Origin of the sequence: Pantoea eucrina (genome assembly GCF_002095385.1) — a bacterium.
Taxonomy (GTDB): domain Bacteria; phylum Pseudomonadota; class Gammaproteobacteria; order Enterobacterales; family Enterobacteriaceae; genus Pantoea; species Pantoea eucrina.
The window spans coordinates 1-57,671 of record NZ_MIPP01000006.1 but is presented as its reverse complement, the minus strand read 5'-3'; the positions used below and the strand labels follow the sequence as shown (position 1 = coordinate 57,671).

Sequence of the window (57,671 nt, the reverse complement as noted above, 5' to 3'; positions counted from 1 at the left end):
GTAAACCTGGAAGAAGCGCTGCGCGCGACCTTCATGGTTGATTGAGGTGCCATCACTTTCAGCGAAGCTGGCCGCGGAGAGCACCATACCGGCTTTCTCCAGCGTGGCGGTCCGCTGGTGGTCAACTACAATCACGCCTGACGCCTTCTGTAGCGCAGCGTCGACGCGGGCTTTCGGCGCGTGGCGATAGAGATCGTTCTCCAGCACTACCAGCGCATCCGCTTCGCCGTTTGTCAGCTGATCCAGCGCCGCATCCAGCGAGTGACCGCCCATCATGCCCAGGCCCATGCTATTAGCCGCGCCGGCCAGCAGGGTGATCCCTACGTCGGCACCGCGGGCTTTCAGCGCTTTCGCCACGTTTGCAGCCGCCTCAATCATCGCGGTCGTGCCGGAGTGGGTGCCGGAGATAATCAGCGGCTTTTTCGCCCCTGCCAGCGCCTGTACTACCACATCAATTTTGCTGCTAAGTGACTTATCGATATCACTTACCGCGGGTGCGCTCTCATCCAGCGCGCTGGCGATGGCAAACCCGAGGCGCGCCTGATCTTCTACCGGGGCGCGATAGCTCCACGCCGCAATATCATCCAGACGAGTTTCATCGACGTTAGTGACAAACAGCGGATGTTTCGCATGCTGACCGATATTCAGGATGGCGGCGATCTGCCAGTCTGCAACTTTCTGCGCGGCTGCCATCTCGCGTGCTTTGCCTTTTACGGCCTGGCGCACTGACAGCGCGACGCGCGCGCCCACCTGCGTCAGATCTTCGCCCAGCACCAGCACGGCATCGTAACTTTCCATTTCGCGCAGTGAAGGCGTATAGATACCGCTGTTCTGCAGCACGTTCAGCATCAGTTCAACACGCGCCTGCTCTCCTGCCGGCATACCGGTTGAGAAGTTGCCGGCACCCACCAGCTCACGCAGGGCAAAGTTGCTCTCGATGCTGGCACGGGGTGAGCCGATACCGATCACGCGTTTCGCCTGACGCAGCATGTCAGCCGCAGCGTTAACCGCCTGCTCTGCGTTCAGCGTAATCGTATCGCTGCCGCGCAGCTGATGCGGGTGACGCGGGCGATCTTTGCGGTTGACATAGCCATAGCCAAAACGACCGCGATCGCAGAGGAAGTAGTGGTTTACCGTGCCGTTATAACGGTTTTCAATACGACGCAGCTCGCCATAGCGCTCGCCAGGACTGGTGTTACAGCCGACGCTGCACTGCTGGCAGATGCTGGGCGCAAACTGCATATCCCATTTACGGTTATAGCGCTCAGAGTGCGTTTTATCGGTAAACACGCCAGTCGGGCAGATCTCAACCAGGTTACCCGAAAATTCGCTCTCCAGCGTGCCATCTTCCGGACGACCAAAGTAGACGTTATCGTGTGCGCCATAGACGCCCAGATCTTTGGCGTCAGCATAATCTTTGTAATAGCGAACGCAGCGATAGCAGGCGATACAGCGGTTCATCTCATGGGAGATAAACGGACCAAGATCCTGATTCTGGTGCGTGCGCTTGGTAAAGCGATAACGACGGAAGCTGTGGCCCGTCATTACCGTCATATCCTGCAGATGACAGTTACCGCCCTCTTCGCAGACCGGGCAGTCGTGCGGATGGTTCGTCATCAGCCACTCTACGACGCTTTCACGAAACTCTTTCGCTTCGCCATCATCAATAGAGATAAAAGTGCCATCCGATGCCGGTGTCATGCAGGACATAACGAGGCGGCCGCGGGTATCTTCGGCATTCTGGAATTGCTTCACCGCACACTGGCGGCAGGCGCCTACGCTGCCGAGCGCCGGATGCCAGCAAAAATAGGGAATATCAAGGCCCAGAGAGAGACACGCCTGTAGCAGGTTGTCCGCTCCGTTCACATCATATTCTTTACCGTCTACATGGATTGTAGCCATAGTGAACATGCTTCCGTAAGGCTCGTCCGGGGACGAGCGTTAAACATCAAATTCTGTTATCCCGCTTTTCAGCCGGACTGGCGTCTGGCGCCTTCCGTCTACGGTGGTCTGCTTACCAGCGCGTTTTCAGCAGGTTAGGCTGAATACCGCCGATAGAACGGGTATTGCCAAACACCTGCGGCGCAATGCCGGCTTCAAACTCTTCACGGAAATATTTAATTGCGCTCTGCAGAGGCTCAACCGCGCCTGGTGCATGCGCACAGAAGGTTTTACCCGGGCCCAGCTGACGGCAAAGCTGCAGCAGCGTTTCGATATCACCCGGCTGCCCCTGCTTCTGCTCCAGCGCGCGCAGGATCTTGACGCTCCACGGCAGGCCGTCGCGGCACGGCGTACACCATCCGCACGACTCACGGGCAAAAAACTCTTCCAGGTTACGCACCAGCGACACCATATTAATCTCGTGATCTACCGCCATCGCCAGCGCCGTACCCAGACGGCTGCCCGCTTTACCGATGCTGGCAAACTCCATTGGCAGATCGAGATGCTGGTCGGTCAGAAAATCGGTTCCGGCACCGCCTGGCTGCCACGCCTTAAACTTCAGGCCATCGCGCATACCGCCGGCATAATCTTCCAGAATCTCGCGGGCGGTGATGCCAAACGGCAGTTCCCAGACGCCAGGGTTTTTAACGCGGCCGGAGAAGCCCATCATTTTGGTGCCGGCATCTTCACTTTTAGACAGCCCTTTGTACCACTCCACGCCGTTCAGGAAGATAGCTGGCACGTTGGAGAGGGTCTCAACGTTGTTAACGCAGGTTGGCTTGCCCCAGACGCCGGCGCTGGCCGGGAACGGTGGCTTTGAGCGCGGGTTAGCACGACGCCCTTCCAGCGAGTTGATCAGCGCCGTCTCTTCACCGCAGATATAGCGGCCCGCGCCGGTGTGAACAAACAGTTCAAAATCAAAACCGGTGCCGAGAATATTTTTACCGAGATAGCCCGCTTCTGTAGCTTCGGCGATGGCGCGACGCAGGTTCTCTGCTGCTTCAACATATTCACCGCGCAGGAAGATGTAGCCGCGATAAGCTTTTAGCGCGAAAGCACTGATCAGCATGCCTTCCACCAGCTGATGTGGCAGCTGCTCCATCAGCAGGCGGTCTTTATAGGTGCCTGGCTCCATCTCATCCGCGTTACACAGCAGATAACGGATATTCATGGACTCATCTTTTGGCATCAGACTCCACTTCAGGCCGGTGCTGAAGCCCGCACCGCCGCGCCCTTTCAGGCCAGAGTCTTTGACCGCCGCAACGATTTCATCCTGGCTCATGCCGTTCAGCGCTTTTTCGGCGCCAGCGTAGCCATTTTTGCTGCGGTACTCTTCCAGCCAGACCGGCTGTTTGTCGTCGCGCAGACGCCAGGTCAGCGGATGCGTTTCCGCAGCACGAATAATGGGTTTCATCATTGATACTGCTCCAGTAGCGAGGCGATACCTTCCGGCGTCAGGTGAACGTGCGTATCGTCATTCACCATCATGGTCGGCCCCTTATCGCAGTTGCCGAGGCAGCAGGTAGGCAGCAGCGTAAAGCGGCCGTCTGCCGTTGTCTGGCCGGGTTTAATATGAAGATTCTGTTCCAGCGCTGCCTGAATGCCCTGATAACCGGTAATGTGGCACACCACGCTGTCGCAGTAGCGGATCACGTGACGGCCAACCGGCGTACGGTAAATCTGGCTGTAGAACGTTGCCACGCCTTCGACATCGCTGGCCGGAATACCCAGCACATTAGCAATTGCGTGAATAGCGCCATCCGGCACCCAGCCCCGCTGTTTTTGCACGATCTTCAGCGCTTCAATTGAGGCTGCGCGCGCATCCTCGTAGTGATGTTTTTCATGCTCAATAGCGTGGTGCTCGGCCTCGCTCAGCACAAAGACCTCATTCGGGTCGATGGTTTGAATGGCAATTTTTTGATCGTGCATAATTAGCGGTCCACGTCTGACATAACAAAATCGATACTACCGAGGTAGACGATGAGATCGGATACGAGGCTGCCGCGGATCACTGACGGGATCTGCTGCAGGTGCGGGAAGCTTGGCGTGCGCACGCGGGTGCGGTAGCTCATGGTGCTGCCGTCGCTGGTCAGGTAGTAGCTGTTGATCCCTTTCGTCGCCTCAATCATCTGGAACGATTCATTGGCGGGCATCACCGGTCCCCAGGAGACCTGCAGGAAGTGGGTGATCAGGGTTTCAATGTGCTGCAGCGTACGCTCTTTCGGCGGCGGCGTGGTCAGCGGATGGTCCGCTTTGAACGGCCCTTCCGGCATGTTGTTCAGGCACTGCTCCAGAATACGCAGCGACTGCCACATCTCTTCCATTTTCAGCTGTACGCGGGTGTAAGCATCGCTGATGCCTGCGCCAACCGGAATTTCAAAATCGAAGTTTTCGTAGCCTGAATAAGGACGCCACTTACGCACGTCAAAGTCGAGACCGGTTGCACGCAGACCCGCACCGGTTGTGCCCCACGCCAGCGCTTCATCCATATTGTAAGCGGCTACGCCCTGTGAGCGTCCCATCAGCACGGTGTTGCGCAGTGCCGCTTTGTCATACTCTTTCAGGCGTTTTGGCATCCAGTCGAGGAACTCACGCAGCAGACGCTCCCAGCCTTTCGGCAGATCGTGCGCCACACCACCGATACGAAACCAGGCGGGATGCATGCGGAAACCGGTAATCGCTTCCACGACATCATAAATTTTCTGACGATCGGTAAACGCAAAGAACACTGGCGTCATTGCGCCAACGTCCTGAATAAAGGTTGAGATGTAGAGCAGGTGGCTGTTGATACGGAACAGCTCAGAGAGCATCACGCGAATGACGTTAACGCGGTCTGGTACCGTGATCCCGGCCAGTTTCTCTACGGCGAGTACGTAAGGCATTTCATTAACACAGCCGCCCAGATACTCGATACGATCGGTATAGGGGATATAGCTGTGCCAGGACTGCCGCTCGCCCATCTTCTCGGCACCGCGATGGTGATAGCCAACGTCAGGTACGCAGTCGACAATCTCTTCACCGTCGAGCTGCAGGATGATACGGAAAGCACCGTGCGCAGAGGGGTGGTTCGGGCCAAGGTTAAGGAACATAAAGTCCTCATTGGCCGTGCTGCGTTTCATGCCCCACTCTTCTGGTTTGAACGTCAGCGACTCCATCTCCAGATCTTCTTTCTGCTTAGTCAGCGTAAAGGGATCGAACTCAGTCGCGCGCGCCGGATAATCTTTACGCAGCGGGTGCCCTTCCCAGGTCTGCGGCATCATAATGCGCGTCAGATGAGGATGCCCCTGGAACGTAATGCCAAACATCTCCCAGGTCTCGCGCTCATACCAGTTGGCGTTGGCGAAGATAGTGGTGATGGTTGGCACATTCAGATCGTTTTCAGATAACGCCACCTTGAGCATAATGTCGCGGTTACGTTCAATAGAAAGCAGATGATAGAAAACGGAAAAATCCGCAGCAGGCAGGCCTGCGCGGTGGGTACGTAAACGCTCATCAAAGCCATGCAGGTCATACAGCATGACATAGGGCTTAGGCAGCTTGCGCAGAAACGTTACAATTTCCAGCAGCTGTTCGCGCTTTACCCAGACTACAGGAATGCCGGTGCGGGTTGCCTGAACAGTAAAGGCGTCCGGCCCAAAACGATTACGCAGCTCGCCGATCACCGGGTCATCCAGGTGCTCACGGGTTTGCCATGCTGGCTGAGCGAGATCTTGCGTGGTCAAATCTGTCATACGTTACTCACCATTCCGGCCTGTTATCAGGCACTCAAAAGAAGGCGTCAGGATGGCGGCACACACTACGTTGTCATTTTCTGCTGTGGCCGTTACTCCATCCGTGTACGGGATACTTACACTTCGTCCGGGGTTCTCAGGTTAGTGACGGCAATGCGCTCGCCACGTTTCCTTTCACGTTCAGACTGCATGTTGGCGCGATATACACCCTGGTCACCGACTACCCATGAGAGTGGACGGCGCTCTTTACCGATCGACTCACGCAGCAGCAGCAGCGCCTGCATATAGGCTTCCGGACGCGGCGGGCAGCCCGGAATGTAAACATCCACCGGCAGAAATTTATCCACACCCTGTACGACAGAATAGATGTCATACATCCCGCCTGAGTTAGCGCAGGCACCCATAGAGATCACCCATTTAGGTTCCAGCATCTGATCGTACAAACGCTGAATAACGGGTGCCATTTTGGTAAAAGGCGTACCGGCAATAACCATAAAGTCAGCCTGGCGCGGCGAGGCGCGCATAACTTCAGCGCCAAAGCGTGCCACGTCATGCACCGCAGTAAATGACGTGGTCATTTCTACGTAGCAGCAGGAGAGGCCAAAGTTATAGGGCCAGAGAGAGTTCTTACGACCCCAGTTCACCATGTCATGCAGAGCGTGTTCCAGCTTGCCCATATAAACGCTACGGTGAACGTGCTGTTCCAGAGGATCGGTAACAATCTCCTGTTTCTGCAGAGGATAGCGATCGCCATCCCCGCCGTTCGGGTCTACGCGTGTCAGCGTGTAGTCCATCTTATTGCCTCGCTTTTACTGCTTATGAGGGTTGGTGTGACTGTGGCTGACCGGGCTTGATTTGACCACTACGCGACGACGCGCAGGAGCCCAATCCAGCGCGCCGATGCGAACCAGATAAACCAGGCCTGCCAGGAGCACCAAAATGAAAATTGCGGCTTCGACAAAGCCGACCCAGCCGCTTTCGCGAATGGAGGTCGACCAGGCGTATAAATAGAGGGCTTCCACGTCGAAAATAACGAAAAACATGGCAACCAGATAGAATTTTGCAGAGAGGCGGATGTGGGTATCGCCAACCGATTCAATACCAGACTCAAACGGGGTGTTTTTGTAACGCGCTTTAGCACGTCCACCAAGCAGCCAGCCGCCGGTTAACATAAAGGCACAAAGGCCAAATGCGATCACAATAAATACAATAAACGCCCAGTGATGAGCGATGACTTCGGTGGTTGTTGACATACGCTTTGCTTACTCATCAAAAGTGGCGATGGCATCCTGCACTGTTGCAGCAAACACACCACATCGATTCAAGGGAAGGATAAAAACCTTATAAACGTTGCTGTCTTTCCTGATTAGGCAGCAATTTTATGGGGTTTTTTACTCCTTTCTATAACCTTTTGTCAACTTTGACAAAAGTATCCAAACATTATTTTACACCCGCATCATATTATTAACATATACCCTCATCAGCGCCAGCTAAATCGCTTCAGTTTGTGCGGTTAATTTCAGTGTAGCGGGGTTTTACATGCATGGATCGTGCGTTTAACACTCACATTTTGACAGGTCTTCCGCAGATTTCCCTCTCCCTGACAGGGTTATTTTTTTGATCCAGAACACACTTCTGCGCTTTTAGCTCTAAAAAGCAGCGCATATGGCAGGATCGGTTAGTGCAAAGAAGGCATTTTTTGATAAAAAATTTCTAAAATGACGGGAATTGAAACAACTGCTCGTTTTTCGGAAAGCCTGATAATTATCGGCCATAAAAATGCGTATCTGGCCCCGGATAACAGGCAAAAAAAAAGCCTTAGTAGCAGTTACGCCGACTAAGGCTTTTTTATAGCAATTATACAGCGCGTAACGCGCGTATTACTGCAGTGTCGCTACGGCTTACTCTTCATCATCCAGCAGCAGTGAGCTATCCGGATTTGCACTGAGATTGTAAGGATCGTTCGTCGATTGCATGGCGTTGAAAATGGCCAGCGCCAGTTCATTATCGCTGTCAGCGTTACGGCACAGCAGGTATTGCGTATCCGGTAACACTGGCAAACCTTCGGCGGCGCCCATTACGCGCAACTCAGGACTCATCATTTCAACCGGACGTGCCGTTACGCCCAGACCGGCTTTAACGGCCGCGCGCACTGCTGCCAGCGTTGATGCCACGTAAGAGATACGCCATGGAATACCCGCTTCGTTCAGATGGTCTATCGCCATATCGCGATACGGGCTTGGTTCATCCAGCAGTACCAGAGGAATCGCTTCGCCGCGCTGGAAAATATAGTCAGCGGCACAGTACCAGAGCGTTGGTGAAGTACGCAGTACCTGATGCGTGAAGTTACCCGGGCTGGACGTGGTCACAACCAGATCGACTTCTCCCTGGTTCAGCATCTCCATCATAAACGGGTTACGTTTTACACGTACATCGATGGCGAGCTTTGGATAGACTGACGTCACCCGGTTCAGCAGGAAAGGCAGAATGGTATCTGACGTGTCATCAGAGGCTCCGATAGTCAGAACGCCCTGAATATTGCTGTACATGAGTGAGGTGCAGGCTTCGTCGTTAAAACGCAGGATTTTCCTGGCATAGCCAAGCAGCTGGATACCGTGCTCCGTCAGAAGTTTGTTACGTCCATGTCGGGCAAACAGCTCTTTACCTACCAGTTGCTCCAGACGTTGCATCTGCTGGCTTACCGCTGACTGGGTTCTGCACACGGCCGCCGCCGCCGCTGCAAACGTATTCAGGTCTGCAACAGCAACAAATGTACGCAGCAGATCGAGGTCGAGATTCAGTATCGGACGATTTGCATTAGTCATGATTTTTTTCTTCACTTTATAAGATTTTTAGAACTACTACCCTGGTGTATTGCCACAAAATCAAAGAGATAAGTGGCAATGGTGCTTACTGACAATCTCCAGAGGAGATCGTCTTAAAACCGAGTTCAGGCGGGTAATGACGAGCGTACGTTCTCTGGCAGCAGAGAGGCGGCGTCATTAGAGACAGAACAACTTCAGGGCCAAAGACAAGAGTCGTACCGGTGCTGGAAGCTGTGTAGTTGCCTGGTTGCCTGCATAAAAGGTTGCAGAGCAAAAAAAGAGATAACACGTTGTTATGTCGAAACGAAGCCATAAAGTGCTTCAAATAATAAATTATACTTAATCATTTTTACGCTTTAAAGGGAAATGTTTTCGTGCAAAACATCAAATTTTTTGCTTAATAAGCCCGTTTAGCCCCTCCGGCAACGCCAGGGTTAAATTTTGACCATCTGGTTTGTAAACTTATTTGGAGCGATAAAGTTACAGAAAAACGCTCATTGCCCGCCAGTATTGCGATCGTACCCGTTGCTATTCGCGCAATTTCTATGCTGAGACTGCGCATAAGAATGCAGATATTGCCGCTGCGCCATGCATGAGTTAACGCCAGCTGAATAAAACAGCATCATTTAGCAAGATACGCTTAACTATTTCATTGCGCAGCTAATCATTAGTATGGAAAGCATAACCCGGTTTTCTTATGACAGAGGGGCAGCTGGCGTAGCCGTTACAGGCAAATCGCATCGCTATTTACCAAAATAATAGTCTTGTAAATTAACCACAGGCAGTCATAAAAACCAATTTAACCGGCATATCACCATAATTACGCTACCCACACCGGGAATCTGTCTCAATCACGCCAAAAGCCGCTGCCACCCTTCTTTTGTTATCGGGAGAGGAGTAAATTGGGCAGGTTTTAACTGGGTGGCGGGTTAAAGGACTCTGCCCGAAAAGGCGGCAACGATGAATTTCCAAATTGATAAATCCGGTAAGCTGGAAAATGTCTGTTACGACATTCGCGGACCGGTACTAAAAGAAGCAAAGCGACTTGAAGAAGAAGGCAACAAGGTTCTCAAGCTGAATATTGGCAACCCAGCGCCGTTTGGTTTTGAAGCACCTGATGAAATTCTGGTCGACGTTATACGTAATCTGCCTGGCGCGCAGGGATACTGCGACTCCAAGGGGCTCTACTCTGCTCGTAAAGCCATTATGCAGCACTATCAGGCGCGTGATATGCGCGACGTTACCGTTGAAGATATCTATATCGGCAATGGGGTATCAGAGCTGATCGTGCAGGCGATGCAGGCGCTGCTCAATAGCGGCGATGAGATGCTGGTGCCGGCACCGGATTACCCACTGTGGACGGCAGCCGTTTCACTCTCCAGCGGCAAAGCTGTCCATTACCGATGCGATGAGTCAGCCGGCTGGTTTCCGGATCTGGATGATATCCGTAGCAAAATCACACCGCGCACGCGTGGAATTGTGATTATCAACCCCAATAACCCGACCGGCGCGGTTTACAGTAAAGAACTGCTGCTGGAGGTGGTAGAAATAGCGCGTCAGCATAACCTGATTATCTTTGCTGATGAAATCTATGACAAAATCCTCTACGACGATGCGCAGCATCACTCCATTGCGGCGCTGGCACCTGATCTTCTGACGGTGACCTTTAACGGTTTGTCTAAAACCTATCGCGTGGCCGGTTTTCGTCAGGGCTGGATGGTGCTAAACGGGCCGAAAAAGCACGCCAAAGGCTATATTGAAGGCCTGGAAATGCTCGCCTCTATGCGCCTGTGTGCCAACGTGCCCGCTCAGCATGCGATTCAGACCGCGCTGGGAGGCTACCAGAGCATCAGCGAGTTTATCGCCCCTGGCGGACGGCTCTACGAGCAGCGCCAGCGCGCCTGGGAGCTGATTAACGATATTCCCGGCGTAAGCTGCGTTAAACCGCAGGGCGCGCTTTACATGTTCCCGCGTATCGATCCGAAAAAATTTAATATTTATGACGATCAGAAGATGGTGCTCGACTTCCTGCTGCAGGAAAAAGTGCTGCTGGTACAGGGCTCCGCCTTTAACTGGCCACATCCGGATCACGTGCGCATTGTTACTCTGCCGCGGGTAGACGATCTGGAGATGGCGATCGGCAAGTTTGGACGTTTTCTGCAGGGTTACCGGCAGTAAGTCACCTTCTGCTGCAGCCAGCCAGGCGCTTAACCTGTCATGTACCTGGCTGCAGTCAGGTATATACTGTATGCATTCCGGGGAGGGGTTTCCTCCCCGCTGTGCTGACAGGATGCTGTAATGACTCAAAGCCACTTTTTCGCTCACCTCTCCCGCCTGAAACTCATCAATCGCTGGCCGCTGATGCGCAATGTACGTACAGAAAATGTCTCTGAACACAGCCTGCAGGTCGCGATGGTGGCGCATGCGCTGGCAGTGATCAAAAATCTGAAATTTGCAGGTGAACTCAATCCCGATCGTATTGCAATGCTGGCGCTCTATCATGATGCCAGTGAAGTGCTGACCGGCGATCTGCCAACGCCGGTTAAGTATTACAACGCGCAAATTGCGCATGAATACAAAAAGATTGAGAAAATTGCCCAGCAAAAGCTGATTGAAATGCTGCCGCCCGAATTGCAGGAAGCGTATCGGCCGCTGATTGATGAACACCACTATAGCGCGGCCGAACAGGCTGTGGTGAAACAGGCTGACGCTCTCTGCGCCTATCTGAAATGCCTTGAGGAGCTCTCTGCCGGCAACCATGAATTTTCACTGGCTAAAACACGGCTGGAGAAGACCCTGACCGAGCGGCGTTCACCTGAAATGGATTATTTTATGGAGGTGTTCGTCCCGAGCTTTACTCTGTCGCTTGATGAGATTTCACAGGAGACCCCGCTCTGAGCGAGCGGGTATCATTCAGGCGCGCAGGCTCAGCGAAAAGGCGCCGGTGTCGTTCTGCGTAATTTTCAGCCTGCTCAGATCGGGCAGATTAAACAGAACCTGGTTCAGACCAGGCGTATCTGCCGCTGGATCGATGGCGATCACTGCGCTGCCGGCCGCAAGGCCTGCCGCAATACCTGCGGGCGCATCTTCTACCACCACACATTCAGACGGATGCAGGCCCAGACGCTCAGCACCCAGTAAATAGGGTTCCGGATCGGGCTTGCCGCGCCGGATATCGTTAGCCGTAATAAACACCGCTGGCAAAGGGAGCTCAGCTGCGCGATGCCGGGCGTGGGCTACCGGCACCGAACCGGAGGTGACAATCGCCCAGGGGATGTTCTGCTCATTAAGCTGCGTCAGCAGCGCGCGCGCGCCGGCTATCTCCCGTATGCCCTGCGTATCCCGGGCTTCCTGCTGCTCCAGCCAGTGAAATTCCGCCTGGATGGCGGCCTCACTCTCGCCGCGCATGAAATGGCGCAGTGAATCGATAGCGGGTTTGCCGTGAATATAATCGAGTACCACCTCAGCGCTGAGCGCATGACGCTCGCCCCACTGCGTCCAGCAGCGGTTTACTGCCGGCAGTGAATCCACCAGCGTGCCATCCAGGTCAAACAGAAATCCTTTAAAATTCACCTGCTGCTCCTTATCCGATTGTGCAGAATTAAAGATCGTCCAGAAAGGTGCGATCCAGCTGTCTGAACGCCCGTTTAAGTACATCAGCCAGCGCCTGATAGGTGGGCTTTCCCTCTACCGGTGCAATCGCCTGCCCCGCCTCTTCCAGTTTGCTGCGGACTTCGTTGAACCACTGCAGCAGCGCAGGCGGCAGCGGCGTACCGGCTCGTTTACCCAGCCACCACAATCCCTGCATCGGCAGGCTGCAGGCAAACAGCGCGGTGGCGATGGCTGGCCCCAGCTGCCCGCCCAGCGCTATCTGCCACGTCAGGGTAAATACGGCCAGCGGCGGCATAAAACGGATGGCAAAGCGGGTCGCCGTAACGACCCGGTTTTCCGGAAAAACTGGCGCCAGACGTTTATCCGCAGGCCAGGTTTTCATGTAGTGTTGTCCGCGCTGGAATAAGCCAAACCAGCCCGGATTACCTGCGTCATTCGCCATTATGCACCTCAACTAATACTGCATTATTTAAATTAAATTTGTAACTACACAACTTTACGTGACATCCTTCAAAACATTTTGTTTTTGCAGGTGACAGTGGGTATTCTGACGCCGTTTTCAGTAACATTACCGGAAGCTGCCGCCTGATTAAAGCACAGCCAGAGCCAGGTATTGCTACAGCGCTTTCAAAAATTTGCGTAAAATTACCGAATTTTTTTGCGTGTCGTTTTCTTTTTAGCTGGCGCATGATGTTAATCATAAATCGCCCCGCTCTCATGGGCTACGCTGTTAGTCTGATTGCGTTATTTTTAGCCACTATTTAACAAATAGGTACTTCCATGTCGACGAAGTTAGTACTGGTTCTGAACTGCGGCAGTTCTTCTCTTAAATTTGCTATCCTCAATCCAGCTACCGGCGATGAGTACCTGTCGGGACTGGCTGAATGTTTCCACCTGCCGGAAGCGCGGATTAAATGGAAGCTGGAAGGCAGCAAGCAGGAAGCACCATTGGGTGCAGGCGCAGCCCACAGCGAAGCGCTGAACTTCATCGTTAAATCTATTCTGGCACAAAAACCAGAGCTTTCGGCACAAATCGCTGCAATCGGCCACCGTATCGTACATGGCGGTGAGCGACTGACCCAGTCCGTCATCATTGATGAGGCGGTCATTCAGGGCATTAAAGATGCCTCTTCTTTTGCACCGCTGCACAATCCGGCGCATTTAATCGGCATTGATGAGGCGATGAAAAATTTCCCGCATCTCTCTGATAAGAATGTGGCGGTTTTTGATACGGCTTTCCATCAGACAATGCCTGAAGAATCGTATCTCTACGCCCTGCCTTATCATCTCTATCGCGAGCATGGCGTACGCCGCTACGGCGCTCACGGCACCAGCCACTATTATGTGACGCAGGAAGCGGCAAAAATGCTGAACAAGCCAGTCAGCGAGCTGAATATCATTACCTGCCATCTTGGCAATGGCGGCTCTGTTTCGGCTATTCGCAACGGTCAGTGTGTTGATACCTCAATGGGCCTGACGCCGCTGGAAGGGTTAGTCATGGGCACCCGCAGCGGCGACATCGATCCGGCCATTGTTTTCTTCCTGCATGACGCTCTGGGTATGAGCGTTGATGCGATCAACAAGCTGCTGACCAAAGAGTCAGGGCTGCTGGGCCTGACGGAAGTAACCAGCGACTGCCGCTATGTTGAAGATAACTATGCAACCAAAGAAGATGCAAAACGTGCGATGGATGTCTTCTGCCACCGGCTGGCCAAATATATCGGCAGCTATACGGCGCTGATGGATGGTCGCCTGGATGCAGTCATCTTTACCGGCGGTATTGGCGAAAATGCGGCTCTGGTGCGTGAGCTGGCCCTGGGCAAACTGGGTCTGCTGGGCTTTGACCTTGATCACGAGCGCAATCTGGCTGCCCGCTTTGGCAAATCCGGTTTTATCAATAAAGAGGGTACCCGCCCTGCACTCGTCATCCCGACCAATGAAGAGCTGGTGATTGCGCAGGATGCCGCGCGTCTGACGGCCTGATCCCTTTCTTCTCCGTCAGCTCAGGCTGACGGAGCGATTTTGACACCCTGTAACACCGCGAGGTTTTTAACGTGTCACGTACAATTATGCTTATCCCTACCGGCACCAGCGTCGGCCTGACCAGCGTCAGCCTTGGCGTGATCCGCGCAATGGAACGCAAAGGCGTGCGCCTGAGTGTTTTCAAGCCGATTGCACAGCCGCGCGCCGGGGGCGACCGACCGGACCAGACAACCACCATTATCCGTAAAAACTCCGCCATTCCTGCTGCTGAACCGCTGCAGATGTCGCGCGTTGAGTCACTGCTGGGTTCAAACCAGCAGGATGTGCTGATGGAGGAGATCATTGCCAACTACCACGCCACGGCCAGAGAAGCAGAGGTGGTGCTGGTCGAGGGTCTGGTACCGACACGCAAGCATCAGTTCGCCTCTGCGCTCAACTACGAGATCGCCAAGACGCTCAATGCCGAGATTGTTTTTGTGATGGCGCTGGGCAATGACTCCCCTGCTCAGTTGAAAGAGCGTATTGAGCTAAGCCAGAGCAGCTTTGGCGGCAGTAAAAACAAAAACATCACGGGCGTTATCATCAACAAGCTGAATGCGCCGGTGGATGAGCAGGGGCGTACCCGCCCCGATCTCTCAGAGATCTTCGATGACTCCTCTAAAGCCAGCGTAGCCAACATCGATCCGAAACAGCTGTTTGCCAACAGCCCGCTGCCGGTGCTGGGCTGTGTGCCATGGAGCTTTGACCTGATCGCCACGCGCGCTATCGATATGTGCCGCCACCTCAACGCGGAAATCATCAACGAAGGTGAAATCGAGACGCGCCGCGTTAAATCTGTGACCTTCTGCGCACGCAGCATCCCGCACATGCTGGAGCATTTCCGTCCCGGCTCGCTGCTGGTGACCTCGGCCGATCGCCCTGACGTACTGGTTGCTGCCTGTCTGGCAGCGATGAACGGTATTGAAATTGGTGCCATTCTGCTGACCGGCGGCTATCAGATCGAAGCGCCTATTGCCCGTCTGTGCGAGCGCGCTTTCCAGACCGGCCTGCCGGTGTTTATGGTGAAAACCAACACCTGGCAGACGTCGCTGAGCCTGCAGAGCTTCAACCTGGAAGTACCGGCTGACGATACGCAGCGTATTGAAAAAGTGCAGGAGTATGTTGCCGGCTTTATCAACGCCGACTGGGTTGAGTCGCTGACCGCCACTTCCGAACGCAGTCGTCGCCTGTCGCCTCCTGCTTTCCGCTATCAATTGACCGAACTTGCACGTAAAGCGGGCAAACGCATTGTCCTGCCGGAAGGCGACGAACCGCGCACGGTTAAAGCGGCGGCAATCTGCGCCGAACGCGGCATTGCCACCTGCGTCCTGCTGGGGGATCCGGATGAGATCCAGCGCGTGGCGGCGGCTCAGGGCGTGGAGCTGGGCACCGGCATTGAGATTGTCGATCCGAAAGTTGTGCGCGGAAACTATGTGCCGCGCCTGGTTGAGCTGCGCAAAAGCAAAGGCATGACGGAAGTCGTGGCGGAGGAGCAGCTGGAAGACAATGTGGTGCTGGGTACCATGATGCTGGAGAGCGGAGAAGTGGATGGCCTGGTCTCTGGCGCGGTGCACACCACTGCCAATACCATTCGTCCGCCGCTGCAGCTGATCAAAACTGCGCCCGGCAGCTCGCTGGTTTCATCCGTGTTCTTTATGCTGCTGCCAGAACAGGTACTGGTTTACGGCGACTGCGCCATCAACCCCGATCCTAACCCGGAGCAGCTGGCTGAAATCGCGATTCAGTCTGCAGATTCCGCCAGCGCCTTTGGTATCGATCCGCGCGTAGCGATGATCTCTTACTCAACCGGTAACTCCGGTGCGGGCAGCGACGTTGAGAAAGTGCGCGAAGCCACCCGCATTGCGCAGGAGAAACGCCCCGATCTGGTTATTGATGGTCCGCTGCAATATGACGCGGCCATTATGGAAGATGTTGCCAGGTCCAAAGCGCCCAATTCGGCGGTTGCCGGACGCGCCACGGTCTTTATCTTCCCGGATCTCAATACCGGTAACACTACGTACAAAGCGGTGCAGCGCTCTGCCGATCTGATCTCTATCGGCCCGATGCTGCAGGGCATGCGTAAACCGGTCAATGACCTGTCACGCGGCGCGCTGGTCGATGATATCGTCTACACCATCGCCCTGACGGCCATTCAGTCGCAGCAGGCGGAAGGGTAAGCCCCCCTCCCCCTGCTCAGGTATAAAAAAAGCATGCGCCAGGCGCATGCTTTTTTTTTCGCGTCGTGCAGATGCAGCGGTCAGCTTTCGCTGTTCTGCTTGCTGCGTGCTGCATCGCTATTGCGGCTCAGCCACAGCGAGAGCGCTTTCAGTGAATCATCGGTAAACTCATCGCAGCGCGCCGTGATCTCTTCTGGCGTCATCCAGAAAATCTCATCAACTTCACTCTCCTGCATCGCAAACGGACCGTGAGAAACACAGCTGAACAGCCCGCCCCAGACGCGGCAGTGCTGATCTTCAAAGTAGAATTTGCCGTGTTCAGCGAAGGGTACTGCCGCGATCCCCAGCTCCTCTTCCGCTTCGCGCCGTGCAGATTCGAGCATCTCTTCACCGCTCTGCACCACGCCACCGGCGGTGGCATCCAGCATACCGGGCATGAAATCTTTGGTTTCTGTGCGACGCTGTACCAGGATCTTGCCCATACCATCATGAACCACGATATAGGTGGCGCGATGGCGCAGACACTGTGCCCGCATCTGTGCCCGGCTGGCCTGCGCAATCACTTCGTTCTCTTCGCTGACGATATCCACCCACTCAATAGCGTCATCTGCCGTTTGATCCACCATCCGTAACCCTTTTGACGTTTCAGCGTGCGCGGCACGCGTCGGTTTTTTTATTGCTTTATCAGAATGCGCGTAAGGTAAAGCGCTCTTATCACTGTCGCAAGCGCTTAGCGTGCTTTGCCCGATCCCGCCAGCCTCAGCATAAGCAGCCGGGGTGCCACATCTTTACCGGCTTTTTTCACCTAAGGCAATAATCTGCTGGTCGGATCTTTGCCTCTCCGGCAGCCTCAGGGCCGCTTTTTCCTTCACGCTGCAGGCGCTGTCACACTCACTCTCCGCTTCTCTTCTATGCTCAATGCTGAGCAGATAATAATTTACAGGGAGGCTCACGATGCAATTACTGATTACCGGCGGCACCGGGTTGATTGGCCGCCACCTGATCCCGCGACTGCTGCAGCTCGGGCATCAGGTGAATGTAGTGACGCGTGACGTGGCAGCCGCGCGGGAAAAACTCGATGAGCGCGTCAGGCTCTGGTCCGGACTCGATCAGCAGTCCGACCTTAATGGCATAGAGGGCATTATAAATCTGGCTGGCGAACCTATCGCTGATAAGCGCTGGAGCGCCAGCCAGAAGCAGCAGCTGTGCGAAAGCCGCTGGCAAATCACTGAACAGCTGGTTTCACTGATCCACGCCAGCAGTACTCCTCCCGCGTTTCTGATCTCCGGTTCAGCCACTGGCTTCTATGGCGACAGCGGCGAGGTCATTGTGACCGAAGAGGATCCCGGTCAGGATGAATTTACCCATACGCTGTGCGCGCGCTGGGAACAGCTGGCGCTCAAGGCCGAGAGCGAGCAAACCCGGGTCTGCCTGCTGCGTACCGGCGTTGTGCTGGCGCGTGAGGGCGGTGCGCTGGAAAAGATGAAACTGCCTTTTCGTCTTGGCGTGGGCGGGCCGATTGGCAGCGGCAAACAGTATCTGCCGTGGATCCATATTGATGACATGATCGATGCCATCATCTGGCTGATGGATCACCCGTCGCTGCGCGGTCCGTTCAACATGGTTGCCCCCTATCCGGTGCGTAACGAACAGTTTGCCGCGACGCTGGGACAGGTCATGCACCGGCCCGCTTTTATGCGCACGCCGGCGGCCGCCATCAAACTGATGATGGGTGAATCAGCAGTGCTGGTGCTGGGCGGTCAGCATGTGCTGCCCAAACGGCTGGAGGCGTCCGGCTTTACCTTTCGCTGGTACGATTTACAGCAGGCGCTGCAGGATGTGGCGGGATCACCGCCCCGTCCATAACCATCGAAGTGGCTCAGGCCTGCTTCGGCTGGCTATTCGACGCCGTCAGACCTCCGTCGACCGGCAGGTTAACGCCGGTGATATAAGGCGCGTCATCGCTGGCGATAAAAGCAGTTGCGCTAGCGGTATCTTACGGCTCACCGGCGCGGCGCTGCAGAATGCGATCGTAGAAGCGTTAATGCAGCGCCTCATCTCTTTTTATCTCTTCGGTAAGATCGGTGAGAGCAAAGCCAGGGCAAACGGCGTTGTTAACCAGCATATCGACGCGCCCATATTGCCGCTGCGGCACCCATGCCGGCTCCGGTGATCACCACCACTTACTCTGCAAAGCGCGACATCTTTCCTCCGGGTTATTTCGCGGTTGACACGGCTAAGCCTGACAGCCAGTACGCTGAGTTCAAGCGAAGCCTGCAGATTTAACGTGCCGCTTAGCTGAGGCAATAACCTGCGGATATTCAAATAGTGCACTTTTTCGTACAGGCTCAACTGCGCTGCTGCGCGATACGCGATTTCACTGCGGATGCTTCCCGGGTGTGTCCTGGTTGCGGCACGCGAATAATAAACGTCAGCACGCCGGCAAACACATACAGCCCGGTATACGCCCATACCACGCCGACGATATCGAAGAACGGCAACATAACTGAAGCAATCGCCGGTGCCACAAAGTTGCTGAGGCCTGCCGACAGATTGTAAATCGAAACGGCTGCGCCTTTATGATGCGGTTCAAGCGTCGGGAACACGGCGGTCATTGGCACAAATGCCGCGACAAAAATCCCCAGCATCACCGCCGGAATCAGCGCGATCCAGAAATTGTGGCCGGCATACAGCGGCAGGTAGTAAAACGCCAGGCTGGAGATCGCCATACCGAGGCAGCCATACCAGCGCACCTGGCGGATCCAGCCAATTTTCTCGCCGATGATGCCCCAGAAGATGTTGGTGAAAATGGTGACAAAAAAGAACACTGCCCAAATCTGCAACCATTCAGAGATGGTAAAGCCGAGACGATCAACAAACAGCAGCGGCATGATAATCGCAAAACCAAACAACGATAGCGTATTGATGATGCGAATCAGACAGGCGTAAAACACGTGCTGGTTGGTGAACAGAATGGTCACTGCGCGTGACATTTCGGTCATTTTGTCACGCAGCGGCAGATTCACGCGCGAACGGTCCACCGGCACATTGCGCAGGCTGAAAAAGGCCAGTACGCCGCCCGCCGCTACCCAGCCAATCGCCAGCCAATCGCCAGCCACAGCGTGCCGGTTTCACCCAGCATCGGGATAGTCAGGCTGGGCAGATAGCTGCCAACCACGCCAATGCCGACCGAATACATCGCCCAGAACCATCCGGTGGCGGCAGCCAGTTTCTCGCGCGGCAATACCTGCACCAGCATCATCATGAAGGAGTAGATGAACAGCGGATAAGCCAGCCCGCGAATGCCGTAAAACAGCACCATCAGCGGATAATTGCGCAGGCCAAGACCGAGCGACATAAACAGCGTGTGCATCACTATCCACAGCACAAAGCCAATCAGCATTGCACGTTGCGGGGTAATCAACTCCGCAACCACGCCGGAAGCCCAGGCCGCCAGCGCCGCCGCCAGTCCGTAAAAGGTAAACACCAGCGCCGACTGGCCCGGCGTGAAGCCCATGTCAGTAATATGGCGGGAGAGAAACGCCATTTCGAAGCCGTCGCCCGCCATAAAGATGGCAATCGCGAGGAAGCCCCAGAACATTTTTTTCGGTAAGCCAAACCAGTAATCGTTCGCTTGCATCACCATCTTCCTCTGTTCAGTAAGCCGTCAGGCAGGCAGCAGCGCGCGTGCCTGCTGTTGTTGAGCGTAGAGTTCGCGGAACAGGCGCAGGCGCTGCTGCAGCACCGCACCGCGCGCCGCATCGGGCTGGTAACGCGCCTGAACCGGCGGTTTCAGGCATACCTGCTGCTCGTTGCCGCCGGCACTGAGCCAGGCCAGACGCGCGGCCCCAAGAGCGCCCGAGGCGCTGGCTGGATGAGTGACGATCGGCAGCTGCAGCACATCCGCAATCAGCTGTGCCCACAGCGTGCTGCGCGCGCCGCCGCCGGTCAGGCTGCACTGGGTAATTTGTCGCTGCGCATCGCCCAGCACCGCCAGTCCGTCCGCCAGGCCAAACGCTACGCCTTCAATCACCGCATAGCCCAGCAGCGCACGCGGCGTTTCGTGGCGCAGATTGAAGAAGGCGCCTGAGGCATCAGGATCGTTGTGCGGTGTGCGTTCACCCGAGAGATAGGGCAAAAACAGCGGTGCGCGGCGGCACTGCTCCGCGCTCAGTTCTGCCATCTCTGCCATTAGCTGGTTCTCGCTCACCGATAACAGCTGGCACAGCCAGCGCAGACAGCTGGCAGCACTTAGCATCACGCTCATCTGATGCCAGCGCCCCGGCAGCGCGTGGCAAAAAGCGTGCACGCCAGATTGTGGATCGGCCTGCAGACGGTCGTTAACCACGAAGATCACGCCGGATGTGCCGAGTGAGATAAACGCATCGCCGGGATTAACCGCGCCAACGCCTACCGCAGAGGCCGCGTTATCACCGCCGCCGCCTGCCACGCTCACCGTGGCGGGCAAGCCCCAGGCGCGGGCAACATCTTCATGCAGCGTGCCGCTGACTGCACTTCCCTCCACCAGCGTGGGCAGTTGCGCGCGCGTCAGTCCGCTTATCGCCAGCAGTTCATCTGACCAGTCGCGCTGTGCCACATCCAGCCACAGCGTGCCCGCCGCATCGGACGGCTCGCTGACGAATGCTCCGGTGAGCCGCCAGCGCAGATAATCTTTCGGCAGCAGCACTTTCGCGATGCGCCGGAAGATCGCGGGTTCATGCTCAGCCACCCAGTGCAGTTTGGGGGCGGTAAAGCCCGGCATGATCATGTTGCCGCTGATGTGCATCATCTGCGGATGTCGGGTGCGCAGCGTCTCGCACTCGGCGGCGCTGCGCGTGTCGTTCCACAGTATGCACGGGCGCAATACCTGGCCGTCGGCATCCAGCAGCACTGCGCCGTGCATCTGGCCGGAGAGACCAATGGCGCGGATGGCGTGCCAGGCATCCGGCACCTGTTGTCGCAGTGCGGCCAGCACCTGTTCGCACGCCTGCCACCAGCTTTCCGGATCCTGCTCAGCCCAGTGCGAATGTGGACGCTGCACGCTAAGCGTGGCATGGCTGGAAGCCACAATGTCGCCCTGCGCGTTGACGATCAGCGCTTTGAGTTCGGAGGTGCCAATATCAATGCCGAGATACATCACACGCTCCTTATACCGCTGCCAGCATCTGTTCAGGCTGTTTCAGCCAGCGCTGCAGATCCGCCACCGTACGGTGCATTAGCGTGTGAAATGCCGCATCATCCGCCAGTTCAGCAAACAGCGCTTTGTCGCGGATAAACACGTCCAGCGCATCGGCGGCCGCAAATTGCTGATGCAATGCCTCTGCCTGCAACGCGCCATCCTGATAGGTATAAGGCAGATCGTCAGCGGCCCAGCGCTGCAGAAACAGGAAGAACAGCGCCGGCAATACCGCCGTGGCGGCGGGCTCCACGCCGCGCTGCCAGGTCTCACGCAGCGTCGGCGTTACCATGCCAGGGATTTTTGACAGGCCATCCGCGCCGACGCGCTGGTTGGTGTCTTTAATGTACGGATTACTAAAGCGCGCCAGTACCACATCGCGGTAATCGGCGAGATCGAGCGGGCTCGGCGTGAGCGACGGAATAACATCCTGAGTGATGTAGTCGTGCGCCAGCTGATAAATCGCCGGCTGGCGCGTGCTGTCGTCAATGTAGTTCAGTCCGGTAAGCGTGCCCGCCCAGGCAATCGCCGCGTGCGTGGCGTTGAGAATGCGTATTTTCGCCTCTTCCCACGGTAACACCGTGTCCACCAGCTCAACGCCCACTCTCTCCAGCGCCGGGCGACCGGCGATGAAATTGTCTTCGATTACCCATTGAATGAAGGATTCAGCCATCACGGCCGCGCCATCCTCCTTACCGGTAGCGGCCCTGGCGCGTTCCGCCACATCGGATGTCGGGCGCGGTGTGATGCGGTCTACCATGGTGTCAGGCGACGTGGTGTTATCACGCACCCAGGCCGCCAGCGCCATATCGCCTTTCGCCGCCAGGAACGAGAGAAAGCCGTGGCGGAAACGCTCTCCGTTGTGGCGCAGGTTATCGCAGCTCAGCAGCGTAACCGCTGCGCCGCCGCTGGCCATACGCTGCTGCAGAATCCGCGTTAGCGCGCCGTACAGCGTGCGGATTTCACCGTGAATATCGGCCTGTACGTCCGGCTGCGCCAGGTCTAGCTCATGCTCTGGCGTCAGGTAGTAACCGGCTTCGGTCACGGTGAAGCTGATCACGCGGGTGTGCGCCTCTGCGCCCTGGGCGACCAGCGCACTGATGTCACTGTCCCACGGCAGGATTTTGCGCAGCGAGGTGATGGTTTCATACGCGCGTTCGCCCTCTGGCGTGACAGTCTCCAGCACATATTCACCGTTCTGCGCCTGCAGCTGATTAAGCAGTGCTGCTGCATCATTGCGGATGTTGCCCAGCGCAATGCTCCAGCTCTCATCACCCTGCTCACGTAGCTTGTGCAGATACCACGCCTGATGGGCACGGTGGAAGGAGCCTGCACCGATGTGCATCCATACCAAATTCGTTGTCATAATCGCCTCAAAGTAAACTTTTGCCACTGCGAAGGGCATTTGCCCGATGCGACGTAGCATAGTCGGCGGCTAACATTTGGTTCTGCGAGATGCATCACAATTAATACATTTGCTCTCATTTAGGGCTTTTGCCCGATTAGCGCTTGCGTCTGATTCCGCGATAAACTGACGCTTCAGTTTTCGACGGAAGCGCGTGATGAGCAGAGAAGAGAAAAAACAGGAGCTGGCGGCGCGAGCGGCATGGATGTATTACGTCGCTGGCGTAACACAGCAGGAGATTGCGCGCGCGCTCGGCTTATCGCGTCAGGTGGCGCAGCGGCTGGTGTCCAGCGCACGGGAAATGGGCATGGTCAGCGTCAAAATCGATCATCCGGTTACCCACTGTCTGCAACTGGCGCACGAGGTGCAGACGAAATTTGGTCTTGAGCTGTGTCGGGTGGTGCCTTCTGCCCGTCTGGAGGATGACGCTATTCAGCAGATGCTGGCCGTTGAAGGGGCCTCAGTGATGAGCCAGTTTATCAGCGAGGAGCAGCCGCAGGTGTTCGGCATTGGATCCGGCAAAACGCTGCGTTCGATGATCGACGCGCTGCCGTGGATTGAACGACCACAGCATCAGTGCGTGTCGATGATTGGTGCGATTGCGCGCGACGATTCCGGTACGCGTTACGACGTGCCGCTAAAGATGGCTGAGAAAATGCAGGGCAAATATTTTTTTATCCCCGCGCCGCTCTATGCCGACACGCCAGAAGACAAAACCATGTGGGTGCAGCATCAGGTCTATCAGCGCGTGACGCAGCGCGCCCTGCAGGCAGACGTTGCGTTTGTTGGCATTGGTGAAGTGCAGCCGGGCTGTCCGCTAAATGCCGAAGGCTTTATTACCGATGTGCAGGTCAGAGAGCTTAACACGCGTGGCGTGGTGGGTGAGATGCTTGGCCATTTCTTTAATCAGCAGGGCGAGCGGGTGTGGGGCGAAACCGATGCGCTGCTCACCAGCGTGCTGCTGGAGAGCCAGACGCAGCGGAAGATTATCGGCTTTGCCGGCAGCGCACGGAAATATCCGGCCATTCGCGCCGCGCTATTGGGTGGGTGGATCTCCGGGCTAGTGACCGACGAAGACACGGCGCTGAAGTTGCTTGGCGAGTGATTAAAACGCTTCTGCAATACGCAGCGGCGCGATTTATCGCGCCGGGTTAATCGCAAAATGGCAAACAAGCGCGCCATGAATTGCGCCGCTACGGCTCAGCAGCCTATTTTAACGAGCCTTTCAGGAACTGCTGCAGGCGCGGACTCTTTGGATTGCCAAACAGCTCATCGGGCGTCCCCTCTTCCTCAATTTTTCCCTGATGCAGGAAAATCACATGGTTTGAGACGTGGCGGGCAAATTCCATCTCGTGCGTGACCACGACCATGGTTTTTCCCTCTTCCGCCAGCTTCTGCATAATACGCAGGACTTCGCCTACCAGCTCGGGATCGAGCGCTGAGGTCGGTTCATCAAACAGCAGCACTTCCGGTTCCATTGCCAGCGCACGGGCAATGGAGACGCGCTGCTGCTGGCCGCCAGAGAGATGTACCGGATATTTTGCCCGCGCGCGCGCATCAATCCCGACTTTATCCAGATATTTGATCGCCCGTTCGCGCGCTTCCGCCTTGCTCAGACCGAGCACCTGAATGGGTGCTTCCGTCACGTTATCCAGCACCGTCATATGACTCCAGAGGTTGAAGTGCTGAAACACCATGGTGAGGCGCGTGCGCAGCGAGCGCAGCTGCTCCTTGTTCGCCACTTTCAGCTGGCCGTCGGTATCGCGCACCAGCGCAATCTGTTCGTTATTAACGGCGATAGCCCCTTCGCTCGGCTTTTCGAGGAAGTTAATGCAGCGTAAAAACGTACTTTTCCCGGAGCCGGAAGAGCCAATGATGCTAATCACATCGCCGGCATTGGCGCGCAGTGAGACGCCTTTCAGAACTTCATGTTCACCGTAACGTTTGTGCAGTTCGGCAACCTGTAATTTATTTTCAGCCATAGTGATACTCAGTGCGACGAAGAGGGTTTCACATGTGCCAGAAAGCGGCGCTCCGCAAGGCGGAACAGGCTAATCAGCACATAAGAGATAATCAGATAGAGCACGGCAGCGAGCCCAAACGCGGTAAACGGCTGATAGGTGGCCGAGTTAATATCACGCGCGATTTTCAGCAGATCCGGCACGGTCGCAGTAAACGCCAGCGCGGTGGAGTGCAGCATCAGGATCACTTCATTGCTGTATGCGGGCAGCGCGGTACGCAGCGCGGAGGGCAAAATGATGCAGCGGTAAAGCTTTACGGTTGAAAAACCGTAGGCGCGCGCCGCTTCAATTTCGCCATGTGGCACGGCGCGGATGGCGCCCGCAAAGATTTCAGTGGTGTAGGCGCAGGTATTCAGCGTAAATGCCAGCAGCGTACAGTTCAGACCGCTGCGAAAAAAGGCGTTCAGCAGCTCAGATCCTTTCACCACTTCCAGCGTATACATGCCGGAGTAGAACACCAGCAGCTGGACGTAGAGCGGCGTGCCGCGGAACACATAGGTAAACAGCCAGACCGGGGTTGAGATAAACCGGTTGGGTGATACGCGGGCGATGGCCAGGATCACAGCCAGACAGCCGCCGAGCACGACAGAAAGAATAAGCAGCCACAGCGTGATCGCCACGCCGGTAAAGCGATAGCCATCGGTCCAGAGCAGTTGCTTCCAGTACTCCTGAATAATCTCAATCATAATTCTGCCCTTTTTACCCCGACCGAGTAGCGGCGCTCAAGCCACCACAGCACGCCATTAGAAAGCGTGGTAAACACCAGATAGATCACCCCTGCCACAATGGCAAAGTAGAACGGCTGCCAGGTGCTCTTGCCCGCCAGCTGCGTCGCTTTGACCACATCCTCCAGCCCCAGCAGCGACACCAGTGCGGTAGCCTTGAGGATCACCTGCCAGTTGTTTCCGATACCGGGTAGCGCAAAACGCATCATGGCCGGAAACAGAATGCGCCGGAACGTCTGCGAGCCGGTAAAACCAAAGGCGGTAGCGGCTTCAATCTGTCCCTTCGGCACCGCCAGAAACGCGCCGCGAAAGGTTTCAGTAAAATAGGCGCCGTAGATAAACCCGAGGGTAATGATACCGGCCACCATCGGGTCGATATCAAACTGCGCCAGGCCCAGCGCGTCAGTTACCGCGTTGAGCGCAATCTGCAGCCCGTAAAAGATCAGCAGCATCAGCACCAGATCGGGCACGCCGCGGATCAGGGTGGTGTACCCTTCCGCGATGATGGCCAGCGGCCGGCTGCGCGACAGTTTGGCACCCGCCCCGAGCAGGCCGAGGATAACCGCCAGCAGCACGGCGCTCAGCGCCAGCTCCAGCGTCACCAGCGTGCCTTTGAGAATGACTTCAGAATAGCCGTACAACATGATTTCGATCCTGTCGTGAGGGGAAAATAACACACGCTGCCCGGGAAATAGCGGACAGTCCTGACCAGGGATATGAATCACGGAAGGATAGCGGCAAGCGTATGAACCCCGGGAGTTTACATAAGTAAGCGCCCGGAGTGAATAGTTATGGCCCCGGTTCCTGTCACTCAACCCGCAGTATCAGGAAACAGGTCGATCAGTCACCGTAGACGTTGAAATCGAAATATTTTTTCGCAATCTTGTCGTAGGTGCCATCTTTGCGCATCTCATTAAACGCCTTATCGATGGCGGCTTTAAGATCGCTGTCATCTTTGCGCAGGCCCATGCCGGTGCCTACACCAAAGATTTTGTCATCTTTCACCGCCGGGCCAGCAAACGCATAGTTTTTGCCTACCGGCTGCTTCAGAAAGCCTTCGCTCGCCTGCACTTCATCCTGGAAAGCGGCATCAATGCGTCCGGCGTTCAGGTCCTGATAGACCAGATCCTGATTTGCATAAGGCGTCACGGTAACGCCCTTCGGCCGCCAGTATTGATTCGCATAGGTTTCCTGCGTGGTACCCTGCAGCAGACCGATATTTTTGCCCTTCAGCGATTCAATCGTTGGCTGCAGCGGAGAGCCTTTTGCCGCCACCAGACGGGCGTTAGCCGCATAGAGTTTTTCCGAGAAGCCAATCTCCTCCTGACGCTTTTCGGTGATAGAGAGCGACGAAATAATGGCATCAATTTTTTTCGCTTTCAGCGACGGAATAAGCGCATCGAAATCACTTTCCACATAGGTACATTTGGCCTGAATGCGTTTGCAAATCTCATTGGCAAGGTCGATATCAAACCCCACCAGCTGGCCCTGGGCATTTTTTGACTCAAACGGCGGGTAAGTTGGATCGGTCCCGATACGCAGCGACTGCGGTACTGCGGCAAAAACGCTGGCGGTGCCGGTCATTGCCAGCAGCAGGGAGAGAGCCAGAACTCGCTTTTTCATAGTTTACCCTCAAGTGACGTGCTTATTGTTATGTGGTGTGATGTGTGTTTTGCGCTGAATGGATTGCAGTTTTCATGCCAGGTCTCAGAGCTGGCAATGCAGCACGCAGGCGCGCTAACGAGAGCGTCGTAACGGGACGCAGAGAGTTCGTTATGAAGGGAATATAACAGCGGGATGCAGAAGAAAAAGCGAGTTTGCTAACTTTTAGTGCAGATTATGCACGAAGAGTGATCGACACCGCGAATTTGCACATCCATTGTGCAGCGCGCAACGTTTATGCGCCATTCCAGCGCATGAACAGATCTTCCGGTAGCGTGATATCAAACTGATCCACTACGCGATTAACCGTCTGGTCGACCAAATCCTCAATACGCTGCGGCCGGTGATAGAACGCCGGCACCGGCGGCATGATCATCGCGCCCAGTTCAGCCGCCGTGGTCATCATACGCAGATGACCGACGTGCAGCGGAGTTTCGCGTACGCAGAGCACCAGGCGGCGCTGCTCTTTCAGCACGACGTCAGCGGCGCGCGTCAGCAGGCTGTCGCTGTAGCTGTGTACAATGCCGGAGAGCGTTTTCATTGAGCACGGCAGGATCACCATACCCAGCGTTTTAAATGAGCCGGAAGAGATGCTTGCCCCGATATCCCGCACGTCATGCACCACGCTGGCAAGCGCCTGCACATCCCGCACGCTGTAGTCCGTTTCCAGCGCCAGCGTCTGGCGCGCTGCCGGGCTCATCACCAGATGGGTTTCCACTTCCGGCACCGATTGCAGCACCTGCAGCAGCCGCACGCCGTAGATTGCGCCACTGGCGCCGGAAATACCCACGATGAGACGTTTCATAACTCTGCCTTACTCTGTTCAGAATCGGCAATGATAGCCTGCCACAGGCAAAAATGCGCTGGCGCCCGGTGAAAAAGCGCAAAACAGACGGGGCAGACTTTCGCCTGCCCCGCGGGAGTGCCGGATAAAAGCTCAATCAGCCTTCGTTATGGATCTCCAGCCCTTCCACTTCGTTCTGACGCTGCAGCGCTTTGGCGTCGTCGTTACGCAGCGACTGCAGATACTCGAGGTATTGCTGATCCACATCCTTAGTGACGTAAACGCCGTTGAAGACGGAGCACTCAAACTGCTCAATGTCCGGATTCTCTTCGCGTACCGCTTCGATCAGATCGTTCAGATCCTGGAAGATCAGCGCATCCGCCTTAATCAGCTTGCGGATCTCCTCCACCTCACGGCCATGGGCAATCAGCTCGGTAGCGCTTGGCATGTCGATGCCATAGACGTTTGGAAAGCGGATCTCCGGTGCAGCCGACGCGAGATAAACCCGTTTAGCACCCGCCTCGCGCGCCATCTCGATAATCTGTTCAGAGGTCGTACCGCGCACGATAGAGTCATCCACCAGCAGCACGTTTTTATCGCGGAACTCTGCACGGTTGGCGTTGAGCTTACGGCGAACGGCGCTGCGGCGCAGATGCTGGCCCGGCATGATAAAGGTGCGGCCCACATAGCGGTTTTTCACAAATCCCTGACGGTAGGGCTTGTTCAGGATGCGCGCAATCTCCAGCGCGGTATCGGTCGAGGTTTCCGGAATCGGAATCACCACGTCGATATCGAGATCTTCCCACTCCCGGGCAATTTTTTCCCCGAGCTTGGTGCCCATGCGCACGCGCGCGCTATAGACGGAAATCTTATCCAGGAAAGAGTCCGGGCGGGCAAAATAGACATATTCAAACAGGCAGGGATTACTTTTCGGGTCCTCTGAACACTGGCGGGTCGAAAGCTGGCCCTGTTCAGTGATATAGACCGCTTCACCCGGCGCAACGTCACGAATGAACTCAAATCCCAGCGTATCCAGCGCCACGCTCTCCGAGGCAACCATATACTCTGTGCGGCCATCCTGCATGTCGCGCTTGCCGAGCACCAGTGGACGAATCCCGTTCGGATCGCGAAACGCCACCATACCGTGTCCGATAATCATCGCCACCACGGCATAAGCGCCACGCACCTGCTGATGCACTGCCGCTACCGCGGCAAAAATGGTTTCCGCATCGAGCGGATAGTGCTGAAAGCGATCCAGCTCCTGCGCAAAAATGTTGAGCAGGATCTCTGAATCGGAGGTGGTATTAACGTGACGGCGACCGGTCTCAAACAGCTGTTTGCGCAGCTCATGCGCATTGGTGAGATTGCCGTTATGCGCCAGCGTAATACCGTAAGGGGAGTTAACGTAAAATGGCTGCGCTTCAGAGGCGCTGGAGCTGCCGGCGGTAGGGTAACGCACGTGGCCGATACCGATATTGCCCTGCAAACGCTGCATGTGGCGCGCTTCAAACACGTCGCTGACCAGACCATTTGCTTTGCGCAGACGGAAGCAGTTCAGCGCATCGATAGTACAAATGCCGGCGGCATCCTGTCCGCGGTGCTGCAGCACCGTTAACGCGTCATAGATCGACTGGTTTACTGGCATAAAACCGGTGATACCAACAATACCGCACATATTGTCATTTCCTCATTAGCCGCACTCCCGATGGTGTCACCGGGGTAAAAAACTTGACGTGCTTTTCAGGTAATCAAAAAACCACCTGATGATATAACTGAACTGGGGAATGAGCTGAGACTGTTGCCAGTCCGGGCTTTTTGAAAAGCCGGTGAATGTATCAAGGAAGAAAAGAATGGCGGAAACAATCAGCACGCCACGCAACGCCCCGAAACAGACCCCCAACACCCTGTCGGTTCCCGACAAGCCGGTTTTCTCAACCAGCGAGCCGATCACATAGTTCACGATGGCACCCACAATCAGGGTGGCAACGAATAACACCGCAATTGCGATGCCGTTGCGAACCAGTTCGTCGTTAAAACCTGTAAACCAGACTGCCAGGTAGGCGTAGTAATGACTGGCGACAAAAAACGCGCATCCCCAGGTAACAAGAGATAAGGCTTCCCGGACAAACCCGCGAATCAGGCTGACCAGAGCCGAAAAACCAACTACCGCAATAATGACGTAATCAATCCAGATCATGAACGCTTCCAGTACAGTGCTTCGCACCCCTGCATCCAGTTCGGGGCGCATTCTAACAGAAAAAGAAAACGTTTGCGTAGCCTTTTCCCGTTCGCGGTGATGAAAAAGGGCGAGGAAAAATAATTCCTTCGCCCGTTACTATCAGCAAGATTTAACTAGCTGATTTTAAAATTAATTAACTGCTTTAACCCGGCATTTACGCGCTATAAGCCACGCCTGTTACTGCTATCGGCGTGGCTTATCAGCCTGTCAGCGCACGCTATAGGGTTTCACCACGCCGCCCAGTCCGGAAACGCTCTGCAGCTCACTCAGCGAACTTTGCAGCTTCGCTTTAGAGGCGTCAGGTCCGACGTAGATACGGGTGATTTGCCCCTGCACCGGCGATGACGGCACGGTAAAGGCGCGGTAGCCAGAGAGCCGCAGCTTCGCCACAATCTCGTCCACTTTCGCAGCGTTCTTCAGTGCGCCAAGCTGTACCACATACGCCTGCCCCGCTGGCGCGCTGGCTGGCTTCGACGTTTCTGCCGGCTTGCTCTGCTCCGCTGCTTTTGGCTGCTCTGCGGGTTTTGGCGTCTCCACCGGCTTCGGCTTCGGTTGCTCTGCCGGCTTCGGCCTGCTCTGCTCGGTGGTTTTAGGTTTCGTCTGCTCAGCCGGTTTCTGCTGGGTTTTGGGCTGCGTCTGCTGATGCACCGCCGGTGGCGTGACTACGCTCGGCTGGCTGTTCTGCACCGGCTGCGCGCTGCCGCTGACGGCCGGATTTTGCGTGGCCTGAGTGGTCGCTGACTGCTGCGCAGCACCGGCGCCTTCCGGCGGCTGCGACGGCAGCGGCTGCGTGACCGGCGGCACCATTTCGCTATCCTGCTGATCGTCAGGTTTTGGCACCAGCGGAATCGCTGCAAACTCTTCCTTATAATGCTTTTTCTTACCGTCCAGCAGGCCCGGCAGCACAATGACACCAATCGCCACCAGGATCACCGTGCCCACTAACCGATTTTGAAACTTACTCGCCACTGCCGTTCTCCGCTGCCATCGATTCCATAACCTGTGCTACGGTGTGAAATGACCCACACACCAGAATCACATCCTGCCGGCTGGCCTGCGCACGCGCCGCCCGCCACGCCGCATCAACGCTGGTATACGCCGTACCGCTCTCCAGATGCGCAAGCAGCTCCTCTGCCGATGCGCCACGCGGACCCGCCAGCGGCGCGCAGTACCAGTGCGTCACCTGCGGCGCCAGCGCAGCGAGCGTACCGGCAATATCTTTGTCGTGCAGCATACCCGCTACCGCATGAACCGTTCCGCCCGCGGGCAGCGCTGCCAGACGCGACGCCAGCCAGGCAGCCGCGTGCGGGTTGTGCGCGACGTCCAGAATCACCTGCGGCGCATGGCTTATGGTCTGGAAACGCCCTGCCAGTACCGCCTGCGGCAGATGCGCGCGGATAATGGCGTCAGGCACCTGCAGACCCGATGCGCGTAACGCAGCCAGCGCCGTGGCCGCATTCGGCAGCGGCACCTGCGGCAGCGGCAGATCGCGCAGCTCACCCTGCGCATCCTGCAGCATCCAGCTATCACTACCGCCCTGCCACTGCCAGTCGCGATTGACCTGATGCAGCACGGCACCGGTCTCTGCTGCCACCGCAGCGATGCTTGCCGGCATCTCCGCTTCGCCCACTACGGCAGGTTTACCGGCGCGGAAAATACCCGCTTTCTCCCGCCCGATACTCTCGCGGTCGGGGCCAAGCCAGTCCGTGTGATCGAGTGCGATACTGGTGATCACCGCCACATCACTATCAACAATGTTGGTGGCATCAAGACGGCCACCCAGTCCGACTTCGAGGATCACCACGTCAAGATTCGCCTGGCGGAACAGATTAAGCGCAGAGAGCGTGCCAAATTCAAAATAGGTGAGCGAGGTATCACCACGCCCCGCCTCGATTTCAGCAAAGCTGGCGCTGTGCTGCGCCTCCGGCAGCTCCGCACCCTGCACGCGTACGCGCTCGGTGTAGCGCACCAGATGCGGCGAACTGTAGACGCCCGTACGGTAGCCTGCTGCCATCAGCAGCGTTTCCAGCGTGCGGCAGGTGGTGCCTTTGCCGTTGGTGCCGGCGACGGTAAAGATAAAGGGAGCGGGTTTCAGCAGGTCAAGCTGCGCGGCAACGCGCTGAATACGATCCAGACCCAGTTCAATCGCCTGTGAGTGAAGATGCTCAAGATAGTGAAGCCACGTGGCCAGCGGCGACGTGCCCTGAGGAGGCTGATGCGTGTTCATGAGTCCCGTCTGTTGCGTAGTACAGCTCATCGTTCAGCGCAGCGGCGGAAAGAGAGGCCTGCGCGCGGCTGATGGCTATCAACAGGCAGGAACCGGCACGGCTGCTCACTGAATAATGGGATGTACGGAATGAAAGTAAAAAGGCGCATCGCTGCGCCTTTCGGTTGCCTGTCAGGCGTCGTTGCTTTCTGGTTCCACCACCACCGGTGGCTCGCCATCCAGCTGCGGAGCCGGCAGGTTCATCATTTTTGCCAGCAGGCTGGCCAGCTTAAAGCGCATTTCCGGACGACGGATGATCATGTCGATCGCGCCTTTTTCAATCAGGAACTCACTGCGCTGGAAGCCCGGCGGCAGCTTTTCACGTACCGTCTGCTCAATCACGCGTGGACCGGCAAAACCGATCAGCGCTTTTGGCTCCGCCACGTTGAGATCGCCCAGCATCGCAAAGCTGGCAGAAACGCCCCCCATGGTCGGGTCAGTCAGCACGGAGATATAAGGCAGACCGCGCTCCTGCATTTTCGCCAGGGCCGCACTGGTTTTTGCCATCTGCATCAGCGACTGCAGCGCTTCCTGCATACGTGCACCGCCGCTGGCCGAGAAGCAGATCAGCGGGCAGTTATCTTCCAGCGCCTGCTCTACGGCACGCACAAAGCGCGCGCCCACGACTGAGCCCATCGAGCCGCCCATAAAGGCAAACTCAAACGCTGCCGCCACAACCGGCATGCCGTGCAGCTGGCCTTTCATGACGATCAGCGCATCTTTTTCGCCGGTGTCTTTCTGGGCCGCTACCAGACGATCCTTATACTTTTTGGAGTCGCGGAACTTGAGCAGATCTTTTGGCTCCAGCTCGCTTCCCAGCTCAACCATCGACCCTTCATCCATCAGCTATGCAGACGCTCGCGCGCGTGCATACGCATGTGGTGGTCGCACTTCGGGCAGACCTCAAGGTTGCGCTCCAGCTCGGCGCGGTAGAGCACCTGACCACAGCTGTCGCACTTGGTCCACACCCCTTCCGGGATGCTGGCTTTGCGCGTAGGCGTCGTGGTGCTTTTATTCAGTATGCGTTCAATCCAGCTCATTGATGACCTTTCTGTTTAATGCTGACCTGGTCCAGTCTTTTCGTTACTGCTGAAATCACCTTCAGCAGGCCGTAAATGTCGCTCATTAAACCACAACCTGTTCACGCTGTGGATAAAAATCTGGTGACGGGCTTACTGCGATTTCTGCTGACGCGCCTGACGGCGATGACGCCATACTTCAATCACGCCTGGCAGTATCGATACCACGATAATGCCGACAATCAGCAGCTTGAGGTTCTCCTGCACCACCGGCAGATCGCCAAACAGATAGCCGGCATAGGAGAACAGCAGTACCCACAACAGCGCGCCCGTAACGTTGAAGAGCGCAAAGTGGCGATAGGACATATGTCCCATACCCGCCACGAAGGGGGCAAAGGTTCGCACGATTGGCACAAAGCGCGCAAGTATAATGGTTTTACCGCCGTGGCGATCGTAGAACGCATGGGTTTTATCGAGATAGCTGCGGCGGAAGATTTTAGACTGCGGATTACTGAACAGCTTCTCACCAAACAGGCGGCCAATGGTGTAGTTCACCGCATCGCCGAGAATAGCAGCGATAACCAGCAGCGTGACCATCAGATGCACGTTTAAGTCGTTGCCCGGTAAGGCAGCAAGCGCGCCTGCCACAAACAGCAGCGAATCACCCGGCAGGAATGGCGTTACCACCAGACCGGTCTCGCAAAACAGGATCAGGAACAGGATGGCGTAGATCCAGATGCCATACTGCGCCACCAGTTCGGCCAGGTGCACATCAATGTGCAGAATAAAATCGACAACAAAATGGATAAACTCCATACCAGCTAACTCCCTGACACCCTACGGTTAAAAATTAATCTGCGAGGAACAGTGGTCCCGGCGCAGGCTGTGGTAACGCAAAATGGGACGGGTAATCCACCGCCACCAGGTATAACCCTTCCGCTTTCGCGGTTGCCGCTGCCAGCGTGCGATCTTTTGCCGCCAGCAGATCCGCTATCCAGCTCTCCGGCTGATTGCCATTGCCAACCTCTATCAGGCTGCCGACGATGTTACGCACCATATGGTGCACGAAGGCGTTCGCTTTGATATCGACAATGACAAATGCCCCCTGCCGTATGACGTTCAGATGGATCACGTTACGCCATGGCGTACGCGACTGGCACTGAACGGCACGAAACGAGGTGAAGTCATTTTCACCCAGCAGATGCTGACCGGCACGCTGCATTTTCTCTGCGTCCAGCGGATGGTAGTAGTGCGTCAGCCCGTTGCCGAGAATAGCCGGGCGCAGCCGCTGATTATAAATCACATAGCGGTAGCGTCGCGCGGTCGCGCTGAAGCGCGCGTGAAAGCTCTCCGGCACCGCTTTTACCCAGCGTACGGCGATATCATCCGGCAGATTGGCATTGACCCCCAGCGTCCAGGCGCTGTCAGCGCGCCGGGAAGTGGTTTCAAAATGCACTACCTGACCGGTGCCGTGTACGCCTGCGTCTGTCCGCCCGGCGCAAAACACGCTGACGTCATGGTTCGCTACTTTCGCCAGCGCTTTCTCCAGCTTCTCCTGCACGCTGCGTACTTCATTTTGCCGCTGCCAGCCATAGTAGCGGCTGCCGTCATACTCAATGCCCAGCGCCAGCTTCAGGGTTGTCGCCTCCGCCTGCATCAGTAGAAATACTCCTGCACCAGCTTCTCCGCCGTTTTCACTGCCATCAGCGCGCCGCCAAAGCGTACGTTATCCGCCACCGACCAGAACTGCAGCAGCTCCGGAATGCCGTAGTCGTTGCGCAGGCTGCCAATGCTCAGCACTTCATTACCGGAGGCGTCGCCCACCTGCGTCGGGTAATCCCCCTCTTCGCTCAGGCTGATATCTTCCGCACGCGCCAGTTCATCACGTGCCTCTTCGGCAGAGAGCGGACGCAGATTTTCCAGATAAACGATTTGCGCATTACCGTAAAACACCGGCGCCTGCACGCTGCTCACGGCAATCGGCAGTCCCTCATCCTGCAGCACTTTACGCACCTGCTCCACGACGCGACGTTCACTTGCCACGCTGCCGCTGCTGTCTGCCTGCTGCGGCAGCAGGTTAAATGCCAGCTGACGGCCAAAATAGTGTTCGTCAGGCGGAATGCCATTCAGCAGGCGCGCACTCTCGCCTGCCAGTCCATCCACGGCAGCTTTGCCCTGGCTGGATACTGACAGCAGGTTTGTTACCTGAATGCGGCTCAGCCCGGCGGTTTCAACCAGTGGCTTGATGGCGCATAATAGCTGGCTTACCAGCGCATCTGCCACGCTGATGATATTACGGTTACGGTAGTCCGCCAGTACCTGCGGGTTCACATCCGGTACCACCAGCGGCACATCCGGCTCCAGCGCGAACAGATCGCTGCTGTCGATCACCAGGCATCCCTGGCTCGCCGCCTCTTCTGCGTAGCGGGCTGACGCCTCGCGACCGGCGGTGAAAAACGCCAGCTGCGCCTGGGTCCAGTCGAACTCAGCCGCATCCTGTACGCGCAGCGAGCGGCCGGCAAAACGCAGCGTTTCACCCGCGCTGTTTTCGCTTGCCAGCAGATGGATCTCACCAACCGGGAACTGGCGCTCCGCCAGCAGTTCCAGTACAGCGTTTCCTGTGGCGCCTGTTGCGCCCAGTAGCGCAATATTCCAGCCGTCAGACATGTTGGTTTACTCCAGACAATGACATAAAAACAGAAGGCGGTAATGATACCGCCTCATAATTCAGATTCGTTCCCGCTGTGCGCCGTGGCGCATCATTCCGGGAGAGAGGATGGCTGCCCCTGCAGGCTGACGCGAAAGCCCAGCTGCTTTAGCATGCTGGCGCTGTCGGCGCTGTCGCAGATCACCTGCAGCGAAGACCACTCGCGGCGCTCCTCATACTGCCGGCGCAGCCGGTCAAACTCGCCCGGCTGTCCTGCGGCTTTACGCAGCGGCGCGTCGTCGCGGCGCACATCATACACCAGGTGTGCCAGACGTTTCAGCGTTGCCTGATCGAGTTCGCCGTGCAGCGTGATGCTGCTGAACTCCGGCGGCGGCAGCAGACTCTCCAGCGCCACCTGCTGCGGCTGACCGATAAACGCGCTCCAGGCTTCAAAGACCTGCGTCGTGCCGCGCGCTTTGCCCTCCAGCGTGTAGCCTGCGATATGGGCGGTGGCGATATCCACGCGCGCCAGTAAATCGAGACTGAGATCGGGTTCCGGCTCCCATACATCCAGTACCACGCGCAGATCGCCACGCATTTTCAGCACTTCCAGCAGCGCAGCGTTGTCAACCACCGGACCGCGGCAGGCGTTAATCAAAATAGTGTCAGGCCGCAGCGCCATCAGCAGCGCCGCATCCGCCAGGTGCCAGCTTTTATAGCGCCCTTCTTTATTCAGCGGCGTATGAAACGTCAGGATATCCGCCTGTGCCACCAGCGTTTCCAGCGTATGAAACGGCCCGGTATCGCCGCGATCGGCACGGGGCGGATCGCACAGCAGCGTTTTAACACCCCAGGCTTCCAGTCGCGCCTGGAGACGGCTGCCGACGTTACCCACGCCCACGATACCCACGGTGCGATCGCGCAGCGCAAAGCCGTCGCGTTCAGCCAGCAGCAGCAGCGCAGAGAAGACATACTCCACTACCGCGATAGCGTTACAGCCCGGTGCGGCGGAAAAGCCGATACCGGCCGCCTGCAGCGAGGGCTGATCCACATGATCGGTGCCGGCTGTGGCGGTGCCGACAAATTTTACCGGCGTGCCCGCCAGCAGCGCCGCATTGACCGGGGTGACCGAGCGCACCATCAGCGCGCTGGCATCGCGCAGCTCCGCTTCAGGCAGCGGACGGCCCGGTACGGCAACCACCTCACCGGTGCGGCTGAAGAGTTCACGGGCATAGGGCATGTTTTCATCAACGAGAATTTTCACGGCGGAAGTCCTGTCTGCGGGAAATGAACGCCGGCTAGTGTGCCACAAAGGCGCCTGTTAGCCTAACCGGCTGCGATAGCGTTCCGGAGAGGTGCCCGCCTGCTGCTGAAACATGACAATCAGCGCCGAGGCGGAGCTATAGCCGAGTTCATGAGCGATAGCCTGCACGCTCTTGCCCTGCTCCAGCAGCGCAAGCGTGCGCAGAAAACGCAGCCGCTGCCGCCACTCGCTAAAGGACATTTTCAGCTGCTGCTGGCAGCGCCGCGCCAGCGTACGTTCTGTGGTAAACACGCGCTGCGCCCACTGTGCCAGCGTGGTGTTGTCGCCGGGATTTTCCTCCAGCGCACGCAGCACCGGTGCAAGAAACTTATCATCTGAGGCGGGCAGATAGCTGGTATGCGCGGGTGCCTGGCGCAGGCGATCCAGCAGCACATCACACAGGCGCCACTCCGCCTCGCTCTGCGGCTGCGCCAGCGCGCGCTGCGCGAACTCATTCATAATCGCATGCGTTATCGCATCCGCCGTCAGCAGGCAGGCGCGCGCCGGCAGGCCGTGACACAGTTCGGCTGCCAGATTCAGGGTACGAAACTGTGCCTGACAGTGGTTATAGCTGCTGTGTCGCTGGCCGGGAGGGATCCATACCGGCATCTCAGCCGGTGCCAGCAGGCGCTCGCCTTCAATGTCCAGCTCCAGCACGTGGCGGGTAACAAAAATCGCCTGGCCCCACGCATGCTGATGCGGCAGATACTCGGTGCGGGCATGCGTCTGCTCATAACGCATAAAGATGCGCGGCGCGTCGGCTGGCGGGCAATAGGCAACCTGAATAGTCATTCTGTCCGGTCATTAACAAATATTGTCCGATTTTAACTATCTGTTTTAAACCGGTCAAACGTATGCTGGCGGCACTTTTTTACGGAGCCTGTTATGAATCTGCTGTTTCCGCTCATTGCGGTGCTGATCTGGTCAGTCAACACCATCGTCAGCAAACTTTCGGCTGACGCTATCGATCCCGCCGCTATCTCATTTTATCGCTGGCTGCTGGCGCTGCTGGTGCTGACACCGTTCTGCCTGCCCGGCGTATGGCGGCATCGGCGCACCATAAAAGGCCACCTCGGCCAGCTGCTGCTGCTGGGGCTGCTTGGCATGGTGCTCTATCAGAGCCTTGCCTACTATGCGGCGCATAGCGTGTCGGCGGTGATGATGGGCATACTGGGCGCCACCATTCCGCTGCTGACGATTCTGCTCAGCCTGCTGGTGCTGCGTCTGGCTCCCACGCGCGGTATTCTGCTGGGCGGTATTCTCTCGTTTATCGGGCTGGTCTGGCTGGTCAGCGGCGGCAACCCGGCTCAGCTGCTGGCGCAGCGACCCGGCAATGGCGAAGTCATGATGCTGGCGGCCTCCACCTCTTATGCGCTCTATGGCGTGCTGACCAAACGCTGGGCGATCCCGCTCCCCACCTGGCAAAGCTCTATGTGCAGATTTTCTTCGGTGTTGTGCTGCTGCTGCCGGGCTTTCTGCTCGCGCCGGAGGTCGCGCTGACGCAGCAGAACCTGCCGCTGGTGCTGTTTGCCGGGCTGTTTGCCTCGATCGTGGCGCCCTTTTTGTGGATCCTTGGCGTGCAGCGGCTGGGTGCCAGCACCACCAGTATCTTTATGAACGTGGTGCCGGTATTTACAGCGCTTATTGCGGTGCTGTTTCTGCATGAGCAGCTGCACAGCTATCACTGGATTGGCGGCGGTATTACGCTTACCGGCGTGATCCTGGCGCAGCGGCTGAAAACGCCGCTGCGCCAGCCGGCCATCAGGGAAAGCTGACGGTGACCCGCAGTCCGCCCAGCTGCGGGCTGCGATCGAGACGCAGCCGCGCGCCGTGCCAGGCGCAGATATCTTTCACCAGCGCCAGCCCGATACCCGCACCAGGCTGCCCGCTGGGATCGAGACGTGCAAACGGCTGGAGCGCCTGCTGCTGCTGCGCAGCGTCTATACCGGGGCCGCTGTCTTCAATCTCCAGCTGATGCCCCTGCAGCCGTGCCGTTACCGTTCCCTGCGCCGGCGTATATTTAATCGCATTATCCAGCAGGTTGGCGCACAGTTCAGCCAGCAGCAGCGCGTCTCCCTGTACGCGACACGCCTCTTCGCCCTCGAAACCTAAATCAATCTGCTTGTGCCGCGCGGCGGTATAGCCGCTCAGGCACGCCTGCTGCACAATCTGACTGAGATCAACGCGGGTAAAGGGTTTATCTTCGCCGTGGCGCGCCTTGATCTGCGCCAGCTGCAGCAGCCGGTCAGTCAGCTCTACGGTATCGTTCAGCGTGTGGCGCATGCCCTGCAGGCTCTCACGCCACTGCTGCGGATCGTCACTGCTGAGCGCCACGCTGACCTGGGTTTTCAAAATGGTCAGCGGCGTACGCAGCTGGTGCGACACATCGGCGCTGAAGCGCTCCTGCCGCGCCAGCAGCCCGCGCAGCCGCTCCAGATGCCGGTTAAATGCCACAATCAGCGGCTGCAGTTCTGACCAGGGTACTAGCGACGGCAAGGGCGTCAGCTCCCCTGGCGCACGGCGCAGCATAATCCGCGACAGCCGGCGCAGCGGCCGCAGCACCCGGCGCAGCAGCATCCCCGCCAGCAGCAGCGTGATCAGCACCAGGAAACTCTGGCTGATCAGCGCCGTACGCAGCAGGCTGTCGGCAAAGGCGTGCCGGGAGTTCAGCGTTTCCGCCACCAGCACCAGCGCCATGCCTTCTACCCCCTCTTCATTCACCGGCTGCCATAGCGCCGCCACCCGAATCGGCTGCCTGCGGTAGTGCGCGTCATAAAAGTGCACCAGCGCCGGGTAAGCCTCAGAGAGCGGCGCGTTACGCGGCAGCAGCGGCAGATCGGGATAGCCGGAGAGCGTATTTCCCTGCGGGGAAATAACCTGATAGAAGAGCTGGTCGTTCATATTACGCTCAAAACTGTCCAGCACTACCCAGGGCACATCAACCTCCAGATGGCGCTGACGTACCACCAGCCTTTCCGCCACGGTACGGGCTGACGCCAGCAGTGAACGGTCGTAGGCCTGGTTTGCTGCCTGCAGCGCGCTCTGATAATGGGTATAGACCGAGAGCGCCCACAGCAGCAGCAGCGGTACGCCCAGCCACAGCAGCAGTTCACCGCGCAGCGAGTGCATCAGTCGCACGGCTGCTGCTCCAGGCTGTAGCCGAGCCCGCGCAGGGTCACAATCACCACGTCGCTGCGGAGAGCTTTTTGCGCACCCGATGCACATAAAGCTCAATGCTCTCCGGGCTGGCGTCGTCGGCCAGCGTAAACGTCTGCTCATAAAGATGCTGGCGCGATACCGGTCGTCCCGGCCGCTGCATCAGCGTGGAGAGCACGCTCGATTCGCGCGGCGTCAGCGACAGCGGTTTATGATTCAGCAGGAAATAGCCTTCGCTATCGCGTTCCAGCTGTCCAAGCCGCTGCGTCTGCGCCGTCTGCCCGTGGCTGCGGCGCAGCAGCGCGCGCAGCCGCGCATCCAGCTCATCCAGCTCAAACGGCTTGGTCAGGTAGTCGTCGGCGCCGCCGTTTAAGCCCTGTACCCGCTGCGCCAGCGTACTTTGTGCCGTCAGCAGCAGCACCGGCACGTTCTGTCCGCGTTTGCGCAGCCGCGCCAGTACTGCCAGGCCATCCAGCCGTGGCAGTGACACATCCAGCACCACCAGCGCGTAGTCCTCACTTTGCAATATATGATCGGCGGCCAGCCCGTCCGCGACCCAGTCGACAGCAAACCCTTTTTGTGTGAGCGCCTTTTGCAGCCATGAGGCCAGTTCAGTGGTGTCTTCCACCAGTAAGAGACGCATATCACATCCTGTCATTTTTGCTGATAGCTGAAAGGTAAATGAAAGGTTACTCCTTTAACAATTCAGCAACCGAAAATATTCGGTAGCAATCACAATCTGGAAGAATGACTGGAGCGAACCATGAAAAAAACAGGCCTTCTCGTCCTCGCCTCATCCCTGCTGGCTTTTTCAGTAACCTCTGCGCTGGCAGAGGTACCACAGCGCACCGAGTGTATCGCCCCGGCCAAACCCGGTGGCGGTTTTGACCTGACCTGTAAGCTGATCCAGGTCTCGATGCAGGAGACCGGCCAGCTCACCTCGCCCATGCGCGTAACCTACATGCCAGGCGGCGTCGGCGCAGTGGCCTATAACGCCATCATTGCGCAGCGCCCGGCCGAAGCGGGTACGCTGGTAGCCTTCTCCGGCGGGTCGCTGCTTAATCTGTCACAGGGCAAATTTGGCCGCTATTCCGTGGACGACGTGAAGTGGCTGGCCGCCGTCGGCACTGACTACGGCATGGTGGCGGTACGCGCCGACGCGCCGTGGAAAACGCTGGGCGAGCTGATGGAGGCGATGAAAAACGATCCTAATAAAGTCGTCGTAGGCGCCGGCGCCTCCATCGGCAGTCAGGACTGGATGAAAACCGCGCTGCTGGCGCGTGAAGCCGGTATCGATCCGCGCAAAATGCGCTATGTCGCCTTTGAAGGTGGCGGCGAGCCGGTGACCGCGCTGCTTGGCAACCATATTCAGGTGGTGTCCGGTGATATGAGTGAAATGGTGCCACACCTGCAGGGCGGCAAAATGCGCGTGCTGGCGGTGATGAGCGACAAACGTCTGCCGGGAAATCTGGCCGATATCCCCACCGCTAAAGAGCAGGGCTTTGACGTTGAATGGCCGGTGATCCGGGGTTATTACCTGGGTCCTAAAGTCAGCGATGCGGAGTACCAGTGGTGGGAAGATTCGTTTAAAAAACTGGTTGCCACCAAAGAGTTTCAGCAGCAGCGCGACGCGCGCGGCCTGTTTGAATTCAACATGTTTGGCAGCGAGCTGGATGCTTACGTGAAAAAACAGGTCGCTGACTATCGTGAAAAAGCGAAATCGTTCGGGCTGGCGAAATAGCGGAGGCGATAATGAGCGATCGTATTTTTGCCGCCGTCTGGCTGGCGCTCTGTATTGCCGGCCTGTTTATCGGCTGGCAGATCCAGAGTGAATATAGCTATGAGCCGGTCGGTCCGCGCCCTTTCCCGCTGCTGCTGCTCGGGCTGATGGCGATCTGCGCCGTCATGATGCTGCTGCGCAAGCCTGATGTCATACAGTGGCCCTCAGCCACCACGTTTAAAAAACTGATTGTCCTGTGCATTCTGCTGATGGCGTATGGCTGGCAGTTCGAACATCTGGGCTTTCCGCTCTGCACGACCCTGCTGACCTTTGGTATCGGCCTGCTGTTTGGTGCGCGCTGGTGGGCGGCGGCGATCTCTGGCGTGGTGATGGGCGTGGCGCTGTTTTACGCCTTCGACCGGCTGCTTGACGTAACGCTGCCGATGGGCAGCTGGCTGAGTTAACAGGAGTCAATAATGGATACCTGGTCTTTTCTGATGCAGGGCTTCGCCGTCGCTATGACGCCGGAGAACCTGATGATCGCCCTGATCGGCTGCTTTATCGGCACCATTGTCGGCTTACTGCCGGGGCTGGGCCCGATTAACGGCGTGGCGATCCTGATGCCGCTGGCGTTTGCTCTGCACCTGCCGGCTGAATCAGCGCTGATCCTGCTGGCTACTGTCTATATCGGCTGTGAATATGGCGGACGTATCTCTTCAATTCTGCTGAATGTGCCGGGTGACGCAGGTGCTATCATGACCGCACTGGATGGCTATCCGATGGCGCAGCAGGGTAAAGCGGGCGTAGCGCTCTCTATCTCCGCCGTTAGCTCGTTTGTTGGCTCCACCATCGCCATCATCGGCATCATTCTGTTTGCCCCGATTCTGGCAAACTGGTCGCTGGCATTTGGTCCGGCGGAATATTTTGCCCTGATGGTGTTTGCCATCGCCTGCCTCGGCAGCATGATGAGCCACAACCCGCTGAAATCGTTTCTGGCCGCCCTGATCGGTCTGAGCATGGCTACCGTGGGCGTCGATGCGAATACCGGTGTTTATCGTTTTACCTTCGACAGCATTCACCTTTCCGACGGCATTCAGTTTGTGGTGGTGGTGATTGGCCTGTTCTCGGTCAGCGAAATTTTGCTGATGCTGGAGTCCACCAGCGGGGGCAAGAAAGTCGCACGCGCCAGCGGCCGCATGATGTTCAATATGAAAGAAGCGGCCCAGGCAACCGGCGCCACGCTGCGCTCCTCCTTTCTGGGCTTTTTCGTTGGCGTGCTGCCGGGTGCGGGTGCCACTATCGCCAGCGCTATCGCCTATATGACGGAGAAGAAGATTAGCGGCAGTGACCAGTTCGGCAAGGGGGATATTCGCGGCGTGGCAGCACCGGAAGCAGCAAATAATGCCTCGGCGTGTGGATCATTTATTCCGATGCTGACGCTGGGCATTCCGGGTTCCGGTACCACGGCGGTGATGGTAGGCGCGCTGACGCTTTATAACATTACGCCGGGTCCGGCGATGTTTATCGAACAGCCTGACATTGTCTGGGGCCTGATTGCCGCACTGCTGATCGGCAACGTGATGCTGCTGATCATGAATATCCCGATGATCAATATCTTTGCCCGTATGCTGACCATCCCGCTCTGGTTCCTGGTACCTGCAATCGCCGCCATTTCCGCCGTCGGCGTGTATGCGGTGCACAGCACAACCTTCGACCTGCTGCTGATGGTGGGATTAGGCATCTTCGGCTATATCCTGCGCAAGATGGATTTCCCGATGTCGCCGCTGATCCTCGGCTTTGTGCTGGGGGAAATGCTGGAGCAGAACCTGCGCCGTGCGCTCTCAATCAGTAACGGCAACCTGCCTATTCTGTGGGAGAGTCTCATCTGCAAAGTGCTGCTGGTGCTGGCGGTCGCAGTCCTGGTGGTGCCATTCGTCTGGAAACGCTGGCGTCGCAGCCGCTTCAGAGCGGCAGAGGCGGAATAAATCCGCATCTTCTCGCTTTTCTGATACCAGCCCCCGTGGATTTCCCGGGGGCTTTTGCTATCATATGCCCCTCTTTTTCCGGCGCACCCGGATCTGACTCGTTTTTCAAGGATTCCGCCATGCAACCTCTCAGCGGTCCCGGTGTGCCCGCGGGCGATCGTTCTGCGCTTACCGGTGCTTCCGGCCCGGCTCGCCCCGGCGGTCCGGCTGGCGAACAGCCTCTCTCTCCGGCGCAGCGCACCACGCTGGAACGGCTCATTGTACGCATTATGTCTCTCAGCACCCTGAAAGCGCCTGAGCTGTGGGCGGGCGTACGCCATGAAGTGGGCGTGAAGAGCGATGCTGACTTTCAGTCGCGCCATTTTCCGGCTGCTGAACAGCACCTTAATCGTCGCCTGAGTCAGGTGCAGGACAGTCACGCCACGCGCCAGCTGCTCCAGCAGCTGCAGGATAAACTGCCGCAGGGCAACAACCGTCAGGCGGTAAGCGACTTTATCCGCCAGCAGTTTAACCAGACGGTGCTGAGTGCGCTGAGCCAGGATCAGCTGCGTCAGGTGCTGACCATGCTGCAGAACGGCCAGATGGCGATCCCGCAGCCGCAGCAGAGCCGCAGTACCGATCGCACGCTGCTGCCGGCGGAGCAGCAGGCGCTGAACCAGCAGGTGACGCGGCTGGCGGCCACGACCGGCGAGTCGCCGGTAAAACTGCTGACCGACGCGCTGAAGCTGGTGAATCTTAAAAGCGGCGATCCGGTGCCGTCGCGGCACTTTCCGCTGCTGACGCAGTATCTGCAGGTACGCCAGACGCTGGGGCAGCACAGCGCACCCACGCTGCAGCTGCTGGAAAGCTCGCTGAAACAGCCGCTGAATCGTGATGAACAGCAGCTGCTGCAGGATTACAGCCAGCAGCGTTTTCAGGCGACGCCGCAAACCGTGCTGACCGCCGCGCAGTGTCAGGATCTGCTGAATCAGCTTTTCAGCCGCCGGGCTGAGCGTGGTGATACGCTGCCGCTGGCTGACAGTGCGCGCCAGCCACAGCCTATATGGGCACCGTTTACAGAGATCCTGCCGCGTCCGCTGGCGCAGCGCCCGGCGCTGTCGCTGATCATCGCGGTGGGTGTGGTGCTGTTTCTGCTCTGGCTGCTGGCCTGAGTCAGCAGCCGCACCCGGCCGCAGCACCGTGCTGTGGCCACTCTCCCGCGGCGGTTCCCCCTGCCAGCGGATGTCCGTCGCGCTTCCAGAAATCCAGCCCGCCAATCAGCTCTTTAACCTGAAATCCCAGCGCTGCCAGTTTTAGTGCCGCTTTGGTTGAGCCATTGCAGCCAATGCCGTCACAGTAGGTGATATAGACCTTGCTGCGATCGAGCGCCGCCGTGCTGTGTGCGCTGATGGTACGGTGAGGAAACGAACGCGCACCGCAGATATGTCCTGCAGCATAGTGTTCAGGGCTGCGGGCATCAAAAACAACAATGGCAGCCTCGCCGCGTGCCAGGTCTTCTGCCAGATCCCAGGCATCGGTGTAATAACTCAGCTTCTGCTGCAGATAGGCGTAACTCTCTTCCGCACTGGCGGCGGGATAGTGTAAGACAGCGGACATACTCTTCTCCTGTTGCGATGTGCACCCACTTTACGGCAAATTGGTCTCTGCAATGAGACCCTTTCTGTCAGAGTAATAAGACCATTATGTATCAGGAACTGACCACGCTTTTTCAGCAGCAGGCGCAGGGTGGACGACGCGAGCGCCTCTGTCGCGCCCTGCGGCAGGCGATCGTCAGCGGCCAGCTGCGCCACGGTGAGAAGCTTCCCTCCAGCCGTCAGCTGGCCGCAGAGCTGTCAGTCGCGCGCGTAACCGCGGAAGCGGCCTACGCGCAGCTGGAAAGCGAAGGTTATCTGCAGCGCCACACCGGACGCGGTACTTTTGTCGCGATTACGCTGGCTCCGCCGCCAGATACGCCGTCAACCCGCCGGGCACCGCACTTCTCGCAGCGTGGCCTGCAGCTGCTGGCGACCGGCGGCTGTCAGGATCCGCCCTTCCCCGCCGCGTTTGCCGCCGGATCGCCCGATTTACGGGCTTTCCCGCATACGCAGTGGCGGCGCATCAGCAGCAATGTGCAGCGCCGGCTCGGCAGCCGCGTAATGGGCTACGGCGATCCGCTCGGCTATCTGCCGCTGCGCGAGGCGGTCTCGGAGTATCTGAGCCTGTCGCGCGGTATGCGCTGTCGTCCGGAACAGGTCATCATCCTGACCAGCTCGCAGCAGGCGCTGCAGCTGCTGGCGCTGCTGCTGCTGGATCCGGACGATGAAGTCTGGCTGGAGGATCCTGGCTATCCGGGGGCACGTAACGCCTTTCTTGCCGCAGGCGCGCACTGCCGGGCGATGCCGCTGGATGAAAACGGCGCGATCCCGCTCTCCGGTCGCGCCCGGCTGGTTTACCTGACGCCCGGGCATCACTATCCAACCGGTATAGCAATGAGCCTGCCGCGACGGCTGGAGTGGCTGGCATGGGCGCAGCAGCATAACAGCTGGCTGATTGAGGACGATTACGACAGCGAATTTCATTACGGTGATCGGCCTGCTCCGGCGCTGCAGGGCATGACGCACGACAGCAGGGTCATCTCGCTGGGGACCTTTTCCAAAACCCTGTTTCCCTCCCTGCGCCTGGCGTGGATGGTGGTACCGCCGCAGCTGACTGAGCCGCTGGGCCGGGCGCGCAGCGTGCTGGATGGGCATAGCGCGCTGCTGCCGCAGGCTATCACCGCTGAATTTCTGCAGCAGGGCCATTTTGCCAGCCATTTGCGGCTGATGCGGCAGCTCTATCACTACCGGCGCGACCGGCTTCTGGAAGAGATTCATAGCCGTATGCAGCCGTGGCTGCGCCCGCTTCCGGCAAACGGTGGTCTGCAACTGACTGTCGCGCTACTGCAGGGCAATGAGGCCGCGCTGACGCAGCAGGCTGAGGCTGCGGGTCTGCTGCTGCCGCGCCTCTCCCCGCTATACCATGCGGCTGCGCCGCAGCCTGGCTGGCTGCTCGGCTTCGCAGCGCTGACACCGGCTGAGATCGCCAGCGCCTGCGACACGCTGGTTATGCTACTGGCGCACGGCGTGCGCAGCACCAGGTGATAACGGAACCGGCCACGGCGCAGAGCGCGCCCGCCAGATAGACGGCGCCATAGCCAGACGCCGTCGCCAGCAGTCCGGTTAGCGGGCCGCTGATCCCATAGGCGATATCCTGAAAGGCAGAGAAAGCGCCCAGGGCAGTACCGCGTATCTGCGGCGCGACGCGACGCACCACTTCAACCCCCAGCGCCGGAAAGATCAGCGAGCAGCCACAGCCGGTGAGCGCCGCCCCCGCCAGCGCCAGCCAGCCTGAGGTGGCAACGGCAAGCAGCAGCAGACCCAGCGCTTCCACCAGCAGTGACACCAGCGCAACCCTGCTCCCGCCATAGCGATCCGGCAGATGACCAAAGAGGATCCGCACTCCGGTAAAAGCGCAGCCAAAGGCGGTGAGCGCAAAGCCGGCGTGTCCCCACGCCTGAGCAGCAAAATAGAGCGAGGTAAAGGTGCCGATTACGGCGAAACCGGCGCCCTGCAGCGCCAGCACCAGCCCCGGTGAAAAAATGGCGCTGATAACGCTCCACAGCGACGGCCGCGTGCCGCCGGCAACCGGCACCGCACGGATCCAGCCGTTAACCATCAGAGCCAGCAGCGGCAGCAGCAGCGCCGCGCCGCTGATAGCCAGCAGTCCGCCATGCTGATACATCAGCACTCCCAGCGGAGCGCCTGCCGCCAGCGCGCCATAAATCGCCATTCCGTTCCAGGACATGACCAGACCAGAGCGCCTGGCCCCCGCCAGCCCCAGCCCCCAGGTCAGATTACCGGTCAGCAGCAGGCTTTCCCCTACGCCCAGCAGCAGACGCGCCACTATCAGCAGCATAAAGCGCACGCCGGGTGCGATCGGCAGCAGCACGGCGGCGGCATAAGCAGCCCCTGTCAGCGCAATCGTCAGCATACCGTAGCGGGTGGTAGCGCGTGCTCCCTGCTGATCCGCACGCCGGCCAGCAAAACCGCGCGTCAGCAGGGTGGCAATAAACTGACTGCCGGTTGCAATGCCCACCATCAGGTTACTCATGCCCAGTTCCTGATGCACATACAGCGGGATCACCGGCAGTGCCAGTCCGGCGGTCAGATAGCTGAGAAACACGGCAAACGAGGTACAGGCGAGCGGCAATACGGACGCGTTAGCGTGAGCGGTCATCTTTGCGCACTCCTTGTCAGCGACGATAGCGCAGGGAAATTACGGGAAGGTAAAACAGGAGTGTATGCAGGTAAAAGCGGGGTTGTCAAAACGGCTCAGGCTGAGCAGAGAAAGCCAGGCTGCCATCGCGGCAGCCTGTGATATCCCGTCAGGGGGCGACGGGACGCGGGCAGATTTAGCCCTGATATTTACGCATGGTCAGCGTGGCGTTGGTGCCGCCAAAGCCGAAGCTGTTGGACATGACCGTGGTCAGCGCTTTTTCCGTTGGCTGCGTCACGATGTTCATCCCTGCTGCGGCCTCGTCCAGATCGTCGATGTTGATGCTCGGCGCGATAAAGCTGTGCTCCAGCATCAGCAGGGTGTAGATCGCTTCCTGCACGCCCGCTGCACCCAGGGAGTGACCGGTCATGGCTTTGGTCGCTGAAATGTACGGGGTGTTGTCACCAAATACTTCACGGATTGCGCCCAGCTCTTTCACATCGCCAACCGGCGTGGAGGTGCCGTGCGTGTTCAGATAGTCGATCGGTGCATCGAGGCCCTGCATCGCCATCTTCATGCAGCGCACCGCGCCTTCACCTGACGGTGCAACCATGTCAGCGCCATCAGACGTTGCGCCATAGCCAACAATCTCAGCATAGATATGCGCACCACGTGCCAGCGCATGCTCCAGCTCTTCAACCACTACCATGCCACCGCCGCCGGCGATAACAAAACCGTCACGGTTAGCATCATAGGTGCGCGAGGCTTTCTCAGGCGCATCGTTATATTTGGTCGAAAGTGCGCCCATCGCGTCAAACTCGCAGGACATTTCCCAGGTCAGCTCTTCACCGCCACCGGCAAAGACCACATCCTGTTTGCCCAGCTGAATCTGCTCAACGGCGTTGCCAATGCAGTGTGCTGAAGTGGCACAGGCGGAGCTGATGGAGTAGTTCACGCCGTGAATTTTAAACGGGGTCGCGAGGCAGGCAGATACACCTGAGGCCATGGCTTTGGTCACTACATAAGGACCCACGCCTTTCAGGCCGCGCGGACCGCGCATAGCGTCAGCACCGAACACCTGATAGCGCGGTGAACCACCGCCGGAACCGGCGATCAGACCCACGCGCGGGTTGTTCTGATACTGCTCGTCAGTCAGGCCTGAATCTTTGACCGCTTCCGCCATAGAAAGATAGGCGTAAATAGAGGCATCACTCATGAAACGCACGATTTTGCGATCGATGAGCCCGTTGGTATCCAGTTTGACGTTGCCCCACACGTGGCTGCGCATACCGGCTTCTTTCATCTCTTCAGAGAAAGTGATACCGGAACGGCCTTCACGCAGAGAAGCCAGCACTTCCTGCTGGTTATTACCAATGCTGGAAACGATACCCAGGCCAGTAATCACTGCACGTTTCATTCAATAGTCCTCATTCCACATCTTTTTGGATTGACGTGCACTCTAGCGTACAGTTGTACGCCGAACAAGTCCGATCAGCCATTTCCTTTTGTAAATTTGCGTCATGTGACGCCACTCGCTAAAATCGCGCCACTGCCTGAAAAATGAGCCTTTCCCGTGAAATTATCCCCGGTTGAACACGCGCAATTAACCTGGAACGATCAGGGTACACCTGTTTCCCGAGCGTTCGATGATGTCTACTTCTCTAACGATAATGGACTGGAAGAGACCCGCTATGTGTTTCTCGGCGGTAATCAGCTGCCGCAGCGTTTCAGCACGCATACGCGCGATCTGTTTATTGTGGCGGAGAGCGGCTTTGGCACCGGTCTGAACTTTCTCACGTTATGGCAGGCATTCGATCAGTTTCGCGCGCAGCAGCCTGCTGCGACGCTGCAGCGGCTGCACTTTATCAGCTGTGAAAAGTATCCGCTAACGCAGGCCGATCTCGCTGCCGCGCAGGCGCGCTGGCCGGAGCTGGCGCCGTGGGCAACGCAGCTGCAGCAGCAGTGGCCATCGGCGCTGCCCGGCTGTCAGCGGCTGCTGTTTGACGGTGGACGGGTTACGCTTGATCTCTGGTTTGGCGACATTAATACGCTGATAACAGAGTTTGATGAGAGCCTGCAGGGTCAGGTTGACGCCTGGTTTCTGGACGGCTTTGCGCCGGCTAAAAACCCGGATATGTGGACCCCGGCGCTGTTCAGCGCTCTGGCGCGGCTGGCGCGTGCCGGAGGAACGCTGGCGACCTTTACCGCTGCGGGTTTTGTCAGGCGTGGCCTGCAGGAAGCGGGATTCACCATCAGTAAACGTAAAGGCTTTGCGCATAAGCGCGAAATGCTGACCGGTACGCTGGCGCATGCAGTGCCGCTGCCCTCCATGCAGCCGTGGTATGCGCGGCCTGCAGCAGCGGGCCAGGATGTCGCCATCATTGGCGGCGGCGTCGCCAGTGCGCTGCTGGCGCTGGCATTACTGCGCCGCGGCTGGCGCGTGACGCTCTACTGCGCCGATGAGGCCCCGGCACTGGGTGCATCCGGCAACCGTCAGGCAGCGCTCTACCCCTTACTGAACCAGCACGATCCCGCGCTGGCGCAGTTTTTCCCCGCCGCTTTCAGCTTCGCGCGTCGTCTTTACGATAGCCTGCCGGAGCGTGCTGAACAGAGCTGGTGCGGAGTGCTGCAGCTGGCGTGGGATGAAAAAAGCGCCGATAAGATTGCGCAGATGCTGGCCCTGGCGCTGCCGGCGGAGATCGCTTACGGCGTCTCACCGGCCGAGGCGGAGCAGCTGGCGGGCGTTGCGCTGGGTATGGGCGGCATCTGCTATCCGCGTGGCGGATGGATCTCCCCTTCCCAGCTTACCAGCAACCTGCTGGATCAGGCGCAGACGCAGGGTCTGCACCAGCACTGGCTGCACCGGGTTACGCAGCTGACGCCGCATGAAAACGGCTGGACGCTGCACTTTTCCGACCGGGCTGATATGCAGCATCAGAATGTCGTACTGGCCAACGGGCATGCGCTGCGGACGCTGGAACAGAGCCAGGATCTGCCGGTCTACCCGGTCGCAGGCCAGGTAAGCCATGCGCCCTCATCAGCCGCGCTGGCAAACCTGCAGAGCGTGCTCTGTTACGATGGCTATCTGACACCCGTCAGCCCGACGTTTGGCACCCACTGCATCGGCGCCAGCTATCATCGCGGTGACACCGCGACCGCTTTTCGTGCCGATGATCAGCAGAGCAACCGTCAGCGTCTGATGGCGTGCCTGCCGCAGGCCGCCTGGCCGCAGCAGGTTGATCTCAGTGATAACGAGGCGCGGACTGGCGTGCGCTGCGCCACGCGCGATCATCTGCCCATGAGCGGCGGCCTGCCGGACTACGCTGCCACGCTGGCGCAGTATGCTGACCTGCCGGGACAGCGCGCCCGCGGGGAGAAGATTGCTGAAGCCCCGCACTATCACGGGCTGTTCGTGCTGGGGGCGCTGGGATCGCGCGGGCTCTGCAGCGCGCCGCTGGCAGCTGAAGTGCTGGCGGCACAAATGAGCGGTGAGCCGCAGCCGCTCGATGCCGCAACGCTGGCGGCGCTGAATCCGAACCGCTACTGGGTGCGTAAATTGCTGAAGGGAAAAAAGGCGGGGCGCTGAGAGCCGGGGCGAAAAGTCGCCCCGCGCATCAGGCGGTCTGACGTGCCTGACTAAACAGGTTATCCCACATGCCGACCACCAGCGCCTGATCGCGTGGCGAGAGTTCACCGGCGGCGATAGCATTCTGCAGGCTCCGGGAGACGACAATCTGCAGCGCTTCCGGCGTGTGTTCGCCGCTCTGCTCAATTTCCGCAACCGCCAGCGTCAGATGGCCGCGCAGATAACCGCTGGCAAACAGCTCATCATCACTGGCGTGATCGACCATATCGTCAATCAGCGCCAGAATGCGGGACTCAAATTCTACGATCATCTCTCATTCCTTTCATTTTAAGCAGGCGGATTAAAGCGTTTCCGGCCACGGAAACTGCGCTGCAGTGAGCGCTGGCGTACCATAATAGCGGTTCAGCGCCGCAATAAACTGTGCCGGGCGAGCCGGGATCCCCTGCTCCAGATAGTGCATCACCTGGGCATGGACCCGGCGCTGAAACGCAATGCGATCGGGTTCACAATCGCCTTCGAGATTGTCACAGCTGACATTAAAGGGGAAGTCCGCCGCAACGCAGAATAGCCACTCCAGCGCCTGCGGTTTTACTTCAACCGCTTCAAACTGGCTCTGCGTCTGCGCATCACGCCCGTCGGGGCAGTACCAGTAGCCAAAATCAACCTGCTGCCGACGCGCGTCGCCCGCAATACACCAGTGCGAAATTTCATGCAGCGCGCTGGCGTAAAATCCATGGGCAAAAACTACGCGGTGCCAGGGTGATTCCGCATCTGCCGGAAGATAAATCGGTTCATCATCGCCTTTAATTAGACGTGTCTTAAAAGTCTCAGCAAAGCAGCCGTCGAAGATGTCGATCAGCTGCTGATAGTGGTGTTCTGTCGGCATAGTCATCTGTCAGTTAATCATCTGGCGCCATTGTCGCACCGGCGGCACGATTTGACGAGTCGGTTTATCCTGCGGCAAACCAGGCCAGTAGCTCAGCCCCGTGGCTGTCCCACAGCAGTTTGGCGCTCATGACCGCAGAAACGGTCACAACCATCGGGCGGATCAGCCGCTGGCCGCGGCTCAGTACCAGTCGCGCACCCAGCCGCGCCCCGATAAATGCGCCGAGCAGCATCACTACGCCGGTTCCCCACACCAGTTTGCCGCCAAACATAAAGAACAGCAGGCTGGCGAAGTTGGAGGTGAAATTCAGCACCTTGGCATGCGCCGTCGCTTTGGCAAGATTGAAACCGCAAAGCGTGACAAAGGCGAGCGCATAGAAAGAGCCGGCTCCCGGACCGAAGAAGCCATCATAGAAGCCCACACAGCCGCCGCCCACCAGCGCAAACGCCACGCCCTGCAGACGATGCTCGCGATCCACCTCTCCCAGACGCGGCATCAGCAGGAACCAGAGTCCGATGGCGATAAGCAGCAGCGGCAGGATCTGACGCAGAATATCCGCCTGAATATGCTGGATCAGCAGCGTGCCGCCGACCGCGCCGAGAAACGTCATCGCGATGTTCAGCCGCTGGTCACGCAGGTTTACGGCGCCACGGCGGACAAAATAGAGGCTGGCGGAGAAAGAGCCGCCAACCGACTGCAGCTTGTTGGTCGCCAGCGCCTGTGCCGGTGACAGCCCGGCCGCCAGCAGCGAAGGAACGGTCAGCAATCCCCCGCCCCCGGCAATGGAGTCGATAAAAGCGGCCAGTATGGCAACAAAAAACAGTACGCCAAGGATAAGCGGGCTGACGATAAAAAGGTCCATTTCACTTCTCGCAGCAGGTAGCAGACAAGCCCGGCGCGGGGCAATAGCCGTTGCGCGCCGGGAGAGGTACTCAGAGCCGGTGGTTATCCAGCAGCGCCTGACAGGATGGCGGCAGCGGCGGCGGGGCTTTTTTTACCGGTGGCGTGCTGCCGGGCTTTTTCGGCAGGAACCAGCTCTCAAGCTCTGCACCGCAGCCGTCGCCCGGCGGCGGTGGCGCCTGATCTTCACACTCCAGGCTGCCGGCCGGACAGCGCAGGCGCACATGCATATGCGCCCGATGCGCAAACCACGGGCGAACTTTATGCAGCCACTCGCGATCGCTGCCGGCATCGGCGCAAAGCTGTTTTTTGATCGCCGGATTCACAAAAATTCGCGTGACGTCGCTGTCTTTCGCGGCCAGCTTGATCAGGCTATCAATCTGCGGCTGCCAGTGACGGGCGATCACCTGTTTATCATCCGGCGCCACCAGATCCAGCGGCTGCGGCTTCAGCAACTGCTGTGCGCTCCAGCGGGTTTTTGGCAGCTGCAGCCAGATATCCACATCCAGTCCGGTCTGATGACTGGCGTGGCCGCTGCTGAAACGTCCACCCGCCGCCATTCCCATATCGCCAATCAGCACCTGCCCCAGATGAAGCTGACGGGTGCGGGTGCTGAGGCGCTCAATAAAGGCGATCAGATCGGGATGACCATAGTAGCGGCGCTGATCCTGACGCATGACCTGATAGTCCGGTGCGTCCAGCGGCAGCGCCTGCGCGCCGACGATACAACCATTGGCAAAGCCGCCAATCGACTGCGGCGCACCAGAGACAGGGTGCTGGATCTGCTGCCACGGCGTGGCGGCAACGGCGGCCGCGCTACCCAGCAGCGCGGCGAAAGTGAGCAGAGCGCGGCGCATCATCAGGCTCACCAGCGCGGTACGCTGCTGTTAACGTCAGCGTTTTGCCCGCGCTGGCGTAACAGGTGATCCATCAGCACAATCGCCATCATCGCTTCGGCAATCGGCACGGCGCGAATGCCGACGCAGGGATCGTGACGCCCTTTGGTGATCATCTCCACCTCCTCCCCCGTGCGGGTAATGGTGTTACCCGGTACGGTAATGCTGGAGGTCGGTTTCATCGCCAGGTTGGCGCTGATGGTCTGCCCGCTGCTGATGCCGCCGAGGATGCCGCCGGCGTGATTGCTCTGAAAGCCGCTGGCGCGGATTTCGTCGCGATGCTCGCTGCCGCGCTGGTTAACGACGGCAAAGCCATCGCCAATCTCTACGCCTTTAACGGCGTTGATGCTCATCAGCGCATGCGCCAGATCGGCATCGAGGCGATCGAACACCGGCTCACCGAGGCCCGGTGGCACGTTTTCCGCCATCACGGTCACTTTCGCGCCGATAGAATCGCCCTCTTTCTTCAGGGCGCGCATCAGCGTATCCAGCGCCTCCAGCTTGCTGCGTCCGGACAGAAAAACGGATTCTCTTCAACGATGCTCCAGTCTTTCAGCTCACAGGCGACGTCGCCAATCTGCGCCAGATAGCCACGCACTACGATACCGTGCTGCTGCTGCAGATATTTTTTGGCGATGGCACCGGCGGCCACGCGCATAGCGGTTTCGCGTGCTGAGGAGCGTCCGCCTCCGCGATAGTCGCGCAAACCATACTTCTGCTCATAGGTGTAATCTGCGTGGCCGGGCCGGAACAGATCTTTAATCGCGCCGTAATCCTGCGAACGCTGATCGGTGTTCTCGATTAACAGGCCGATAGAGGTGCCGGTAGTGACCCCTTCAAACACACCAGACAAAATTTTCACCTGATCCGGCTCGCGACGCTGAGTGGTATAGCGCGAGGTGCCGGGACGGCGGCGATCGAGATCGTGCTGGATATCGGCTTCAGTCAGCGGAATACCGGGCGGCACGCCGTCAACGATGCAGCCCAGCGCAAGACCGTGCGACTCGCCAAACGTGGTAACGCGAAAAAGTTGTCCAATGCTGTTTCCGGCCATGATGGCTCCTTGTTGCCATAGTGCGGGCGCTCAGGCGCGCCGCAAATTAATCTTTAAAAAAGGAGAAATGGTGCTGCGCCGCCACGATCTGATCGCGCGTCAGCATAAAGACGCCGTCGCCGCCGTTATCAAACTCCAGCCAGGTGAAAGGCACGTCAGGATATTGCTCAATCATATGCACCATGCTGTTGCCGACTTCGCAAATCAGCACGCCCTGCTCGCTGAGATAGTCAGGCGCACAGGCGAGAATGCGGCGTACCAGCTTCAGGCCATCGCTGCCAGCCGCCAGGCCAAGTTCCGGTTCATGATGATATTCGCCAGGCAGATCGTCCATATCTTCCGCATCCACGTACGGCGGGTTGGTGACGATCAGGTCATATTTTACCGGTGGCAGGTTGCGGAACAGATCGGCGCGAATCGGCGTGACGTGATGCAGCAGGCCATGCTCTTCAATGTTTTGTTCCGCCACCGCCAGCGCGTCGTGGGAGATATCGACCGCATCCACTTCCGCTTCAGGAAAGGCATAGGCGCAGGCGATAGCGATGCAGCCGCTGCCGGTACACATATCCAGAATATGCTGTGGCTGGCCGGGGATCAGACCCGCAAAGCGGTTTTCAATCAGCTCGCCAATGGGTGAGCGCGGAACCAGCACCCGTTCGTCTACGTAGAACTCATGTCCGCAGAACCAGGCTTTGTTGGTCAGGTAAGCGACCGGAATACGTTCATTCACGCGGCGGATCACCCGCTCAACGATACGGTGCCGTTCACTGGCTGTCAGGCGCGCATTGCGCATATCTTCAGGAATATCGAGCGGCAGCCACAGAGTGGGCAGAACCAGCTGGACCGCTTCGTCCCAGGGATTATCCGTGCCGTGACCATACCAGATGCCAGCCGCTGAAAAACGGCTGACGGCCCAGCGCAACATATCCTGAATAGTGTGCAGTTCGTTTACTGCCTCATCGGCGAAAATCTTGTCCACGTAGCCCTCCGCAGGCCATAAAATCAATCGGCCGATAGTTTGCCATGAAGCGGGCCAGAATTCAGCGCAGCGAGGCGAAAAAGCTGACATTTGTCAGCGCTTAGCGGTAAGGTAACAGCCCGGTAAACTGCAACGTTGAAAGAATTTTCCCGCCATGAGCAAAAAGACGCCGCTGAACGACGACGATCAGGCGCTGTTTCGTCAGTTAATGATCGGGACGCGTAAGCTGAAACAGGACACTATCGTACATAAACCTGCGGTTAAAACCCGGGAAGTCCCGCTGAAACGTCTGCTTTCCGAACAGGCTGACAACAGCCACTATTTTTCCGATGAGTTTCAGCCGCTGCTCTCCAGCGACGGGCCAGTGCGCTATGTCCGTGCTGACGTCAGCCACTATGAACTGAAGAAGCTGCGTCGCGGTGACTACACGCCGGAAATTTTTCTCGACCTGCACGGGCTGACGCAGATGCAGGCGAAGCAGGAGCTGGGCGCGCTCATCGCCGCCTGCCGCCGCGAACATATTTTTGCGCCAGCGTCATGACCGGCCACGGAAAACATATTCTTAAACAGCAGACGCCGCTATGGCTGGCGCAGCACCCGCATGTGATGGCGTTTCACCAGGCACCTAAAATGTTCGGCGGCGACGCCGCACTGCTGGTGCTGATTGAGGTAGAAGAGTGGCAACCGCCCGAACTGCCTTAGCAGATGAGGTGACAGGTGG

48 protein-coding genes and 7 pseudogenes (1 of these 55 running past the window's edge) are annotated in these 57,671 nt (G+C 57.9%); 14 read left to right on the top strand and 41 right to left on the bottom strand.

What is annotated here, in order from left to right:
* The 7 genes from nuoG to lrhA all read right to left on the bottom strand — a co-directional run.
* Positions 1-1,902: the 5' portion of an NADH-quinone oxidoreductase subunit NuoG gene (nuoG, locus tag HA43_RS05010; protein WP_094111122.1), read on the bottom strand. It extends 822 nt beyond the left edge of the window; only the first 1,902 of its 2,724 coding nucleotides appear in the window; its start codon is at positions 1,900-1,902; the stop codon falls past the left edge of the window.
* Positions 1,903-2,014: 112 nt separating this feature from the next.
* Positions 2,015-3,355, bottom strand: coding sequence for an NADH-quinone oxidoreductase subunit NuoF (nuoF, locus tag HA43_RS05005; RefSeq protein WP_094111141.1), 1,341 nt, complete (start codon positions 3,353-3,355; stop codon positions 2,015-2,017).
* Positions 3,355-3,870 (bottom strand): NADH-quinone oxidoreductase subunit NuoE, encoded by a 516-nt coding sequence (gene nuoE / locus HA43_RS05000; RefSeq protein ID WP_039379025.1) that lies wholly within the window; start codon positions 3,868-3,870, stop codon positions 3,355-3,357. Before nuoE ends, nuoF begins: the two co-directional genes overlap by 1 nt.
* A 2-nt stretch (positions 3,871-3,872) precedes the next feature.
* The gene (nuoC, locus tag HA43_RS04995; RefSeq protein ID WP_039379028.1) at positions 3,873-5,672 is read right to left on the bottom strand and encodes an NADH-quinone oxidoreductase subunit C/D; all 1,800 of its coding nucleotides are present in this window, start codon (positions 5,670-5,672) and stop codon (positions 3,873-3,875) included.
* Positions 5,673-5,788: 116 nt separating this feature from the next.
* Positions 5,789-6,466, bottom strand: a complete 678-nt coding sequence (locus tag HA43_RS04990) for a NuoB/complex I 20 kDa subunit family protein (RefSeq protein ID WP_039379030.1) — start codon at positions 6,464-6,466, stop codon at positions 5,789-5,791.
* 15 nt (positions 6,467-6,481) lie between these two features.
* On the bottom strand, positions 6,482-6,925 hold the full coding sequence (locus HA43_RS04985; RefSeq protein ID WP_039379033.1) for an NADH-quinone oxidoreductase subunit A: 444 nt from the start codon (positions 6,923-6,925) through the stop codon (positions 6,482-6,484).
* 648 nt (positions 6,926-7,573) lie between these two features.
* Positions 7,574-8,497 carry a transcriptional regulator LrhA gene (lrhA, locus tag HA43_RS04980; protein ID WP_039379035.1) on the bottom strand — a complete coding sequence of 308 codons (924 nt, stop codon included), beginning with the start codon at positions 8,495-8,497 and terminating at the stop codon, positions 7,574-7,576.
* A 960-nt stretch (positions 8,498-9,457) separates the two neighbouring features.
* Between lrhA and HA43_RS04975 the strand changes: the two genes are divergently transcribed.
* Both HA43_RS04975 and yfbR read left to right on the top strand, forming a co-directional pair.
* Positions 9,458-10,675, top strand: a complete 1,218-nt coding sequence (locus HA43_RS04975; protein WP_039379037.1) for a pyridoxal phosphate-dependent aminotransferase — start codon at positions 9,458-9,460, stop codon at positions 10,673-10,675.
* A gap of 120 nt (positions 10,676-10,795) precedes the next feature.
* Entirely contained in the window at positions 10,796-11,395 is a 600-nt protein-coding gene (gene yfbR / locus HA43_RS04970) for a 5'-deoxynucleotidase (protein ID WP_039379039.1), read from the top strand.
* 15 nt (positions 11,396-11,410) lie between these two features.
* Here the strand turns inward: yfbR and HA43_RS04965 are convergent, their stop codons facing one another.
* Genes HA43_RS04965 through HA43_RS18645 form a run of 3 tightly spaced genes read right to left on the bottom strand, consistent with a single transcriptional unit; the run spans position 11,411 to position 12,810 of the window.
* Positions 11,411-12,070: a sugar phosphatase gene (locus HA43_RS04965; RefSeq protein ID WP_094111121.1), complete on the bottom strand. Its 660-nt coding sequence runs from the start codon at positions 12,068-12,070 to the stop codon at positions 11,411-11,413.
* A gap of 28 nt (positions 12,071-12,098) precedes the next feature.
* Entirely contained in the window at positions 12,099-12,551 is a 453-nt protein-coding gene (gene yfbV / locus HA43_RS04960; RefSeq protein ID WP_039379043.1) for a terminus macrodomain insulation protein YfbV, read from the bottom strand.
* Positions 12,541-12,810, bottom strand: coding sequence for a hypothetical protein (locus HA43_RS18645; protein ID WP_128083782.1), 270 nt, complete (start codon positions 12,808-12,810; stop codon positions 12,541-12,543). The genes yfbV and HA43_RS18645 overlap by 11 nt, the downstream gene beginning before the upstream one ends.
* A gap of 79 nt (positions 12,811-12,889) precedes the next feature.
* Here HA43_RS18645 and ackA point away from each other — a divergent pair, with 79 nt between their 5' ends.
* Positions 12,890-14,092 carry an acetate kinase gene (gene ackA, locus HA43_RS04955; RefSeq protein WP_094111120.1) on the top strand — a complete coding sequence of 401 codons (1,203 nt, stop codon included), beginning with the start codon at positions 12,890-12,892 and terminating at the stop codon, positions 14,090-14,092.
* A 71-nt stretch (positions 14,093-14,163) separates the two neighbouring features.
* Positions 14,164-16,308 (top strand): phosphate acetyltransferase, encoded by a 2,145-nt coding sequence (gene pta / locus HA43_RS04950; RefSeq protein ID WP_169713301.1) that lies wholly within the window; start codon positions 14,164-14,166, stop codon positions 16,306-16,308.
* An 80-nt stretch (positions 16,309-16,388) separates the two neighbouring features.
* Here pta and yfcD read toward each other — a convergent pair whose 3' ends face one another.
* The gene (gene yfcD, locus HA43_RS04945; RefSeq protein ID WP_039379079.1) at positions 16,389-16,934 is read right to left on the bottom strand and encodes an NUDIX hydrolase YfcD; all 546 of its coding nucleotides are present in this window, start codon (positions 16,932-16,934) and stop codon (positions 16,389-16,391) included.
* A gap of 328 nt (positions 16,935-17,262) precedes the next feature.
* On the opposite strand from yfcD, the gene HA43_RS04940 reads away from it, so the two are divergent.
* Positions 17,263-18,174, top strand: coding sequence for a TIGR01777 family oxidoreductase (locus tag HA43_RS04940; protein ID WP_039379083.1), 912 nt, complete (start codon positions 17,263-17,265; stop codon positions 18,172-18,174).
* Positions 18,175-18,187: 13 nt separating this feature from the next.
* Here the strand turns inward: HA43_RS04940 and HA43_RS04935 are convergent.
* The 4 genes and pseudogenes from HA43_RS04935 to dalD form a co-directional block, all read right to left on the bottom strand.
* Positions 18,188-18,421, bottom strand: a pseudogene (locus HA43_RS04935) (SDR family oxidoreductase); the annotation flags it as partial.
* 235 nt (positions 18,422-18,656) lie between these two features.
* Positions 18,657-19,948, bottom strand: a pseudogene (locus tag HA43_RS04930) (MFS transporter).
* Positions 19,949-19,975: 27 nt separating this feature from the next.
* On the bottom strand, positions 19,976-21,445 hold the full coding sequence (gene xylB / locus HA43_RS04925) for a xylulokinase (RefSeq protein WP_094111118.1): 1,470 nt from the start codon (positions 21,443-21,445) through the stop codon (positions 19,976-19,978).
* A gap of 10 nt (positions 21,446-21,455) precedes the next feature.
* Positions 21,456-22,850 (bottom strand): D-arabinitol 4-dehydrogenase, encoded by a 1,395-nt coding sequence (dalD, locus tag HA43_RS04920; protein WP_094111140.1) that lies wholly within the window; start codon positions 22,848-22,850, stop codon positions 21,456-21,458.
* Positions 22,851-23,046: 196 nt separating this feature from the next.
* Between dalD and HA43_RS04915 the strand changes: the two genes are divergently transcribed.
* Positions 23,047-23,994 carry a sugar-binding transcriptional regulator gene (locus tag HA43_RS04915; protein WP_039379090.1) on the top strand — a complete coding sequence of 316 codons (948 nt, stop codon included), beginning with the start codon at positions 23,047-23,049 and terminating at the stop codon, positions 23,992-23,994.
* A gap of 103 nt (positions 23,995-24,097) precedes the next feature.
* Here the strand turns inward: HA43_RS04915 and hisP are convergent, their stop codons facing one another.
* The 15 genes and pseudogenes from hisP to HA43_RS04840 all read right to left on the bottom strand — a co-directional run bounded on the left by hisP (position 24,098) and on the right by HA43_RS04840 (position 38,347).
* Complete coding sequence (gene hisP / locus HA43_RS04910; RefSeq protein ID WP_039379092.1) at positions 24,098-24,871, bottom strand: histidine ABC transporter ATP-binding protein HisP; 774 nt, start codon at positions 24,869-24,871, stop codon at positions 24,098-24,100.
* A gap of 8 nt (positions 24,872-24,879) precedes the next feature.
* A complete protein-coding gene (locus HA43_RS04905) occupies positions 24,880-25,596 on the bottom strand; it encodes an ABC transporter permease (protein WP_039379094.1) in 717 nt (238 codons plus the stop codon).
* Positions 25,593-26,279, bottom strand: a complete 687-nt coding sequence (locus tag HA43_RS04900; RefSeq protein ID WP_039379095.1) for a histidine ABC transporter permease HisQ — start codon at positions 26,277-26,279, stop codon at positions 25,593-25,595. The genes HA43_RS04905 and HA43_RS04900 overlap by 4 nt, the downstream gene beginning before the upstream one ends.
* Before the next feature lie 196 nt (positions 26,280-26,475).
* A complete protein-coding gene (gene argT / locus HA43_RS04895) occupies positions 26,476-27,258 on the bottom strand; it encodes a lysine/arginine/ornithine ABC transporter substrate-binding protein ArgT (RefSeq protein ID WP_039379096.1) in 783 nt (260 codons plus the stop codon).
* 274 nt (positions 27,259-27,532) lie between these two features.
* The gene (locus tag HA43_RS04890; RefSeq protein WP_094111117.1) at positions 27,533-28,102 is read right to left on the bottom strand and encodes a UbiX family flavin prenyltransferase; all 570 of its coding nucleotides are present in this window, start codon (positions 28,100-28,102) and stop codon (positions 27,533-27,535) included.
* 136 nt (positions 28,103-28,238) lie between these two features.
* Complete coding sequence (gene purF / locus HA43_RS04885; protein WP_094111116.1) at positions 28,239-29,756, bottom strand: amidophosphoribosyltransferase; 1,518 nt, start codon at positions 29,754-29,756, stop codon at positions 28,239-28,241.
* 36 nt (positions 29,757-29,792) lie between these two features.
* On the bottom strand, positions 29,793-30,278 hold the full coding sequence (cvpA, locus tag HA43_RS04880; protein ID WP_039379104.1) for a colicin V production protein: 486 nt from the start codon (positions 30,276-30,278) through the stop codon (positions 29,793-29,795).
* Positions 30,279-30,527: 249 nt separating this feature from the next.
* Complete coding sequence (dedD, locus tag HA43_RS04875; RefSeq protein ID WP_094111115.1) at positions 30,528-31,289, bottom strand: cell division protein DedD; 762 nt, start codon at positions 31,287-31,289, stop codon at positions 30,528-30,530.
* On the bottom strand, positions 31,279-32,547 hold the full coding sequence (gene folC / locus HA43_RS04870; protein WP_094111114.1) for a bifunctional tetrahydrofolate synthase/dihydrofolate synthase: 1,269 nt from the start codon (positions 32,545-32,547) through the stop codon (positions 31,279-31,281). The genes dedD and folC overlap by 11 nt, the downstream gene beginning before the upstream one ends.
* Positions 32,548-32,718: 171 nt before the next feature.
* A pseudogene (accD, locus tag HA43_RS04865) lies at positions 32,719-33,626 on the bottom strand (acetyl-CoA carboxylase, carboxyltransferase subunit beta).
* Positions 33,627-33,758: 132 nt separating this feature from the next.
* The gene (locus HA43_RS04860) at positions 33,759-34,421 is read right to left on the bottom strand and encodes a DedA family protein (protein WP_039379114.1); all 663 of its coding nucleotides are present in this window, start codon (positions 34,419-34,421) and stop codon (positions 33,759-33,761) included.
* A 34-nt stretch (positions 34,422-34,455) separates the two neighbouring features.
* The gene (truA, locus tag HA43_RS04855; RefSeq protein WP_039379116.1) at positions 34,456-35,262 is read right to left on the bottom strand and encodes a tRNA pseudouridine(38-40) synthase TruA; all 807 of its coding nucleotides are present in this window, start codon (positions 35,260-35,262) and stop codon (positions 34,456-34,458) included.
* On the bottom strand, positions 35,262-36,272 hold the full coding sequence (locus HA43_RS04850; RefSeq protein ID WP_094111113.1) for an aspartate-semialdehyde dehydrogenase: 1,011 nt from the start codon (positions 36,270-36,272) through the stop codon (positions 35,262-35,264). The genes truA and HA43_RS04850 overlap by 1 nt, the downstream gene beginning before the upstream one ends.
* Positions 36,273-36,364: 92 nt before the next feature.
* Positions 36,365-37,516: a 4-phosphoerythronate dehydrogenase PdxB gene (pdxB, locus tag HA43_RS04845; RefSeq protein WP_094111112.1), complete on the bottom strand. Its 1,152-nt coding sequence runs from the start codon at positions 37,514-37,516 to the stop codon at positions 36,365-36,367.
* Positions 37,517-37,573: 57 nt separating this feature from the next.
* The gene (locus HA43_RS04840; protein WP_094111111.1) at positions 37,574-38,347 is read right to left on the bottom strand and encodes an AraC family transcriptional regulator; all 774 of its coding nucleotides are present in this window, start codon (positions 38,345-38,347) and stop codon (positions 37,574-37,576) included.
* A 93-nt stretch (positions 38,348-38,440) separates the two neighbouring features.
* Here HA43_RS04840 and HA43_RS04835 point away from each other — a divergent pair.
* Positions 38,441-39,330 (top strand): annotated as a pseudogene (locus tag HA43_RS04835) (DMT family transporter).
* Here the strand turns inward: HA43_RS04835 and HA43_RS04830 are convergent.
* Positions 39,317-40,693: a sensor histidine kinase gene (locus HA43_RS04830; protein WP_094111110.1), complete on the bottom strand. Its 1,377-nt coding sequence runs from the start codon at positions 40,691-40,693 to the stop codon at positions 39,317-39,319. The pseudogene HA43_RS04835 and the gene HA43_RS04830 overlap by 14 nt on opposite strands.
* Positions 40,684-41,354: pseudogene (gene tctD / locus HA43_RS04825) on the bottom strand (transcriptional regulator TctD). Before tctD ends, HA43_RS04830 begins: the two are co-directional and overlap by 10 nt.
* Before the next feature lie 120 nt (positions 41,355-41,474).
* On the opposite strand from tctD, the gene HA43_RS04820 reads away from it, so the two are divergent.
* The 4 genes from HA43_RS04820 to flk all read left to right on the top strand — a co-directional run bounded on the left by HA43_RS04820 (position 41,475) and on the right by flk (position 45,567).
* Positions 41,475-42,452, top strand: coding sequence for a Bug family tripartite tricarboxylate transporter substrate binding protein (locus tag HA43_RS04820; RefSeq protein ID WP_094111109.1), 978 nt, complete (start codon positions 41,475-41,477; stop codon positions 42,450-42,452).
* An 11-nt stretch (positions 42,453-42,463) separates the two neighbouring features.
* Positions 42,464-42,895, top strand: coding sequence for a tripartite tricarboxylate transporter TctB family protein (locus HA43_RS04815; protein WP_094111108.1), 432 nt, complete (start codon positions 42,464-42,466; stop codon positions 42,893-42,895).
* Between the two features lie 12 nt (positions 42,896-42,907).
* Positions 42,908-44,416, top strand: coding sequence for a tripartite tricarboxylate transporter permease (locus HA43_RS04810; RefSeq protein ID WP_094111107.1), 1,509 nt, complete (start codon positions 42,908-42,910; stop codon positions 44,414-44,416).
* Between the two features lie 119 nt (positions 44,417-44,535).
* Positions 44,536-45,567, top strand: coding sequence for a flagella biosynthesis regulator Flk (gene flk, locus HA43_RS04805; RefSeq protein ID WP_094111106.1), 1,032 nt, complete (start codon positions 44,536-44,538; stop codon positions 45,565-45,567).
* 1 nt (position 45,568) lies between these two features.
* Here flk and HA43_RS04800 read toward each other — a convergent pair whose 3' ends face one another.
* Positions 45,569-46,012 carry a rhodanese-like domain-containing protein gene (locus HA43_RS04800; protein ID WP_094111105.1) on the bottom strand — a complete coding sequence of 148 codons (444 nt, stop codon included), beginning with the start codon at positions 46,010-46,012 and terminating at the stop codon, positions 45,569-45,571.
* An 86-nt stretch (positions 46,013-46,098) separates the two neighbouring features.
* On the opposite strand from HA43_RS04800, the gene pdxR reads away from it, so the two are divergent.
* Positions 46,099-47,535, top strand: coding sequence for a MocR-like pyridoxine biosynthesis transcription factor PdxR (gene pdxR, locus HA43_RS04795; protein ID WP_094111104.1), 1,437 nt, complete (start codon positions 46,099-46,101; stop codon positions 47,533-47,535).
* On the opposite strand, the gene HA43_RS04790 is transcribed toward pdxR, so the two are convergent.
* Complete coding sequence (locus HA43_RS04790; RefSeq protein ID WP_094111103.1) at positions 47,498-48,670, bottom strand: arabinose transporter; 1,173 nt, start codon at positions 48,668-48,670, stop codon at positions 47,498-47,500. The genes pdxR and HA43_RS04790 overlap by 38 nt on opposite strands.
* A gap of 175 nt (positions 48,671-48,845) precedes the next feature.
* The gene (fabB, locus tag HA43_RS04785; RefSeq protein WP_071668065.1) at positions 48,846-50,066 is read right to left on the bottom strand and encodes a beta-ketoacyl-ACP synthase I; all 1,221 of its coding nucleotides are present in this window, start codon (positions 50,064-50,066) and stop codon (positions 48,846-48,848) included.
* Between the two features lie 156 nt (positions 50,067-50,222).
* Between fabB and mnmC the strand changes: the two genes are divergently transcribed.
* On the top strand, positions 50,223-52,235 hold the full coding sequence (mnmC, locus tag HA43_RS04780) for a bifunctional tRNA (5-methylaminomethyl-2-thiouridine)(34)-methyltransferase MnmC2/FAD-dependent 5-carboxymethylaminomethyl-2-thiouridine(34) oxidoreductase MnmC1 (protein WP_094111102.1): 2,013 nt from the start codon (positions 50,223-50,225) through the stop codon (positions 52,233-52,235).
* Positions 52,236-52,263: 28 nt separating this feature from the next.
* On the opposite strand, the gene HA43_RS04775 is transcribed toward mnmC, so the two are convergent.
* From HA43_RS04775 to prmB, 6 genes and pseudogenes are all read right to left on the bottom strand, one after another.
* The gene (locus tag HA43_RS04775) at positions 52,264-52,545 is read right to left on the bottom strand and encodes a YfcL family protein (protein ID WP_039379145.1); all 282 of its coding nucleotides are present in this window, start codon (positions 52,543-52,545) and stop codon (positions 52,264-52,266) included.
* Between the two features lie 30 nt (positions 52,546-52,575).
* Positions 52,576-53,121 carry an elongation factor P hydroxylase gene (locus HA43_RS04770; RefSeq protein WP_039379147.1) on the bottom strand — a complete coding sequence of 182 codons (546 nt, stop codon included), beginning with the start codon at positions 53,119-53,121 and terminating at the stop codon, positions 52,576-52,578.
* Positions 53,122-53,185: 64 nt separating this feature from the next.
* A complete protein-coding gene (locus HA43_RS04765) occupies positions 53,186-53,983 on the bottom strand; it encodes a sulfite exporter TauE/SafE family protein (protein WP_039379149.1) in 798 nt (265 codons plus the stop codon).
* Between the two features lie 70 nt (positions 53,984-54,053).
* Positions 54,054-54,878 (bottom strand): penicillin-insensitive murein endopeptidase, encoded by an 825-nt coding sequence (gene mepA / locus HA43_RS04760; RefSeq protein WP_094111139.1) that lies wholly within the window; start codon positions 54,876-54,878, stop codon positions 54,054-54,056.
* A gap of 8 nt (positions 54,879-54,886) precedes the next feature.
* A pseudogene (aroC, locus tag HA43_RS04755) lies at positions 54,887-55,971 on the bottom strand (chorismate synthase).
* 46 nt (positions 55,972-56,017) lie between these two features.
* Positions 56,018-56,950, bottom strand: coding sequence for a 50S ribosomal protein L3 N(5)-glutamine methyltransferase (prmB, locus tag HA43_RS04750; protein WP_094111101.1), 933 nt, complete (start codon positions 56,948-56,950; stop codon positions 56,018-56,020).
* 154 nt (positions 56,951-57,104) lie between these two features.
* On the opposite strand from prmB, the pseudogene smrB reads away from it, so the two are divergent.
* Positions 57,105-57,652, top strand: a pseudogene (smrB, locus tag HA43_RS04745) (endonuclease SmrB).
* Positions 57,653-57,671: the final 19 nt, after the last annotated feature.

Excerpts from the sequence above, each read along its gene's own strand:
- nuoF (WP_094111141.1), bottom strand. The coding sequence starts at position 3,355 with ATGAAACCCATTATTCGTGCTGCGGAAACGCATCCGCTGACCTGGCGT.
- nuoE (WP_039379025.1), bottom strand. The coding sequence starts at position 3,870 with ATGCACGATCAAAAAATTGCCATTCAAACCATCGACCCGAATGAGGTC.
- nuoC (WP_039379028.1), bottom strand. The coding sequence starts at position 5,672 with ATGACAGATTTGACCACGCAAGATCTCGCTCAGCCAGCATGGCAAACC.
- HA43_RS04990 (WP_039379030.1), bottom strand. The coding sequence starts at position 6,466 with ATGGACTACACGCTGACACGCGTAGACCCGAACGGCGGGGATGGCGAT.
- HA43_RS04985 (WP_039379033.1), bottom strand. The coding sequence starts at position 6,925 with ATGTCAACAACCACCGAAGTCATCGCTCATCACTGGGCGTTTATTGTA.
- lrhA (WP_039379035.1), bottom strand. The coding sequence starts at position 8,497 with ATGACTAATGCAAATCGTCCGATACTGAATCTCGACCTCGATCTGCTG.
- HA43_RS04975 (WP_039379037.1), top strand. The coding sequence starts at position 9,458 with ATGAATTTCCAAATTGATAAATCCGGTAAGCTGGAAAATGTCTGTTAC.
- yfbR (WP_039379039.1), top strand. The coding sequence starts at position 10,796 with ATGACTCAAAGCCACTTTTTCGCTCACCTCTCCCGCCTGAAACTCATC.
- yfbV (WP_039379043.1), bottom strand. The coding sequence starts at position 12,551 with ATGGCGAATGACGCAGGTAATCCGGGCTGGTTTGGCTTATTCCAGCGC.
- HA43_RS18645 (WP_128083782.1), bottom strand. The coding sequence starts at position 12,810 with ATGATTAACATCATGCGCCAGCTAAAAAGAAAACGACACGCAAAAAAA.
- ackA (WP_094111120.1), top strand. The coding sequence starts at position 12,890 with ATGTCGACGAAGTTAGTACTGGTTCTGAACTGCGGCAGTTCTTCTCTT.
- yfcD (WP_039379079.1), bottom strand. The coding sequence starts at position 16,934 with ATGGTGGATCAAACGGCAGATGACGCTATTGAGTGGGTGGATATCGTC.
- HA43_RS04940 (WP_039379083.1), top strand. The coding sequence starts at position 17,263 with ATGCAATTACTGATTACCGGCGGCACCGGGTTGATTGGCCGCCACCTG.
- xylB (WP_094111118.1), bottom strand. The coding sequence starts at position 21,445 with ATGTATCTCGGCATTGATATTGGCACCTCCGAACTCAAAGCGCTGATC.
- dalD (WP_094111140.1), bottom strand. The coding sequence starts at position 22,850 with ATGACAACGAATTTGGTATGGATGCACATCGGTGCAGGCTCCTTCCAC.
- HA43_RS04915 (WP_039379090.1), top strand. The coding sequence starts at position 23,047 with ATGAGCAGAGAAGAGAAAAAACAGGAGCTGGCGGCGCGAGCGGCATGG.
- hisP (WP_039379092.1), bottom strand. The coding sequence starts at position 24,871 with ATGGCTGAAAATAAATTACAGGTTGCCGAACTGCACAAACGTTACGGT.
- HA43_RS04905 (WP_039379094.1), bottom strand. The coding sequence starts at position 25,596 with ATGATTGAGATTATTCAGGAGTACTGGAAGCAACTGCTCTGGACCGAT.
- HA43_RS04900 (WP_039379095.1), bottom strand. The coding sequence starts at position 26,279 with ATGTTGTACGGCTATTCTGAAGTCATTCTCAAAGGCACGCTGGTGACG.
- argT (WP_039379096.1), bottom strand. The coding sequence starts at position 27,258 with ATGAAAAAGCGAGTTCTGGCTCTCTCCCTGCTGCTGGCAATGACCGGC.
- HA43_RS04890 (WP_094111117.1), bottom strand. The coding sequence starts at position 28,102 with ATGAAACGTCTCATCGTGGGTATTTCCGGCGCCAGTGGCGCAATCTAC.
- purF (WP_094111116.1), bottom strand. The coding sequence starts at position 29,756 with ATGTGCGGTATTGTTGGTATCACCGGTTTTATGCCAGTAAACCAGTCG.
- cvpA (WP_039379104.1), bottom strand. The coding sequence starts at position 30,278 with ATGATCTGGATTGATTACGTCATTATTGCGGTAGTTGGTTTTTCGGCT.
- folC (WP_094111114.1), bottom strand. The coding sequence starts at position 32,547 with ATGAACACGCATCAGCCTCCTCAGGGCACGTCGCCGCTGGCCACGTGG.
- HA43_RS04860 (WP_039379114.1), bottom strand. The coding sequence starts at position 34,421 with ATGGAGTTTATCCATTTTGTTGTCGATTTTATTCTGCACATTGATGTG.
- truA (WP_039379116.1), bottom strand. The coding sequence starts at position 35,262 with ATGCAGGCGGAGGCGACAACCCTGAAGCTGGCGCTGGGCATTGAGTAT.
- HA43_RS04850 (WP_094111113.1), bottom strand. The coding sequence starts at position 36,272 with ATGTCTGACGGCTGGAATATTGCGCTACTGGGCGCAACAGGCGCCACA.
- HA43_RS04840 (WP_094111111.1), bottom strand. The coding sequence starts at position 38,347 with ATGACTATTCAGGTTGCCTATTGCCCGCCAGCCGACGCGCCGCGCATC.
- HA43_RS04820 (WP_094111109.1), top strand. The coding sequence starts at position 41,475 with ATGAAAAAAACAGGCCTTCTCGTCCTCGCCTCATCCCTGCTGGCTTTT.
- HA43_RS04815 (WP_094111108.1), top strand. The coding sequence starts at position 42,464 with ATGAGCGATCGTATTTTTGCCGCCGTCTGGCTGGCGCTCTGTATTGCC.
- HA43_RS04810 (WP_094111107.1), top strand. The coding sequence starts at position 42,908 with ATGGATACCTGGTCTTTTCTGATGCAGGGCTTCGCCGTCGCTATGACG.
- flk (WP_094111106.1), top strand. The coding sequence starts at position 44,536 with ATGCAACCTCTCAGCGGTCCCGGTGTGCCCGCGGGCGATCGTTCTGCG.
- HA43_RS04800 (WP_094111105.1), bottom strand. The coding sequence starts at position 46,012 with ATGTCCGCTGTCTTACACTATCCCGCCGCCAGTGCGGAAGAGAGTTAC.
- pdxR (WP_094111104.1), top strand. The coding sequence starts at position 46,099 with ATGTATCAGGAACTGACCACGCTTTTTCAGCAGCAGGCGCAGGGTGGA.
- HA43_RS04790 (WP_094111103.1), bottom strand. The coding sequence starts at position 48,670 with ATGACCGCTCACGCTAACGCGTCCGTATTGCCGCTCGCCTGTACCTCG.
- fabB (WP_071668065.1), bottom strand. The coding sequence starts at position 50,066 with ATGAAACGTGCAGTGATTACTGGCCTGGGTATCGTTTCCAGCATTGGT.
- HA43_RS04775 (WP_039379145.1), bottom strand. The coding sequence starts at position 52,545 with ATGATCGTAGAATTTGAGTCCCGCATTCTGGCGCTGATTGACGATATG.
- HA43_RS04770 (WP_039379147.1), bottom strand. The coding sequence starts at position 53,121 with ATGCCGACAGAACACCACTATCAGCAGCTGATCGACATCTTCGACGGC.
- HA43_RS04765 (WP_039379149.1), bottom strand. The coding sequence starts at position 53,983 with ATGGACCTTTTTATCGTCAGCCCGCTTATCCTTGGCGTACTGTTTTTT.
- mepA (WP_094111139.1), bottom strand. The coding sequence starts at position 54,878 with ATGCGCCGCGCTCTGCTCACTTTCGCCGCGCTGCTGGGTAGCGCGGCC.